This is a genomic window from Kangiella shandongensis (genome assembly GCF_020005365.1).
GTDB classification, from domain to species: Bacteria; Pseudomonadota; Gammaproteobacteria; order Enterobacterales; family Kangiellaceae; genus Kangiella; species Kangiella shandongensis.
In genome coordinates this window covers 228,430-278,760 of the sequence record NZ_JACNML010000005.1, presented here as the reverse complement: position 1 = coordinate 278,760, position 50,331 = coordinate 228,430, and the positions used below count along the sequence as shown (strand labels likewise).

Sequence of the window (50,331 nt, the reverse complement as noted above, 5' to 3'; positions counted from 1 at the left end):
TTCACGCGGTAGCCGCTAATCATGCAGTCCTTTAAGTTGTACTCCATGTAGTTCTCCAGCGTGTCGCCGGTCTTCGTTAAGTGCAACTGAACCTGCTTGCCCTTACCCACACACGCTTCCTTGAACAAGTAAGGCGTGGTGTTATCCATGTACTTGGTGATACGCAGCTCGCTCACGTCCGCCGACGTCGCTTCACGATCTTTGCTCGTACCAACACGAGCCGTGATCCCACGCTGTACACCCCAATCCAATGACAATACATCAATCCAGTCTTCGTGACCTTTTGCCGTCGCTTCACCCTTGATGCCGTCGTAATTCATAAATATAGACATAGTTTTCTCCTGTTATTTAGTTTCCTTGGCTAGAGCCACTCATCTGACCAGCTCCATACAACCAACATATATTCTAATCAAAAAATCATCATATCTATAAAACATTTGAGATAATTTTTAGGTTTGTGAAATGCGTCACATAAAGTGAACCTAAACTCATCTTTAGTTAACAGGCTGAGCCACAATGAATAAAATATTGTGGTAATTAATAACAAAAACAAAGGAACGTTTTGACACAAGAACATACATGGATAAGCCGTTGCCACGTTAAGCAACAGGATGCTTCAGGACTAATAAAATACTACTCTGTTCAGGTTGCTTGCACCGCACGCGACACTGTCGAGCTGCACCAGCAATTAGCGAAACACCTGCTTGGTGAATCTCTGGAGTTACAATCCATCGAGTATTCACGCTTAATCCAGCAGCACCTTGATAAACTGGACTACTATGATCAACAGAGCGTATCTCTGGCAGCACAGGCCGCACAGCAGGGTTACGCTATTGGTGAGCTGCAACCTATTGAATCTCATAGTGAATCGCTAAATAGCGAGGGAACCTCATACCTGGAGATAGACTCGCTTTCGCTTCAATATCAACATGATCCTAAAAAACCATCATGGCAGCAACCATGGATCGACCCAGAGCTTAAGAACCTACTGTTTAAAAGTGACATTCGCACCTATTTATTAGTTGATGCAACCAGCCGCAACCGGATCACAACAACGTTTGATTTAGACGATTATGATGAAGTTAAGAAACAGTCACTCTACTCCGGGCAGCTGGCTCAAGAACTCAAGCAACAGGCTCCCTACGTTATAGATATTACCCTAACCGAAGAGCAGCTGGGCGACGATAATCTAGTACCAAAATTTCATCGTGACTTCTTCAGCAACCATTGGGGAAAAGGTACAGCCATCCTGCTGCATAGCCAGAATGACATCAATGATATTGTTTTTCATCTCAAAAAGTTCATTAAAATCCGAGATACTGATGGCAAGTGGTTCTATTTCCGCTTTTTCGACCCAAATATCATGAACCATTATTTACAATCTATCCAACGCTGGCCACAGCGAGTGAGCAAATGGTATGGCGCTAATGGCGACAAGCAGTTGATTCGAGCATATTTTTGTGAAGATGACGATGGTGGCGTTGCCAATAGCTATCACTTATCACAAGAACATCAGTTGAAGACCACAGGCAAAATTGAACTGACTACGGAAGAGTTTCGCCTGTTTGAGGACTACCGCTGGCAACAGAATAAAAAGTTGATAGAAAAAGAAATTAGACAAGACTTTCCATCGGAAGTCGAAAGCCTAAATAGAAACCAAATTAATAACTGGTGTGAACAAGGCAATGAAAAAGGCTACACCACACCACGCGCTTTATACGACTATTGCTACGCAGAGCTTATGGCACAGATCCATACTTTTGATCTGTCTCAAATTGAACAGTACCTATCAGAACAAAAGAACAGCCACTTAGAAAAATCAAAATTGCTCTACGAAAGCACCAAAGATGCTGTCGAACGTTATACCAAAGGAACAAAAGGATAAGGAATAAAACAATGCCACGCGAAAATTTATCATCCACGCAAGCAGCAAACGACCCAGTCGCACCTTGCGATCAAAGTATTATTCCAATTTTTCCAGTAAGGTTTGCTTTCAAACCTGATGTGTTAATGGAAATCGCCAACGAATACCGAAATACGAGCGCTGAAGACAATATGCATAATGAACACGATTACTGTCTTCGTCGAATTAGACAGGGCTTTGTTTATATTTTCGTTCCAAACTGTGTAGAAGACAAAGACTCCTGTAGCGATAGTAGAAAAGGCTACTGGCTGGTTTTTCGCTATCATACCAGCGCAGAAGATCAGAACTCCTGTGAAATTCGTACAGACACTGAGACACAAGGTAGCGGCCAATATACTTTTCAGATGTATAAATGGGTTGATGGAAATGCAGCTGGAAAATGGGAGCTGGACAGCTCCAGAATATATCCTTATGCCTTTGTTCCAGAAGCCACTACCCAGATTGAAATTGGATACAGTGAATTTCGTTGGCCAGCATACTTCTTTGAAGAAGCCGAAAGAAATCCTGCTTTTCGTGAAAACATATTAACGTCTGTTGACCTCAGTGCTGAACAAACTAATTTCTCGGCTCCAATGCGAGATCTCGACCAACATGTTGAAGAGTTTAAACCAACACTTGTCGACAAAATATCAGATTATTTGATATCACAAACAGGAATTGCACCTGAAGATAAAAAAACAGTCGCCTTTTGTGAACACAGTAAAACTAAAGGAAGAATCGTCGCTCTACATGACCCCATGGGAAGGCTACTAGATATTAATGCAACCACATTAGTGGTCAATAATACTCAAAGCAATTTCAATATGGAGTATCAATACCCATTAACCACAGCGAGAGCCGTCGATAAAATCAAGTCTCATCTAGATGAAAATTGGAACTGGTTTAAAGACATTTGGGGAGACAGGCCTGTTTCAGAAGAAACCAACCGATTAAGAGAAGATTTTGTAGATTTAAGTGATAATTTCTTCACAATGCAAGAGAATCTAGTCAAGCTGCACTCTAATACAATCGGCCATCAGCTAGCCTACTCCATAAAGAATCAAATTAGATACGCCCATAATAATGGTGTCAAAGGCAATGGTTCAGACTCAGACCTAGAAATTATCAATTATACAACCGCATTATTAAGTCAAGCTGTTACCGATCTTAATACATCCAAAGTTGGTTCAGACTATATAACAAAAATATTAAGCTCACCAAGTGCTAAAGCTATTTCTCAAGATTATGATGAAAACTTTAATCTATGGCACAAATTATCTGGTGTAGTGAAAACAGGTCTCGATAAAGGTCTTGCTATAGCAGAAAAAGCTTTTCAGCGCTTCGATATTATGTGTACCACCATGGGGCTTGAAATGGCCCAAGCCATGATAGTAGAAGGAAATGTGGCCATTCGTGAATCCTTTTCTTCGATGTATCGAATTGAAGAATGGAGCACAAGACCTTTAACTGCACAACAAATAGAAGATGTTATTGTGAATGGTCAAATGCCAAATGAAACCGTTATAACAGATTCGAGTCAATCTAGCAGGTACTCCAGAACAACGGTTTATGCTGGCAATAGAAGACTCGCACCGAGTAACACTGCTGTAGCTGAGCTAGATTTTATGTACATTAAGTTTAAAGATTACGAAATCCGCCCAGCGGCGGGTATTCGTGATCAAATGCCACAGTTTGGCTATTTAGAAACAGCCGCTAATGGACTAGGAGCTTTTTTAAACGCTGCGTCTATTATTGATTTATTAGACAAAAAAGACAAAGCACCAGCTGATGATGACATCTTTAGTAAAATTGGTGATAACTTCTGGGTCAATATTACCGTTGCTAGTATTAGTACTATTGATGACAGCTATAAAACAGGCCAAGCTTTCCTCCGCACCTCAGCAGGTCAGGCGGCTCGCTCAATGGTTTCAAGCAAATTATTCAGCCGCATAAATAACAATGCACTATTTCGCGCACAGAGTATCGCGCTACGTGCTTCACAATCCAGATCAATTGCTGTTGCCTCAAGTGTTGCAAAAGGGCTAGGTCGATTTGCAGGCATAGCCGGTGTATTGCTCAGCGCTTTACAGTCAGCATCCGGCTTTGCTCAAGATAAATATGCAAAAGGTTGGGGCAATGCGCTGGTAGCTATCGGTAGTGGCATATTGCTTGTGTTTGGCGCAACCATTGTCGGCGCCATCATTGGTGCGATTCTTATTGTACTCGGTATTTTAATTGAATATTTTGGAGCTCTGGATCCAATACAGGAATGGGCTAAAGAATCATTCTGGGGAAGTTCTACTTATTATTGGGGAGAAAATACAGAGAGAGAATCAATTGAAAACCAGATAGAAATTGCTAAAGCTCTTTCAGATCCTCATGATCCAAGTCATTCAAAAATAAAGAGCGAGTTAAAAAAGGAAATGGAAGCTTTTGATAAGTTATTCAATTTCCTTGCCGTTCTTCCTACAAAAAATAGAAAAGTAGCTAACTTTCAAGTATACCTTCCATACTTGGCAGAAAATGACTCTCTTAACGATGAGCTTAAGATCAATATCAGTATCGAGCACAACACCGATAGCTCCTGGTTTAATGATGACCTTGAAGATATTGCTTTTGCTTATGATATTAATTATCAAAAGAAGATCATCACTGTTGACTACAGTTCGTCACTACCTACATCTCCTGGTTATCTTAAAGAAGTGGAGGTTGAGATAGAGTACACACCAACTGGAAAAGAAACTATGGAAATAGAAAAGACCATATATCAACATGAATTACCCGATAGATTCTTATATCGCGGATTTTCACCAACCATAGATGACCATAAAACATACGGGTGGGCTATTTAGATGATAGATCTAAAAAAAATTTCACGCTGCTTTAGGTCAGCAAATAATTCAAAAGTTAAGATTAAGCGCTTTAACTTTATGTATCAACGGCTCAATATTTATTTAATTGGCGGAGCATTACTAGCTGCTTATGTTATCGCTAATATTACTGATGATAGTTACATCAAAGAAAGATACAGAGCATTAAATTTTAAAACTGATATTAGAGCCCAGTATGAATCAAAGAGGGAAACTTATGATTATCGTGGTTTGAAGATGCCAAATTTCGAGAAGTATTATTCTGAACAACTTCCCAGATATACCAAGGCTTTTCTTTTAATTGGTATATTTACCCTTACCACATTACTACCTTGGCTTATCTTTATAGTTTGGAGACAGGCAGCGCCTATCTGTTTCGATCGTAAACGTCAGTTAGTTTATACCTGGCATAAAGGAAAACTTTATGCCGCAAAACTCGACCAACTGCAAATCGAGCTTAAAGATAAAAGTACCCACCTTGAATTTAGTGGTGGCTGGGGGCCTATGGTTATCAGCCTCTATCCAGCAGGGGAAGTTTATGACTCATCTCAAAAGCTCAAGAAAGGCAAACGCATTGCCATCGGTACTTTTATTCCTCAATACAACTATCAAAATCACGCCTTAAAACCCTTTATTGAAAATTATATGGCAGGGTATCTGAATATCCCTAGTGATATTGAGCCAACGAAGAGCTGGCTTGAGTATGTCCCTAGAAAGCCAAAAGAATTACCTAGTGACGATATTTTGAATAAAGCGATTGATGAATGGCTAACCAAAGAATCAAATTAAGAGTTTAATGGTAAATATCAAAAAATTACGTCGCTGTTTTAGAGCTGCAAATAATTCTACAGTTAAGGCTAAGCGTTTTAACTTTATGTACCAACGCTTAAATATCTATTTAATTGGTGGAACATTATTAGCAGCATACGTTTACACAAATATATCTGATAGCTCCTACATAAAAAAAAGAAATTTAGTAACGTAGGATGGGTTAGCGACAGCGTAACCCATCAATCGAATGACACCGCCTCACAAGGAAAATCACAGCACTAAGTCACATGGTCAACTTACAGAGAATAATGACAACACAATGGTCATTGCGAGGACTGAAAAACACCGTCATTACGACAACCGAAAAAACCGTCATTGCGAACCTGCGAAGCAGGTGGTGACCGAAGGAAATGCCTGTGGTGCAATCTCTTTACAGCAAGACCTATAGAGATTGCTTCGCTAAAGCTCGCAATGACAAAACCAATGAAAAACACCAGCACGTCATTCCCGCACAGGCGACCAACGGAAGCGCCCGTGGTGCGGGAATCTCTAAAATAAATAGGAAAGAGTAAAACTATGATGTTCCTAGATCGCCTTAACGGCTCATTACGAAGAATCACCAGCGACAAAGTCAATATCAAACGTTATATGGTGCTCTTTCAGCGACTCAATATGTACCTTATCGGTGGCGCCCTCGCTATTCCCTTTATTGTCTATAATGTCTTTGATGACGAATATATTAAGAAAAGGAATGCAGCCATTTTTTTTAGTAATAGTATAAAAGCACAGTATGAATCAAAAAGGGAACTTTATGACTATAGAGGGGATCCTATGCCTGACTACGATAAGTATTACAAAGCACAAGCCCCTAGATATTATGACGACATAGCCTTTATCGGTATAACAACCCTTGGTACTCTACTCCCTTGGCTCTTTATTATCTTCGCTCGCCCCGGTGCGCCCGTGCAAGTCAACCGAGACAAACAACTGATTTACACATGGCATCGCGGTAAGCTCTACGCCGCCCGCCTCGACCAGCTCCAACCCAAATTCCCCGCCTCCATGGGCGGACTGGAGTTCGCCGGTGGCTGGGGACCGCTGGTGCTACACCTTTATCGCGCAGGCAAAGTCTACAATGACAAAAATGAGCTGGGCAAAGGCAAAAAGTTTAAAATCGGCCTCTATGTCCCCACCATCGACTGGGAAAACAAATTCGTCTACGAGTTTATCGAAAAATTCCTCAACAACGACGTCTCGCTATCCGATGACTACCAATCGCGCAAAGGCTGGCTCGAATACGCACCACGCAACCCCAAAGAATTGCCAAGTGACGAGATTCTGGATAAAGCGATTGATGAATGGATTGCTCAGGAAAAATAAGAGGAAAGCAACAGTAACGTAGGATGGGTTAGCGACAGCGTAACCCATCAATCGAATTACACCGCCTCACAAGGAAGGTCACAACACAAAGTCACATGGTCAACCTACAGAGAATAATGCAACGCAATCAAAGAAAATACCCGACCCGTCATTGCGAACCTGCGAAGCAGGTGGTGACCGAAGGAAATGCCTGTGGTGCAATCTCTTTACAGCAAGACCTATAGAGATTGCTTCGCTAAAGCTCGCAATGACAAAACCAATGAAAAACACCAGCACGTCATTCCCGCACAGGCGACCAACGGAAGCGCCCGTGGTGCGGGAATCTCTAAAATAAATAGGAAAGAGTAAAACTATGATGTTCCTAGACCGCCTTAACGGCTCATTAAGAAGAATCACCCACAATAAAGTCAATATCAAACGCTACATGGTGCTTTTTCAGCGTCTTAATATGTACCTTATCGGTGGCGCTCTGGCCGTACCCTTTATTGTCTACAACGTCTTTGATGATGAATATATAAAAAAGCGCAACTCAGCAATCTTCTTCAAAGAAGATATAAGGCAACAGTTTGCTGGTTTGAAAACCAGGTTTGAAAGTATGGGGGAAGATCCTGGAACATTTGAGCAATTTTACAAGGAGCAGAAACACCTTTACTATGACGACTTAGCCTTTATCGGTATAACAACCCTCGGTACCCTGCTCCCGTGGCTCTTTATCATCTTTGCTCGCCCCGGCGCACCGGTGCAAGTCAATCGCAAACGCCAACTGATTTACACATGGCATCGCGGTAAGCTCTACGCCGCCCGCCTCGACCAACTCCAGCCTAAATGCCCCGCTACCGCTGGCGGCTGGGAACTCTCTGGTGGCTGGGGGCCGTTAGTTCTGCACCTTTATCCTGCTGGCAAGGTCTACGATGAACAAGGCAAACTTAACAAAGGCAAGAAATTTAAAGTCGGACTTTACATACCCACCCTCGACTGGGAAAACAAACAATTGTTACGCTTTATTGAAGAATTCTTAAACGGCGAAACCTCATTACCCGAGAACTACCAAACTCGCAAAGGCTGGCTCGAATATGCGCCACGCAGCCCCAAAGAATTGCCAAGTGACGAGATTCTGGATAAAGCGATTGATGAATGGGCCAAACACAGCTTTTGGGGATCTTCACATGATTATTGGGGAATAGAAAGAGAGAGCCTGAACGTTTTAATTGAAAAAAGCCAAGCCTTATCAAAGCCAACCTCTAGCCTTCACGATGAGGTTAAGGCTAATTTTCATTTGGAGTTAGATAATTTTTCTAAACTTTTCGATAAATTTTCTGTACTTAAACCACAAAGTTCTCAACCAACGACTTTCCAACTCAACTTACCTAACCTTGATCCGACAAAAGGAACCGCTGTATTAGAAGTCGATATCGAGATTGAGTATTGGCTCGAGTCTTCTTATATTTTTGATGATAATATCACGCTTAGCAGGTTTAAATATGAACTTAACTACCAGGATGAAAAAGCAAATATAGACTTTAGTGACTTCTTACCACAGGGTCCTGGCTATATCAAAGAAATAATTATTAATGCTGAATACCAACAACAAGGGCAACCATCCATGGAAATAGATGATCATATACTTTATGAATATGAAGCACCAACCTCTATCCCAAGAGATAAGTTCGATATACAGAGGGGCGTACCGAGTACAATTGTTCATATGCCTCAATGGAGAATATAATGAGAAATAAAATCAATGACTTAAATCGTTGCCTTATTCCGAATGAGAACTCGGTCGATATAAAATCATTTAAGATTTTATTCTTCAGATCAAATCATATTTTACTCGGAATAGTTATATTAGTAGCTTTTTTGTATAGCTATTTTTCTGACAATGAATTTAAAAACTATATTAATAATTCAATCTTTTATGAAGAAACTATAAATAAAGCATATAACCTATATAAGGAAGTACTTATCAAAAATGGAGAATCTTATGAGGACTATTATCAACAAGAGCTCCCTGGATTTTATGATGACTTCTTAATTCTATTATTAATAGCGGGATTCATATTACTTCCTTGGCTTCTCTACCTTTTCTGGCCTCAGCGATGTCCTATTCGGGTCGACAAAAAGCGCGAGCTTATTTATACGTGGAGCTGGGGCAAGCTCTACGCTGCTCGCTTTGATAACCTCAACCCCAAGAAAAAAGATACCGCCCACTTTCTCGAAATGAAAGGCGGCTGGGGACCTTTAATCATTTCACTCTACCCTGCAGGCTCTAAGAAAGCCAAACGAGTATCTATCGGCTCCTATATTCCTAAATTTAACTACCAAAACCACCAACTGTTAAACTTTATTCGAAACTATCTGAATGGCTTCACCACAATACCAAATAATTTTAAACCTGAAAGTGGCTTCCTTGAAAAAACATTGATTAAAGACAGAAGCTTTCCAGAAGAAGAAAAACTGAAGAAAGCTCTTGATGAATGGTTAGCCAAAGAGTCGAGTTAGGCGCTAGATGGCGAATATAAACAAGATAACTCGCTGTTTTAGAGCAGTAAATAACTCAACAGTTAAAATTAAACGTTTTAACTTTATGTATCAACGGCTCAATATTTATTTAATTGGTGGAGCATTATTAGCAGCATATGTTATAGCGAATATATACGATCAAAACTATATAGAAGAACGAAATAAAGCTTTAAATTACAACGAAAGAATCGAGAAACACTATGACAAATTAAAAACTCGTTATGAATATTTAGGAGAAGAAATTGGTAACTACCAAGATTTCTATAAACAACAAATAAAACGATACTATGATAACTTCTGGCTCATAGGTATTTTTTCACTAGTTACAATCATGCCTTGGCTCATATTTATAACATGGAGACAGGCAGCACCTATCTGTTTCGATCGTAAGCGTCAATTGGTTTATACCTGGCACAAAGGAAAGCTTTATGCAGCAAAACTCGACCAACTGCAAATCGAGCTCAAAGATAAAAGTACCCACCTTGAATTTAGTGGCGGCTGGGGGCCTATGGTTATCAGTCTCTATCCAGCAGGCGAAGTTTATGACGCCTCTAAAAATCTCAAAAAAGGCAAACGCATTGCCATCGGTACTTTTATTCCTCAATACAACTATCAAAATCACGACTTAAAACCCTTTATTGAAAATTATATGGCAGGGTATCTCAATATCCCTAATTCCATCGAACCATCTAAGAGCTGGCTAGAATATGCACCTAGAAAACCAAAAGGATTTCCTAGTGACAATATTCTGAATAAAGCGATTGATGAGTGGCTAAAACAAGAAAAGGCCATCAATTGATGGCCTTTTCTATTAATCATAAATTGATTATTTATTTTCTGGAATTTTCGCAACTAAGCGAAGTGAGGTAGAAAGCTCTTCCAGTTGTAGCCATGGTTTTAGCCATGCTTTGGCGTGATAAGCACCTGGGTTTCCTGGTACTTCTTCTACTTCCACTTTTGCTTCCGCTAATGGGTAGCGTGCGCGAGAATCTTGACCCGCATCTTCATCGGCATTGACGTAGTTCAAGATCCAGCGGTTTAACCACGCTTCGCAATCTTCTGGCTCCATAAATGAACCAATCTTATCGCGCGCCATGACTTTTAAGTAGTGAGCGAAACGCGACGTTGCCATAATGTATGGTAGACGCGATGAAATTTCAGCGTTAGCGTTAGCTTCTGGTCGGTCGTACTTCTTAGGACGCTGCGTGGTATTCGAACCAAAGAACACAGCATAGTCCGTATTCTTATAATGACACAGTGGTAAGAAGCCAAGCTTGCTCAGCTCTGCTTCACGGCGGTCGGTAATACCCACTTCCGTAGGACACTGCATGTCCAGATCGCCATCGTCGCTTAAGAAGTTATGCATCGGTAATGAATCAACCTTACCTCCACCTTCTGCGCCTCGAATCGCTGTACACCAGCCATACTCAGTAAATGCTTGAGTCAGCTTACTACCAAGAACATACGAAGCATTCATCCAGCAGTAGTCAGAGTTTTGTGCGTTCTGTGCGATCTTGGTTTCAGGATCGACGTTCAATTCTTCATAATCGAACTCGTCGATAGGACGCGTCGCTTCACCGTAAGGTAAGCGCGCCAAAACACGTGGCGCCGTTAAGGTTACAAAGCGTGAATCTTCCGAGTCACGGAATCCGCGCCAGCGAGCATACTCTAGCGAGTCGAACACTTTTTCCAGATCACGAGGCTTTGATAACTCGGTCCAGTCATTGAAACCAAATAGTTCAGGTGAAGATGCTGAAATAAATGGCGCAAACGCTGCTGCCGAAGCATTAGATACCAGCTCTAAAGTTTCGATATCTTCAGGGTGATTCGTAAACTCATAGTCACCGATTAAGGCACCGTAAGGCTCACCACCGGCCGTACCGAACTCATTCTCATAAATTTTCTTAAACAGCTGACTCTGGTCAAACTCAACCGCTTTACTCAAGTCCTTAAACAACTCACGTTTCGAGATGTTTAACACTTTCAGTTTCATAGAAACCGAAGTATCTGTGTTCTGGACTAGATACTGTAATCCGCGCCAGGAGCCTTCCAGCTTCTGGAATTTGTCGTGACGCATAATTTGTGAAAGCTGTGTCGATAGCGCTTCATCAATCGATTTAATTGCTTCGCGGAATGTTACGGTCAGGTTTTTATTCCAGGTTACGGTGCCTTTCATTGCTTCCTGCGTGACAGTACGCAGTAACTCTTCCGCACGAGATGATTCCGTTTGTTTCGTTGCTGCAATCGCCTGTCCTAAGAGTCCTTCTGTCTCTTCAACAGCAACTTCTTGATTCTCTGCTAATTTAGTATCGGACATAATTACTCTCCTTTATCGTCGCCGGCCACTTCTAATGCTTTAGCCAGTTCATCCAGGTCATCAGTATTCTGCAATACTTTTTCCATGATTCCTTCAAGCTCCTCTGAGCGATCAATTTTAGTCATGAGATCACGTAATTGATTACGTGTATGCATCAACTTTTTCAAAGGCTCAACCTGATCGACAATCGACGCTGGCTCAAAGTCATCCATGGAATTGAATTCAAGATCAACCGCCATTTCTGAACCATCATTCTCTAAAGTGTTTTCAACTTTAAGTTTCAGGCCAGGAGACATATTACGCATCACTTCATTGATATTATCCTTATCAATTTGAACGAAACGTCTATCCTTTAATGGCTTTAAGGGCTTGGTTGAATCCCCGGTAAAATCACCCATGACACCAACGACAAAAGGTAATTCTTTCTCAAGGACTGCGCCATCCGTTTCCACATCATATGTAATGTGGACTCTTGGTTTACGTACTCTCTTCAGTCTATCGTGTATACTAGCCATTTCTTAATCCTCCATAGCCTATTTTCATCATTTAATTCTAGTCTTCGCTCTCTACAGGAATCCCTGAGAGCTTAAAATAGTTTTCCCGTGCATCATGATCCGGGATAAGTTGTTGCAGTAACTCTGGCAGTGATAACTGACTCCATTTCACCGTCTGATTGAGCATGTATGAGATGGGTGAGTGAGGTTCAGTTCTTCTGAAAAACATGGCAATCTCTTCCAGTTTATTCAGTGCCTGCTGCCTATCCTGTACAGCTTGATTTGCAGCCGGCGCTTTTGCTGTCTCGCCCTCTGCTTCTTCGCTCTCGTCGTCACTGACTTCTACCATTTCTGCCAACTTATCTTTCGCCAGATAGGTGATTGCTTCCTGACATTCCTCGAGTGCATTTTTGATGTTGGACGTCGGTTGCGGTAATTCTTCTGTCACCGCATCCAATGCCTCAACAAATTCCCGGTACACTTCCTGTGATTGCTTAACTTCTGCATCAAGTTGTTGATAAAACTGTCCGTTTGTAGCACTAACCGACTTGGTAATATCATTTAGGGTAACCGCCCCGGAGTCTAATCGCTTTTGCCTTTTTTCCGGATCATCGATTCTCTCGATCTGAAGGGCCTGCTCGTACTGCCAGATAACATAGTTATCTTCATGAGTGGTATTGGTTACTGCTACCGATTTGATCGGCATGATTAACGAACCATTACCGTCATACCCGTTTAAACCACTGATCGGAGAAACCCGGGTCGTTAATCCGTCTTCATCTTCAACGGGATATAGTCCCTCTTCCCAGTAACGCTTAATTAACTCCGCTGCCAGTTGATAACCTTTAATTAAACCTTCGAAGCCTTGTATTCGTGTTAATGCTTCAATTAACCAGGCAGCAACCTCAAGATCTTTTGTCTTTGTCTTCAGTGCTTCAACAGCCAACTCTGATAATTCAACCCAACCTTCGGCTATATCATCAAAATTATCCGGATCAACTAGCGCCTGGCGTTCTTCTTTACGCGCCGAATTACGGCAGTCACGTAATTTGTAATATACCGATTCAACACTGGCATCCAGGCGTAAATCTTCGCCACATGGCGACTCTTCTGAGATAGGCTGTAATAATTCTTCTACTTCAAACACGATAAACCTTTATATTGCATCCGTTGCTCTTAACGACTGGGCTGGGACGGTATAATCATCAGCTTCATCTTCATCATCGATCTTGACTGAGATCGCCGTAATATTGTCTTTCGCACCCCGTATTAACGCCGAGTGGATCAATGCTTTATTTATATCCACCACATTTTCAGTTTTAAAAAACTGTTCGATTTCACCGTCGGTCAGCTCTTTATTCAGCCCGTCACTGCACAACAGGAAAATGTCTCCTGGCGTTAACTCACCATCTAAGCGCTCTACATTTAAGTCTTGCGCAGCACCAATCGCTCGCGTAATCACATTAGCCAGCGGGTGTGACTCGGCTTCTTCCGGAGGCAAGGCTCCGGAATCAATCAACTCATTAACATGGCTGTGATCTCTGGTGACCTGACCTAAGCTGCCATTTTGATATAAATAGGCGCGGCTATCCCCAGCCCATAAAATCGTATATTGACCTTCGTAACACACCAAAATCACGACAGTGGAACCAACCATGGACTTTTTACCAAACCGCGAGAATGCCATCTGTCTTAATTTCTGGTTGGTGATACTCAGCTCATCAATAATCTTTTGAATAAACTCTTCGTTTGTACCTTTGCGCTCGATGACAGATAACGCATCAACAACCATAGTGCTCGCGATATCGCCGGCACTATGACCGCCCATACCATCGGCAACAACCCACAAGCCTAGTTCTGGTCGTTCAATGAAATTATCTTCATTCACTTCACGCACAGTACCGACATGAGTTGTGCCACTCGATATCCATGAAAAATCATTCTGCTGCAAAAGCTTGTTCCTCTTCTTTATTTATTTTTTCTTGCCAGCCCCACCGTTGCCAGTCGCCATCAAGCATGGCACTAAACCCAGCAACTGGAGGTAACCCTTCACAATACACTAATGCTTTGTCCATTGAACTTGACCCTTCGGTCCACCAAATCCCTCTCAACTGCTCTGTTGAAAATTGCTCAAACTCAAACACCTCAAAGTCCGAAGACTCATGCCATAAGTACTTCATTGTTTCATCATCAACCACAGCGTCTTCTACTGACAATCGCTGCAATAATTCTGACACGGGTGGACGCTCCTCAAACAAAGGAAAGCCCGACTGATTTAGGGATTCAAAAAATGTCAGACTATCCTCACCGTCATCCAAGGTGCTCATTGCCAGTTCTTCCAGTTCAGCAAAACTTTTACAATGGAGCTCGTCACCACACAGCTGACCATCTGCAAAAACTTCCAGCATAAAAAGTGGATAATATCGACCCACTTTGTCGATGCTTGGCATCATAAATCCAACAATATCTTTACCCAATTTCGGATCACTGATAACAAATCGCCAGATCGGACTGGTCAGGTAAAACTTGAGCCAGTCTTCACCAATCTGTTCCTGACTGGTGTTAAATGCTGACTGCAACCATCCGTCCAGATACTCCTGAACGTCATAATCCAGATTGCGCGAAATGAAATCTCCTTTCGCGCGAATTTTACCGAAACAGGCAATCTTTCCTGTCGCTTGATCTTCTATAAGTTGCTCGGACAACGGAAGCCCTCCATTACCGATTTATAGAATGGATTCTTCACACTGCTCGCCTGCAGCTCTAATATGGCGCTGTAATCACCACGCTTGAATTCAACGAAAAACTTATCGTAAGAGAGACTTTCACGGATCTCACCTTTATCCAACAAGCGGAACAGGCTCCAGAAGCCTTTACCCTGGATAACTTCGTTTTTGAAACCACTGGCTGGCGTGAAAGTTACCGTTGCCAAACCGCTACTGTCCGGACCAGGCCAACGCATCGGGTACTGTCTCGCCGGACCATGGCGGTACGGTAGGACCTGACCTTCCATCTCTAATAGAAACTGTTTGACGTTCACGCTCAAGCTGGTTGGCTTGAGTGAGAACTTGATGCTCGGCTGGTTACTGTTTTTTGCAAAGAAGGTCTCACGAATTTTCTTTGCTTTTTCGAATTGGCGTAGCGTATTACGACTGATGCCGATATCACGATGCAGCTTCCAGGGACTGGAAGAAGTGTCCACAAACACCTTTAAGTGTTCATTAAAGAAGTTATTCATTTTACCCTGGTAACCAAAAAAGCCACTGAAGTCATCCAGCGTAATCTCTTTGGCACTGCTCTTATCAACAGGGTAACGGCCATGAATTGCCTGACGACATTCTTGCAGTACGTCACTACGCCAAGTGTCATTCAAATAGCTGTAGGTTCCGCTAGTGGTTAAGGTTTTACCACTCGACTCAATCTGCGTTAACCACTTGTTCATTGGCTTCGGCGTCGAACGTGACTCCATACCAATATTGTTAATCACCGTTGCCGCTTCTGGGCTACTGGTTGCCTGATAGGTTTTTTCAGCTTTGTTGTTGGCGTTACTGATCGACTCGAGGAACGACTTCAGATCTTTCATCGAGTCCAACGTCGTATCCAGCTGAGCTGGCTCACCATTGTCCTGGCCTACAAACTGAATAATGTCGGTGAAAGCTCTATCGACAACTTTTTCCGGATGCTCTTCTTTAGAATAGGCATCCATATTCTTTGGCATCATCCGATTGATACGAGCTACGCGATTACCCACTCGAGTCTGACGTAAACCTTCCGGTGTATTCTCAGCCATTTGGGCAGCATCTTTTAAGCCGCCTTCTTCTGACTTGGACAGTTGAACATTGTCTCGTACCGCCTCGAAGATACGCTTGATCGGAGAGTTTACCCCCGTTAAGTCTTCCAGCATCAGGGCGCCCTGTGCCGGCGTTGAAAATTCTCGAATCTCGATATCATTGATCAGGTTACGCCACATATAAATGTAGTCCTGGAAATATTTATTTTGCACTTCCAGTCGCAACTTGGTGATTTGTTTATCATCCATTAACTCCACTTGCTGATCCGGTAATACCCACGACTCTTCGGCCAGCAGCTTGGTGATTTTCTCACTCTCGGATTTAAAAACACCGTGATAGCCCGTGTAAGTAAATAAGCCCGGAATGCCTTCCTCCAATGAGCGTCCACTTTTGCGGTAAAAATACTGCTGCATGTTGAGCGGAATATTGTTGCTTAACTGAAAACTCGGCATGGCATCACGGTATTCTTCCTTCAGTCGCGAATAAGCCCTGTCCACCAACGACACATTATTGAGTTTGTCCTGAGCAAAATCCACCAGCTTCACATCGCGCTTTGGAAACGGAATGTTCAGATCCAGATAAGACGTTAAGTGCTGCTGCATGTTGTTACGGAACTGACTGTTCAGCTCACCAGCATGCTCACGACGTAAGTACAGACCAAAGAAGTTTTTTATGTCGTCTTTATTCATATGCTCCGGTTCATAGAACATTAAATATAGACGCAGCATTTCATACAAATAATCCGTATTGTCCTCGGCATTAGCCAGCTCGCCTTCGATGCTATTTTGCAGGAAAGGTCCAAAGAAACCGGTTAATGCTTTTTGATAAGCTTCTCGAGCCTGACCACCAAACTTATGCCCCTGATACAAACCAAAACGCATACTCATCGGTGCCTCCTGCTCTGGCGCATAACCTTCCGGGAATTTGCGCAAGACGTTCAAACCATCATTCAGTTCAAGAATGTTGGAATCGGTTTCTAACCCACCTTCTGTCACCGTATCGTATTGTTCTACCAACTGTTCGGTATGCGTGATCAAGGCCTGATTTTTGTAGTAACTATTTACCCACAAATAACTCGCTACCAGTGATAACAACAAGCAAGCAGCATAGCCGACATAACGGAACAGCCGTTGCCTTTTTTCATACTTCAGGTTGGTTCCAACCAGCTCCGATTCTTTAAAGATAAGTTTGGTAAAAACATTTTTTATAAAGTAGCCTTTACCTGAATTATCACCACTCTTATGGCCTTTCAACTTAAAACCAAAGTTCTTTGACAGGTTGCTGGAAATTCTATCGATCGGCGATCCTTCCTGCGTAGCACTGACCAGGTAAATACCGCGTAGCACAAACGGCTCTTCATATCGGTTCTGCAAAAAGACTTCTTTTAGAAAATCGTCGATGCCTTTTTGCGCCATACGTAGCTGTCTCGGGAAGTTAAAGATAGCCGCTTTACGCTCTGGATCGCGCTCTCGCTGTAAACGCTTCATCACTCGCGCTTCGACTTCTCTTATCAGTTCAACAAAGTAGCGATTAAAATCTGTAATTGCGCCTTTTTCGTTTTGATTATTATTGACATCAAAAGTGAAGCCTAATACCTGCTCACGCTCTTCTTTGCTTAAGTCATCAAACGTTTCTTCAAAGCCAGCCAACAGATCGGCTTTGGTCAGCATGACATAGACCGGGACATTCACTCCGAGGTGAACTTTTAATTCCTGGATCCGCTGGCGGATGGCCTGCGCATGATCGTTGCGCTCAGTCTGCGTTTGTCCGGCAATTTCAGCTAAACTGATAGCCAAAATAGCGCCATTCACTGGGCGCATAGGCCGTGTTTCTTTCAGTAGATTCAAGAAACCATGCCAGGCGCGACTGTCCACTTCCTCGTAACTGTCCTGTGTGGTGTAGCGACCTGCCGTATCCAGCAGTACACCTTCATTGGTGAACCACCAATCACAGTTTCTGGTACCCCCAACGCCTTTTACTGGCTCACCACCCATGGCATCTTTCAGCGGAAGACGAACGCCTGAGTTCATTATCGTAGTTGTTTTACCCGCACCCGGTGGGCCAATCATGACAAACCACGGCAGCTGGTAAATATTCTTGCCGTTGAGTTTATTTTTCTCCAAGATCGATAACGCTTGCTTCATTCTATCCTGCAAGACTCCAACTTCCTCTTTGGAGAGTTTCTCGTGCTCGTCTTCTTCTACTGGTTGCTCGACCATGCTTTCAACCAGCTTTTTATTATTTTTATTGGCTTTCGACTTCTGGAACAAATTATACATGGCCCAGATCATTGCCAAGACGAATAAAGTCGCTAAGCGCGCCACTTCACTTTCCAATGGCTTCACATCAGCGATCGATATTAATGGCCCACCAAACCAGATCAACGCGATCACTGCTGCAATAACAATAATGGTAATGACCCATTTATTGGTAAAGAATGCTTTCAGTGCTTTAAAAAACTTTCTCATGACGTCCTTTCCCTATGATTCGTCTACTGTTTTGGCAGTATTCGTTTTTAGTCTCTGTTTATCGTTATCGTCTCTTAGTGACAACATAATTTCTACACGTCTATTTTTAGCACGATTCTCTTCACTGTCGTTCGGGAACATCGGCTCCGCATCGCCGCGACCTTCTGCCGTTATGCGTGTCGCCAAACGCTCGTTTCCACTTAAATAGCGCACTACTGAATTAGCACGAGCCAGCGACAGCTCCCAGTTTGAGTGATAGCGTGCAGTGAAAATCTTTTGATCATCGCTGTGACCGACCACCTCAATATCGCCCGGCACCGTCGTTAATACCTGACCCACTTTTTCCAGTAGTGGCATATATGCCTCATTCAAGCTGGCACTGCCCGAATCGAACATCTGTCCATTCAGGATGATAATGCTGACCTTATCGACCTTTTCCACCACCATCAGCTTGTTCATTTCAATTTCCGTCGACAGTAACTGCCTTAGCTGATTGGCATAATCGACGTACATTTGACTGTTTTCGGATTCAATCTGAGTCTCTGGGATCAATGTTGCAAAACGCTTATAGACCGGATCAGCCTGGGCACTTAGCTGGTAGCTCAATGTCATGTAGAGTCCCAGCATGGCGGCTGCCAACACCAGACCAACCATCCACACGGGTATTTTCTTGGTACTGCTGATGATCTCTGGCACATTGGAACGCCAGCGAGGCGAAATTTCGCGGCTCAACTCACCTTTCAGGCGCGATAATTCCCGATACAGGCGATCCTTATATTCTTCCAGCTGTTTATAACCATTCGGATCGACCCGAAATTTACCTTCAAAACCGAGCTCCAGACAGACGTACATAAACTCCAGTATGTCTTTATTCTTCGCCGGGTTACCTATCCGCGCATCGAGGATTGCAAAGAACTGTTCACCGCCCCAGGTTTGCTTGTAGAAAATACTGAGCAAACTCTTGGTGCTCCACATGCTGTTGGTGCCCCAGGGAGTATTCAGCACCGTTTCATCAATCACGGTACATAAACAGTAACGGGCATCTGAAATGTCATCCATTTCAATATCGGCTTTACGCAGCTGATTTTCAAAATCCCGCATCTGGTTCAGACACTGCTTATGCAACAAATCCACATTATTCACCACTGGCGTATTACGTAACTCCACCGCCAGTGCTATTAAGGTGGTCGCCGCATCCAGTATCGGATTGGTTCCGATCCCGGACACTGAAAAAGACGTGCCCAGAGATGCTTTATTTAACTCAGGGACAACGGTTCCGTCTTCCGCTGGCGGCTTGGTTGCGCGCTGCACGCCGCCCGGTCTTGGGATAACTATCGTTTTATCTGAATCGTCGAATGCTTGTGTCATGTGATGTCCTTATTATTATTTCCTTACGGCCCAGAACTCGAGTTCCAGCTCAGGGAATTCTCCCGACAGGTGGAAAGCGATCCCCCCCGAGGCCCCTAAGCTCTTCCAGTGGGGACTGTTCGGATCCAGCTGGAAGTATTGGAAGTCACGTTTAATGGGTATTTCGCGCGGAGCCACCGGCAGACTGGTAATGCTGATTCCGGGCAACTGGTTATTAACCAGATTACGAATATTCTCCACCGTTCCAATCTTGGTCTGTTTGGGGAATTGGGCACGCAAATCTTCCACCGGTATATCGGCTTTAACGGCAAGAACAAAGATCGCCTGATCAAATAACTTCTTATCGTGAACGGTAGCCACTTTAATACCGTAACGTCGTTCTTCAATGGTAATTGGGCTGGCCGCTTCTTCGATCACGGCACTTAAATAATCTTTCAGAACTGCATCAATAATCTTGAAGGTCTGGCTTAAATCATCGTGTCGATAAATCAAACTGCTATCACAACGACGGCTGGCGGAATAATAGGTTGCCAGCTCACCCTCGAACTGCACTAACAATCGATAGATTAATTCCGGATGAATAAATGGCAACGAAATAAAGTGTTTGAACAAACCTTCATAACGATTGAATAGCTGCAACAATAAAAAGTTCTGAATGGTATTCGAACCACCCTGGCTGACATTCACTACCCGCTCCGACAATGTCGTCGCACGAACAGAGACGGTCGAGATCAGTTGTTTTACTGCCGACAATAGATGGTTGTTCGCTTTAATATCAATCAACGGCGGAATAAACGTTTCATCAAGGATTAATGAGCCGTTGCTGGTGCTTTCTTTGATTTTCGCTATTGGCAGACGCACATGCCCGTCATCGGCACCATTTTCCCCTTCCACCAGCAACTTCATGTTCAGACTCGCCAGCTCCACCGACTCGGCCGAGCGATCGCCTTCATTATAATCCATCAGCTCCAGATCAAATCGGTTATAGCGGAAGCTGTCCTGACTATCGAGACGCTTATTGACCAGCGCCTTATTATTCTGCACGCTCGGTACCGCCAGAAAGATACGCTTTCCAGCCAACTGTTTCTGCTCGCTCAGATCGAGTACTGCCGGAACCGGATCGTTCTGCGGCAAGTTAAACACGGTACCATCGGCTAAAATTCCTCTCGCCTCTGATACCGACACCTGTCCCATCAGCAGCGCATCGGGATCGATAACCAAACGACGAAATCCCCATTGAAAGGGACTCGTAACTGAGACGCGCTGGTTAAGCGTATTCTCAAAATATCGTTCTTGCTGCTGAAAATGGTGTGGGGATAAAAATATCCCCTCGGACCATACTACCCTGTTATCCATTAACCACCTTTATAATTCTTGTGCATCAACTTCGATGGTCACACCTTTCAGTGTGAACGTTACATTATGTTCTTCTCCCGGAACGACTTTTGCGATTGAGCGCCATTTTGCCACTTCGATATCCCTGAACGCCGCTACGATAGCAACATAATTCGTTTTCGGATTAGCGACTAAAGCCTGATGAATTTCATGTCCAGGATTCACCTGATATTCTTTCTGCTTGATAATAGCTTTCGCCAGCTCTTTATCGCTGCCGTCATAAACTGAAAAGAAATCTTTAGTTTCAAACGCCAACTTATCGTTAAGCTCGTATATTTTTATGACCAGCGGCGACGCACGACCTGATGGGTCGGGATTCACCTGTTTGTCTACCATCACGTTCAGCCGTACTTCGGCGCCCTCATCGTCACCAAAAAACGAACACCCCGTTACGACTAACGCAAGCCCTAAAGTCAAAACACTTCTTAGTAGTTGCTTCATGCTTTCTTGCCTCAATATTGATATCTAAAATTGTCAACTAGCGCCTAATTTTCTTAACTGCGCTTCATAAGCCGCAGCAAAGTCTTCTGAAAATGTTTTCTCAGAGCCCTGACCTACTTCACTCTGAGCTTCTTGATGTAGCGTTACAAAAATATCCCACAACTTTGCTTTTTTCGCTGCGGGTAACACTTTATGTAATGCCGATTCATTCTGATTCGCTCGCGCGATCTCTTCCGGATCCAGAGTATCTAACACACCCTGTAATGCCCCCTGCGTTCCAGCCATAAGAGCCAATTCATGAGAGCTCATATCTTTAAAGCAACTTTCAATCGCCTGGAACCACGGCAAGAATCCCGGAACCTGACGTAAAAACAGGTTACGCATCGCTTCATCCACATTGATCGAGAATTTAAGCGGGTTATTTTCCTGAGTGCGTATGGTGGTCTGCATGACACGAAACTCGCTTTTCATGTCTGAGCGCGCACGTAAAATATCCAACATGCCCTGTAGCGAGAAACGCAGTGCTCCACCCATGGCTTCAAACAATGCTGGCGATACATCGCGTGGTAAATCTTCTTCACGCAAACCTGCTGCATTGAGAAATGCCGTGAGATAGGTCTTGGCCTGTTCCTGGCTAATACTGTCAAAGCTCGAGTTCTGCGCAACACCTGGAGCTGCAGCTGGTGGCGGCGTTTTAGGTGCAGTCGGTTGTGGTGGCGGAGCCGGGACCGGTTGTGGCGACGGCGTTGTTGGCTGTGCTGGCGGCTGTTGGACAGGCTGTGCCTCCACTGGCGGTTGCTGAGGTTGCTGTAATGGCTGTGGTGGCACCGACTGTTGCGGCGGTACCGACCGATCAGCCGGTGTCGGCTGCGGTTTGACTTCCTCAGCTCGAGGCTGTGGTGGTACGGATGGCTCCGCTGCTGGCCTTGCCTGCCCAGCTGGCGCTTCACCACCATTCTCATCCCAGTCTTCAGGGATCTGAGCCATGGGTGGCGTAAAGTTTTCCGCATACGGATCCTGACTTAACGCTTCGGTATGAGTTTCCATCGATGGTGCTGAGTCTACGGTGTTTTGAGCCACGGGTTGCTGCGCCACCGGCTGCTGGACACTGTTATGATTCGTCGTTGCCGCCTGTTGCGCTTCCACCGCCACTTCGATCTCGTAATCGCCTAACTGTAGATAATCACCATCTGACAACGCCTGGCTATTACCTTTGCCTAACGGCTGAACGGAACGATTAACAAACAAGCCGTTGGTTGAGTTATCAGTGATATAGAAGCTACCCGCTTGATAACTGATATAAGCGTGAACACTCGATATGACCTTGTCAGGATCGGGTAACACCCAGTCTGATTTTGCCGAGCGGCCGATACTGCCTCCATGCTCATTAAAGCTTTGTTCAACGACTTGTCCTGGTGTCAAACGGTGGTAGCTGGTGACTTTTAATTTAAGAGTATTCATCCAGAAAATCCCTAATATCTATAAATTATCTTGTATATTTTTTATTCATCTGAACAAATATATTTGTCCAAATAGTGCACATTTTTTAATTTTATTTCAAAAAATCTTGGTAAGCATGGATATAATAACACTGAAACCATGACTTAAATATTAAATTTCTTAGGCGCTTAACTAATTTCCACCAATCAGAGACCATAAATAATAATATTTAACAAGCAATAATCAAGCTACTATTTCAAATAATGTGAACATTTATTCAAGATAAAATATAAATTGATGATTTTTCCGACATGATGTAGATTATTAGGTCGATTTGGATGCCGCTGATCAATAGTTTGAGGATAAAATGACTGATCAAGATAATAATGAAAAAGAGAATCTAACTTCAGAGAAAGCACAGGAAGGTGAAATCCAACACGATCAGCCCGTAGCCGCTGAACCATCAGCTTCCGAAGCTTCGCCACAATCGTCGAACGATTCGGCGCTCTCCCATCCTCCATCACCGATTGACGAGGACGAGGATGACGATAAGACGGTTGTGCAGAACATTAGTAATCGCTCACAAACGCATGCTTCTCAGCAGGTCAACCTGAACATTGGTGACACCCTGTCTGAACGTTACAAATTGGTAGAGAGTCTTGGTGCCGGCGGCATGAGCGAGGTTTACAAAGCCAAAGACCTGTTTGCCGAGGACGCAGGAGACAAAAGTCCTTATGTTGCGGTTAAAGTTCTCAGCAACGAATTCGCCGATCACCCGGATGCCGTTACCATCATGCAGCGTGAAGCCAAGAAAACTCGCGAACTGTCTCATCCGAATATAGTGCAGGTCTTTGATTTTATTTTCGAAAAGGACCTGTGTTACATCGTCATGGAACTGCTGGAAGGCGAGTCGCTCGATAAGCTGATCAAGCGCAGCCGTCCAAACGGCTTACCCAAAGCCGGCGTGCTCAAAGTTGTTCAACAAATGACTTCTGCTTTGAGTTTCGCTCACAAGAAAGGCGTACTCCACAGCGATCTGAAACCAAGCAATATTTTCATTACCAATAATCAGGACGTTAAGATCTTTGACTTCGGTGTCGCCCGCGCCTTAAAGCAGCAAATTGACGAGTATGCCGTACAGACGCACAGCGATGAGCCTGAATTTGATGTTGGTGGCTTTACCCCGGCCTATGCCAGCCCCAATATGCTGAGCAACCAACCGATTGACGTTCGCGATGATGTTTATGGTTTGGCCTGCATTACTTACGAAATGCTAACTAGCAAGCATCCCTATGATCGGAAACCGGCCGATAAAGCCTTAGCCAAGAACTTGCAGCCAAAAAAATGCAAGAAGCTATCAGTTTTTGCCTGGAACGGACTGAAGAAAGGTCTTGCCTTAAAGCATAACGAGCGCGCCTCAACGGTTGATAACTTCTATCTTGGCTTGACTAAGAAACACAGTAAACCAATACTCATTGCTGCCAGTATTCTCGCCCTAAGCTTTGTAGGCTATAAAGTTTGGAGCACCGATCAAACGCAAATTAAGGCGTTAAAATCTGAATTGGCAGCGCTACAAAATGAGCAGTCTAAACTCGATGCAGTCCTGGCGACTGATACCAAGCAGATGGATACCGCGCTGAATAATCTCAGCAACTTAACGGAAGATCATAAAGCCAGCGCACTGAATCAGTTACGCCAGCCCATTTATGAATACTTTTCTAACAAGGCGGCGTCAGCTCTGAAAACAAAGAATGGTAAGTACCCCAACTACCCGGCAGCCTTAGCTGTTTTTACCGATGCTGAAGAATACCTGACGGATTCCGAACAACTGGCGAGCTATAAGAGTCAGGTTCTATCCAACCGGAATCAGCTTCTTAACAGTCTAGAATTGAAGTATAACAGCCTACTCGAGTTGCAGGATTATGCCGAAAAAGAGAACGGCAGTGATATTTACAGTTTGCAGGCCGATATGAAACAAATTGCCCCGCAATACCAGCCAAATATCAGCCAGCAGGCGCAAAATCTATTCCTAACCTCGCTCACCGAGGCTATGAACAGTAATAACTTTGCCCAGTTGCAGATGTACCAGAAGGTCGGTGATCAGATCTTTTCTCATAACCAGCAATTTCAGAAGCTGAAATCTGAAAGCATGCAATACCTTTCTGCCGCCGATAAGCTGGGAACCTATCAAAAGGAAGTTGCCGACAACCAAGAGGTCGCCTTCCCCTACGATGCTGCGAAAATCTTCTACAATAAGACGTTCGAAGATTTCAACAATCAAATCGAAACCGCCGAAACGGTCAAGGCTCTGGACAGCATTGCTGAAGAAATGCAGCCTTTAGCGGACTCACTGCCATCGGACTTTGAGTTGCTGAGAGATACCAAAACCAATCTCGGTAATGCTTATATTAAGCAGGCGGACAGTTTGAATAGCCGCAGACGTTACCGTCAGGGTGCCCGAACGCTAAAGAAAGGACGGGAAATCCTCGATCAGGTGGCTAAAGAGCAAAGCTAGCCCCCTTTTTCTTCCTATATACTGCGTTAACATTGGGAGCTGCAAACAGCTCCCCTTTTTTTACTTTCTTGCCAAGTAATAGCTCAATTCTGACACCCGGTGCCAAGCTTTTGCCTGCTGTTTAAAGGCAACAAACGACTGCAGGATCCTGTCATCTAACTCGGTTTCGGCCTGCTCGTTGAGCATTTCTTCCGATATGGACTCAAGTTCAGATAGTACATCTTGTGGCAAGGCACGAAGCTCAACACCGTGTCGCTCGATCAAGGTCTGCAGGGCTTGATTATTCTTCGCGGTAAAGTCGGCTAATAAATCGGCATTTGCAGTACGGCAGGCGGTGGTCACGATCTGTTGCAAGTCCTGTGGCAATACCTCGTAAGCTTTTTTGTTAATCAAAGCCTCAAGCGTCGTGCCCGGCTCATGCCAGCCCGGATAATAGTAATATTTTGCTGCTTTAAACAAACCAAACGCTAAGTCATTATAAGGTCCCACCCATTCCGCGGCATCGATGGCGCCGGTCTCCAGCGAAGTAAAGACTTCGCTGCCCGGCATCAGTACCGGAATGCCGCCAGCGCGACGCCAGACTTCCCCACCGAGTCCCGGAATACGCATTTTCAAACCTTTAATATCATCCAGTGAGTTGATTTCTTTATTAAACCAGCCGGCCATCTGCACCCCGGTATTACCGCAAGGTTCCGGGATCAAACCTAGAGGTTCATACAGCTCTCGCCATAGTTCCAGGCCACCACCATGCAGCAGCCAACCGTTCATTTCCTGCGCATTCAGTCCAAACGGCACCGCCGCAAAAAATGGTGTCATTGGCAACTTACCTTTCCAGTAATAGGATGCACCATGCCCAATCTGTGCCGCACCGCTGGCCACCGACTCGAACACCTGTAACGCCGGCACTAATTCACCAGAGCCATACACTTTGACTTCCATACGGCCGCCGCTCAACGTGTTAATCAGCTCGGCCAAATATTCGGCACCTTCACCCAATCCCGCAAAGTTTTTCGGCCAAGTCGTGATCATGGTCCACTTAATAACTTCGCCATCCCACTTTTCCACTGGCGCAGCCTGAGTCTGCTTTTCTTCCCCAGAGCAAGCACTTAAACCAGCTACTGCCGCTCCAGCACCCAGCGCTCCAATAAATTTTCTTCTTTTCATACGGACTTTTTTAGATGATTTCTGGCAACAATGTACCGAGTATAATAAGCTAAGGCAACTTTGATTATAAAAAGTAATGGGGGTTTTCCATGTCGAGCTTTATTAATATTTACGAACAAGCACTCGACCCAGAATTTTGTCAGAAATGCATTGATAAATTTGAACAGAGTCCACACAAACATCAGGGTGAGACTGGGCACGGTGTTGATAAAATCAAAAAGAACAGTACCGATATTACCATCAACCGCTACCCTGATGAGTGGCAGGAAGAAATGCAGCACCTGCAGAATGTGGTCCTGCGCGGTATGATCCACTATGTGCGTCAGTATCCTTTTCTACTGGCTGGAGCCGTCTCCTTGATGTTTCAGAATAAGGACGGCGAAATGGAGCAGTTGAGTTATGTCGACGTCGAAAAAATGGACGACCAGAGCTTGGCCCGTTTCATTCAGGCGGTTTATCGCTTAGGTCCGGTTAACATTCAGAAGTACAACAAAGGCGAAGGCGGCTATTTCCACTGGCACTCGGAGCACTACCCGCATCCAAACGACCCGAATCAGGATTCACTGCACCGTACGTTACTGTGGATGTTTTATTTAAACGATGTTGAAGAAGGTGGTGAGACCGAATTCTTCTACCAGCAAGTTAAGAGTAAGCCCAAGCAAGGCTCACTGGTAATTGCACCAGCCAGTTTTACCCACACTCATCGTGGCTTAAAACCTATCTCTAATGACAAGTACATTTTCACCAGCTGGGTGCAGTATCAACGAGCAGCCGATATGTATGGTCAGAATCAACAGCCGCAACAAAACAACAATCAACCGGGGTAACCACGCCCTGATCAAAAAAGCGGATCAAACGATCCGCTTTTTTGCCACCGCAAAGATTAGAAAGTCACAGTCACTTCACCGGAACAAGTGCTATTGCCTTCCTCACAGACCTGGTAACTATAGCTTCCCTGACCACGGTTGTTGGTCGAATCGGTATAACCACCACTGTTCGCTACTGTCGCGATTAACTGACCATCACGATAAATATCCACATTGGTTGATGTGGCTCCACTCCATGCCAGATCAATCGTATGGCGTCCTTTCACCTTATAGCCATTGGCACTCAGATTAATGTCACCACCACTGGAATCGGTTACCGTGACATCCTGAGTCGCCGTTCCCGTAGCACCGTCATCGTCTGTCACCGTTAAGGTTACTGAATAAGTTCCTGCACTGGCGAAGGTATGGCTGACATTGACTCCTGATGCACCAAACGACCAGTTGTAACTGACAATACTGCCATCACTGTCCGCGCTTGCAGAACCATCAAAATCACAGCTTAAGTCAGTACAGCTATACGTAAATGCTGCTGTCGGCGCCTCATTTTGCGGCGGCTCACTGCCACCCACCGCTGCGACCGCAGCGGCCGCATCCAGCATACCGGCACCACAGTTACTGGTGCTACAGCTGGAACCACCGGGGAAGGCTTTTGCCGAGTCTTTAATCGCCTGTTCAACCTCATCTGGCGTCAACCCCCCATTTGCGGCGAACATTAACGCCGCAACGCCTGCCACATGCGGCGAAGCCATCGAGGTTCCCGCATAGTAGGCATAAATATCATTACCCGGCGTCGTCGCACCATCATTCAAGGTCGAGGCTACGCCATCAGAGCCACTTTCACCACCCGGCGCAGCAATATCGATCAAACTGCCATAGTTAGAGTAACTGGCGCGATCGGCCTGCTTATTGGTTGCCGCCACCGAAATGACGCCATTACAGTTGGCTGGCGTAAAGCCCGACACGTCAGAATTTGAATTGCCGGCCGCTACTACGACCACAGCACCATTTGCCCGCGCGGTATTAACCGCATCCTGTGTCACAGAGCCGCACTCGCCAGAACCGCCGAGACTTAAGTTTAATACCTGTGCAGGGTTGGCATTAGCTGGCGTGCCGGATACGGATCCACCCGAAGCCCAGACAATGCCATCGGCTATATCCGAGGTATAGCCGCCACACTTGCCTAACACACGAACCGGAACCACCTGTGCATCATGGGCAATACCGGCCACACCAATACTATTGTTGGTTAGCGCCGCTACCGTTCCCGCAACGTGGGTACCGTGCCAGCTGGAGTCACGTCCCGTAAAGTTAAATCCGCACTCGAACGCTTCGTACCAGTCACCCGGATCGCTGGCGTCGCTATCCCGCCCATCGCCATCGTTAGCAACAAAAGTATCTTCTATCATGTCATAGCCACCGGTGATATTGGCCGCCAAGTCCACATGAGGTCGATACCCAGTATCTAATACGGCTACTGTCGTTCCTGCTCCTGTCGAACTATCCCAGGCCGCTTCCAGATTTATGCCGGCCACTGCATCATGATAATGCCATTGCAGAGGATAATGCTCGTCGTTTGCAGTTGCCGATGGTTTCACCATGACATCAATCTCGGCAAATTCGATATCCGGATCCGAATTCAACCTTTTGATTAATTGATTTAATTGCTGGTGGCTTTGTTTCTTACTTAGCCTGATCACCTGCCCCTTGTTAAAGGTAAATTTCCGGTGCTGCAATTGCTCGGCTGCTCGCGCACTCATGTTAAGCATAGCCCGAGATGACGCCTTCGCCTCTATATCGACACCCTCTTTATACTTAATGATAATTTGATCACTGGTGGGTTGCGCTTTGACTCCAGCGGCAATACTCATACCCACGGCTAACGCAATGATTGATTTTTTCATATGACTTTCCCCTTTGATCCTTTTTCCTTCAGTTTGTTGTGTTCTATGGAAGAAGCTCTCCTCATAGAACGACCAGTTATAGCAACTGGTTAATATTTGCTCAATTTATCAGTTCACGCTTTTCCATTGAGGTGTAAAAAAAGCGCTCCGAAGAGCGCTTTCTATGCTTTTAAGCCTTACCTCAATTAATGTTCATCGTGATCGTCAACAATATCATCGTAGCCTTCGGCTAAGGTAATATGATGTACCCATAAAGTGCCATCTGTACCCTGCGATACTCGGATTTGAACACGCCCTTTTTGCCAGACTTTAATGCCTAAACCACCATTTGAATTGCTACCACATTTTTTAGGGCCGCCACGACAAGGTTTATCACTGCCACTGGCATCTGCTGTTTCATAACCATCGTTATGGCTGTAGATGTCTGACAGTAACTGTCTGTCATGCGAATTTGGCCATTGACTGTTTACATCATTAGAATAGTCCATACAGGTTTGCTGACTGGAACCATCTTCCGAGGTATGTCCTAAGCCATAGACATGACCGATTTCCTGACACATCACGTGGTTACGATAAGCCGTCGATGAAGTCGCCAGATAACTATCGTTCATCTTAGCAGTACCCTGGACAATATGACCATTCGAATCGAGGTTAATCGATGCCAAGCCAGCCCAGCCATTGTAGCCGTAGCTATCATTACAAACTCTCATCTTTCCGCTTGACGCTTTACATCTTTTTCGAGCTTTCTTACTATCGTCTGCGCTGATTTCAGTATGAACAATTGGAGTGCCTTGCTCCCACTGAGATAATGACTCGGTATAAGAATCCTGCCAATCTGGAGTGACACTATCAATGACTGGTAAATTCAGTCCATTACCTAATGTAGCCCAATGATAGTCAGCCCATTGGTGATCGGCTGAAGCAGGCGTAGTAACTGATAACAATGCCGCTCCCATAGCAGTTAGAAGTATTTTCTTCATGATTTCCCCCTGGATATGTTGTTATGGTGCTAATTTATGCCTATCTATGTTTACCCTATCGCTGTATAAAAAATAATCAACCCGTTCACATTATCAGATGTTTTTACGATGTAGCGCTATCCTGACGCATAAAAAAAGCGCTCCGAAGAGCGCTTTCCTAACCATCATTTAAGCTGATAATTATAGGTGTACGATTGGATCCGGGTTTCCATCTGGGTCGTTTCCAGCCGTACCGTCTGTGCCTGGATTACCGTTTTTCAACATAATCACAGCACAGGCTGCTGGTGATGCCATTGAGGTTCCTGACATGGTAGTCGTGCCACCACCTTTCTTCAGAGACAGGATGCTAACACCTGGTGCAGCGTAATCTACTGGTGGGTTACCGTAGTTAGACCAGTATGGCATGTTGTCGCTTGAGTCAGTCGCAGAAATGGTATACACGTTATTGCCATTTGCGCGTGCAGGCGAGTAGTTGTTCGCGTCATCACCATCATTACCTGCCGCTAGTACAAAGTAAGCACCAGAGCTTTGCGCTGCCGCTTCAACCGCATCATCAAGCTCCTGGCTCACTGGGCCACCCAGACTCATGTTGGCACAGTCGCCGGCCGAGGCGTTAGCCGCAACGTGATCCACACCCGCGATAACACCAGAATATGAACCAGAACCACGCGAATCTAGAACTTTTACTGGAACAACCGTTGCGCCTGCAGCGATACCCACAACGTCCTGTGAGTTGTCGAGCGCCGCAATCGTACCCGCTACGTGAGTACCGTGGCCATTACCATCATCGGTATCTGCATCTTTACCTTTAGTAAATGCAGTGAAGCCACGGCTCGCATCAACATTCAAATCACCGTGATCGGTATCAATACCAGTATCCAGTACCCAAGCAGTATAACCGCTACCGTCCTGAGCACCACCAACACGTGTTACGCTCCATGGTGTTGTTTGCCCAGTGTTACCACCGCCGCCTGGCTTACCTTTAAAGCTGACGCTTACAACACCGTCTGGAGACATGCGTTTAATGTTCATGTCGCCGCCAAATGCTTTTGCTGCAGCGTGGCAAGGTGCGTTTACCGTAAATCCTTTAATCGAGTTTGTATAAACGTGACGTACCGAAGATTCTGCACGCTTAGCCATACCTTTAGCTAACCCTTTCACCTCAGAAGCATTTAAGTGATCTTGTAAAGTCACAATACAACGATTCTGTACGTTGAGTTCGTCATTGGATGAATAGGTTGGTTCCACAGCCATCGATTGTGCAGAGACAAAAGCCATTCCTACGGCACTGGCGATTAAAGTTCTTTTCATTAGAGATTACCCCTCTAGTATTTGTTTATTAAAATCATAGACTGAACTTTCAAATCAAATTATATAATCCGAAAGCAAGCCTTTTATAACAACAAATAATAGATCAAACAAGCCATTCAGCACTATTTGTGAATTGGTCTTACCAATTAGATAATCTAATGCAAAAACGCATAGAAATTAAACCTCTGGACAATAAAAAAGGCAGGTAAGAACCTGCCTTTTTAACATCGCTAATCAGTGATTAGCCACATTTTTTAGGGCCACCTTTACAGGAACCACCGTCGTCACCGCTGCCATCATCGACAGAGCCAGTACAACCGTTAGCCGTCAGGTAGTCGCTCGCAGCTTTTGCTTTTACGATACCGTAACCGAAGTAGTCATCACGACCCACAGCACCTTGGTCTTCAGCCGTCGCTTTTAAAGCGTTACGGATTTCAGTACCAGAACAACTTGGGTGATTTGACCAAACAAGAGCAGAGATACCAGCTACCGCAGGTGTTGCCATTGAAGTACCGCTCATGTAGCCATAATCGCTAGGACCAACAGACACAGAGGCCGTTGTCGCTGCTAAGATAGCGTCACGATCTTCAAGTGCAGTTCCCACCACAGGAATCGTAGTTGTATTGGTATCGCCTAGCGTGCCGTACAACATACCTGATTCATTGTTAATAATGATTGCGCCAATACCACCAGAGTTCTCACAGTTAGCAGTTTTATCATGGAAACTGATGCTACCACGGTCAATCACACAGATTTTACCATTAGCGCCAGCGTCTGTGGCATCACCCAGCCCCATGTAGTAAGTGTCGCCACTGGCGTCACCGTTGTTTTCCATACCTGATGAAGCAATACCAGCACCGTCAATTGTCGCCGATGAAAGCGTTGCGCCGCCCGCTGGATAAGTTGATAGCGTATCAACACCACCTGCTGTTACTTCAACGCAAAGACCGTCATCTGTTTGGCCTTTATCTTTACAGCCTGGGTATTGTGAGAAATCAGCGATGTTGTTATCAGCGTCGTTAGCGCCAACCATCATTACTGACTTATAACCCGCAGGGTATGAACGTACGTTATTACCGTCGTTACCAGCTGCAGCCAACACTAAACCACCGTTTGCAGTGAAAGTGTCGAATGCACTCTCTTCTATACTGTTAGCACGACCACCACCGAGACTCATGGTGATAATGTTTGCACCAGCTTGAGTACATTTATCAGCCGCGTATGCCAAGTCTGAAGAGTAACCCCAGCCAGACGCATTGAATACTTTGATGATATGCATCGGAACGCCCGGTGCCATACCTACAACACCAATACCATTATCTGCCGCACCTACGGTTCCCGCCACGTGAGTACCGTGTGGACCGCCGTCTCGGAACCAGTCGCCTGTACCCGAATCGTTATCACCGGTGATTACAGTCCAATCGAAATCATTGTTCTTGCCACCAGTTTCACCGTCAGCACCAGCGATACCAGAATCGATAACACAAACTTTTTGACCAGAACCAAGCACTAGTTGATCCGCTTGTGACTGGTATACTGCGTAAGGTGTTAACTGCTCAGCAGTTGGATCACCCTGATCATCATTCCAAATTGCCATTGGGAAACGCTTCACGTCTTTTTCCATCTTCTTGAAGCCTTTCATACCACGAACGGCACTTTTCCCCTTCTCATTTAAATCTGCTGCAAACCAGCCATTACCTTCAACTAATACGTCATGCCCTTTCTTCAGGCCTTGGCCGTTATTGTCATACGATACGATTACACGCTCAGCGTGGGCAGCTGCGCCTAAAGCTAGTACAGTAGCAGCACATGCCATTTTCATTTTAAATTTCATATTACCCCTCATTTGGTATTTACTTTTTTATAAGCAATAAAAAAGCCCCATCTGCTTATGGTAATTTCTCAAGAACTATCCATAGCATCTGAGGCTGAGATGCATTAAACCAATTTATGTAAAGATATGTCAACTGGCAAATTTACTAATCCGACTTGTTTGTCACAAATTTTACATTCTATTGATTCGTCAATTCGTCATCATCGCCATAAGCCATACACTATTCCTTTCACTACTGTATTCATAATCTTCCGTGTGACAACGACCATCGATCAAACAGGTTCGTATACTAAGATTTGCTAATACACTCCTTTGGATGGGTCGCCCTTCAGTCAGCTTTAATGACTGGCTGGTATTTAGCCAGGATAATCTCCCGGGGCATATTGTTTTATGACTGCTTAATTGCTTCTACTACATTGGTCATGTCTTCAAAACCGATAAAATCGTCCAGCTTTGATTAGCAGCATGCCTGCTCCCCCCGAAATCACGCCATCACAGACTTCCATCACAAAAAAAAGCGAGCCACAAAGGGCTCGCTTTCGTTCTTTCAAAGCAGAATATCATTAGAAGACGACATTCACTTCTGCAGAGCAAGTTGACGTACCCGCTTCACATACCTTGTATGTGTAAGCTGCACCACCACGACTATTCATCGCGTCGGTATAAGCACCGTCATTCGCTGTTGTTGCGATCAAGCTACCGTTACGATAGACGTCAACGTTAGTCGAAGTCGCGCCGCTCCAGCTTAGGTCCACATGGTGACGACCTTTCACCTTGTAACCATTCGCGCTCAGGCTCAGATCAGCACCCGTAGAGCCATCAGACACGGTCACATCTTGAGTCGTTGTATCTGTTGCGCCAGCATCGTCCGTTACAGTCAAGCTCACAGTATAGGTACCTGCCGCTGCAAAGGTGTGCGATGGGTTAGAGCCCGTTGCCGTATTACCATCACCAAAGTCCCAGCTATAAGACGCAATGCTGCCGTCACTGTCAGAACTGCTTGAACCGTCGAAGCTACAGCCTAGGTCAGTACAGCTATAACTATAGTCAGCGACAGGAGGTTGATTAGTCGTAGAACCACCGCCACAGCTTTGTGTCGCCAGATAGTCGACTGCTGCTTGAGCTTTAACTAGACCATAACCGGTTTTATTGTCACGACCCGCTGCATCAAGATCTTCAGCCGTTGCTTGTAGCGCTGAACGTACTTCAGATGCGCTACAACCTGAGTGGTGACTCCATACTAGTGCTGCTACACCACTAACGTGAGGCGTCGCCATTGAGGTACCGTTATAGTATTCCCAGTCCTGACCACCATCTTTAGACATGCTTGCTGTTTGACCAGCCAAGCCAGCTAACTCAAGACCCGTTGCACGATCGACCGATACGGTTGGAGTACCCTGGATCTTGCCATTGAAGTCAACCATAAATGGTGCTTGTAGACCTGGACGGTCCGCGTTACTGTATACGACGATACCCGCAGCGCCAGCGTCAGCACAGGCATCTGCACCACGATATTCTGGATAATTATTTTCTGTACTGCTTGTATCATCACCTTGGTTCTCACCACGCTCAACGAGACAGATTTTACCCGTCATATCAGGACAGCTATAAGAAGTACCCGAAGTCGTACAAACCCCAAGCTCGCCAGAAGCCGATCCTGCGTTACCCGCATTGTCATAGCTCAAGCTGCTGTTATAGAAGGTATGAGGTACCACGCCATTAGCAAAGTAGTCTGTACCACCGACTGTCAACTGACCAAGGTAGCCATCACCAAGTCCAACGCTTGATAGGATCGCTTCACCCGGTCCCGACAGCTCAACCTGATTGGTTTGCTGTGAGAAATTGGCATGCATGTTGCCTGAGTCAACCGCAGCGATCGATACGACCGCGTCATACGATGCAGGATATGAATGAGCCGTATTACCATCGTTACCCGCTGCAGCGATACTCAATACACCGTTGCTGTAATGGTTGCTGAACGCATTGTCTTCTGTGCGGCTACTGCGTGAACCACCAAGGCTCATACTGATCACGTTAGCACCAGCGTTAACACATTCGTCAGCCGCTGCAACCAGATCAGATGAGTAACCCCAGCCTGATTCATTGAACACTTTGATGATGTGCAAATTAACGTTACCGTTCGGCATCACACCAACCACGCCAGAACCATTTGCAACACCCGCAACCGTACCTGCTACGTGCGTACCGTGCGAACCGCCTGGCTCATACCAGTTACCGGTACCCGAATCGTTGGTACCAGAGACGTTATTGGTGTCCAGGTCTGAATGACGAATATCGTAACCTGAGTCGATGATACACACCGTACGGTTACCTGCATTCGCATCTGAAGCCACATCGGCCTCAACGCGAGAAATACCCCAAGGCTCAACCTCAGTGGTATTTAAATCTGTTGATAGTAGCTCACGCTGTACGTCGCTTTCGACGTATACAACGTTAGGATTATTACGCAGACCTTTCAATGCTTGAGCTGGAACTTCCATCGCAAACGCATCGTGCTTTGCCAGGTCAACTTTGAGCTCACCACCAGCTTTCTTTGCCATGGCTTTAACCGCCTGGCCATTGCCTGGTGTGAATTTAACGATTACTCGCTCTTTCTCAGCAGCTTGAGCCGAAACGCCCAACGCGACTAGAGTGGCTGCGCAAGCCATCTTTAATTTAAAAGACATTATACCTACCCCTCTCTTTTCAGAGTCTTCATTTGAATATGCTAACGACTCTCACACCTTCTATTATCCTTATAGTCCCAAGACCTATGTGAAAGCCGCGAGAGAAGATTAAAGCAGCTAATGCGTATACGCATCAAGCATAAACTTAATTATTTTACAAAGTTGCTACTAACCGTTACAGAATAGATTTATTTTAGATTCAACAAAATGAACTGATATAAAAAAAGGCCGCTAAAAGCGACCTTTTTTATCAGCAATCTAACAGAATAATTAGTTAGAGCTGCCTTGAAGACTGACACCTGAGTAGCTCGAGTAACCACGAATCATGATATGATACGTGCCTTCCTGTGCGTTCAAGGTACAAGTTTCTTCATTGCCATACTTATAAGGACGGCAATCATAGCTTGATGTCGTTGGCTGTGAACCGAACTTAACGTAAAGGTCAGCATCACCAGAACCACCTGACATGACAATATCAACTGTTGAACGGCCTGCGGGCACGTCTAGCGTAAAGAACTGCTCGCTACTCTTAGCACCCGACAAGTTAGATTCGCTCAACGTATCGTTCACAGGATCTGAACCACCGTCTGTATAGTCAGCAACCAAGCTTACGCCTGAGTAGCTTGAGTAGCCACGGATCATCACGTGATAAGTGCCTTCCTGTGGCGAAGCAAAGTTACAGTTTTCTGTGTTACCACTTTTCCAAGGACGACAGTCATAGTCAGAAGTAGTTGGCTGTGAACCGAACTTAACGTAAAGGTCAGCATCACCAGAACCGCCAGACATATCGAAGTTTAGATCTGTTGCACCCGCTGGTACTTCAAAGGTATAGAAAACTTCTGAACCTTGAGCACCGCTTAGGTTAGTTTCCGCAACGCCTTTGCTCAGCTCATTACCACTTGATGGTGGTTCTGTGCCACCCGCACAGCCGTTAGCGTCTAAATAGTCAACTGCCGCTTGTGCTTTTACCAGACCATAACCCGTACGGTTATCACGACCCGCAACGTCTATGTCTAGCGCTGTATCTTTCAGTACCTGGCGAATCTCAGCCGCAGTACATGATGGATGATGGCTCCATACAAGCGCCGCTACACCACTAACGTGAGGCGTTGCCATCGAAGTACCATTGTAATAAGCCCAGTCTTGACCGGTTGCAACAGAAAGCGTTGCATTTTGACCAGCCTTACTGACCAAATCTAGACCTGTAGCACGATTAACCGTGACCACTGGCATACCTTCAATTTTGCTATTGAAGTCGATCAAGAATGGAACTTCTAGCGATGGACGCTCTGAGCGACTATAAACGACAACACCCTCAGCACCTGCATCAGCACACGCTTCTACAGAGTTGAACTCAGGATATTTCGCTTCTGTTGAGCTACCCGAGCCATCTTCAAGATCGCGACGTTCAATCACACAAATATTACCCGTCATGTCAGGGCAGCTTGTAGAAGAACATGCTTCTATCGTACCTGACGCTGAGCCAGCAATACCTGCAGGATCAGGACTAAGGCTACTGTTATAGAAGTTTGGTACAACAACGCCGTCTGCAAAATAATCCACGCCACCAACATCTAATTGACCAAGCGAACCGTCACCATCTACTGATGATAAAATGGCTACACCTGGACCAGATAATTCAACCTGATCCGTGTACTGTGAAAAATAACCGTGCTGGTTATTTTCATCTGTAGCTGCTACAGAGACAACGTTGTCATAAGATGCAGGATAAGAGTGAGTCGAATCACCATCGTTACCAGCTGCTGCAATGCTCAACACACCATTGTTATAGTGGTTAGTAAATGCATTTGCTTCAGTAGTTGACGAGGCTCCGCCACCCAAACTCATGCTCACAACGTTAGCACCGTTTGCCACACAATCATCAACTGCGTTGACTAAGTCTGAAGAGTAACCCCAACCGGACTCATTGAATACTTTAATGATGTGCAGGTTGATATTACCGTTAGGGTTAACACCAACGACACCTGAACCATTAGTTACGGCAGCAATCGTACCGGCTACGTGACTACCGTGCGAACCGCCCGCTTCATACCAGTTACCCGTACCTGAGTCATTGGTACCATCAACACTATTGGTTGATAGGTCTGAGTGATTAAGATCATAACCCGAGTCAATAATACAAACCGTACGGTTACCCGCGTTACTATCTGAAACGATATCCGCTTCAACACTCGAAATACCCCAAGGCTCAACTTCAGTAGTATTTAAGTTAGTCGAAAGAAGTTTACGTTTTACGTCTGGCTCGACATATAGAACGTTAGGGTTGTTGCGCAAACCCTGTAGCGCTTTTGGTGATACTTCGATCGCGAAAGCGTTATGTTGCTTCAGGTCTACTTTTAATGAAGCACCAGCTTTCATCGCCATGGATTTAGCTGATTTACCGTGACCCGGTTTGAATTTAACGATAACGCGCTGTTTACCGTCTTCAGCTGCTGGAGCCGTGATTGTTGTTTTTCCAAGCTCGCCCGCTGCATGAGCTGAAACGCCCATGGCTAATAATGTAGCGGTACAAGCCATCTTCAATTTAAATGACATTAACCTACCCCCTAGGTTTAATTTAGCTAACAAAAAACCCCAATGCCTGAAGACAAAACTAAAGATCCATCTTCAGAAATTAGGGCAGGCACTGATTAAACCAGTTAATAGATTAGTGGATCAAGGATTAATTTTGTTATTTTACAAATTCACCACACATTGTTACGAAACGATACAAGATAAATAAATTTGAGATTATTTTGGCTTGTAAATCAAGAAGTTATGTAGCAGGTTCTAATTTAGCATATGCTAACATTAGTTTTTTCAGGCCTTCTTTTTCAAAATTAACCTGCACCGAAGCCTGTGGGCCGTCGCCTTCATAATTAATAATAATGCCCTTACCAAACTTGGGGTGACTGACCAGCTGTCCGAGATGAAACCCTTCCGGGCCTTTGGCTCGGAGCGGCGATTCTTTTTTAAAGACCGGGCGCTGCACCTGGGTGTTCAGACGTACTTCGGTCAACAGCTCGGCTGGAATTTCATTGATAAAACGCGATACGGTCGGATAAGTTTCGCGCCCCCACATGCGACGTTTTTCGGCATAGGTCAGATACAACTGCTGCATGGCACGGGTAATCCCCACATAGGCCAGGCGCCTTTCTTCTTCCAGCCCCCCCGGCTCATCGAGCGACATCTGATGCGGGAACAATTTTTCTTCCATCCCGGCGATAAACACCAACGGGAATTCCAGTCCCTTCGCCGAGTGCAAGGTCATCATCTGCACCGCATCCTGATATTCTTCAGCCTGCGTATCGCCCGCTTCCAACGAAGCATGGGCAATAAATGCTGTCAGCGGTGTCATGTCCGGTGTTTCTTCCGGAATGACTTCGTCCGGATCAAACTCACGGGTCGCATTGACCAATTCCTGTAAGTTTTCCTTTCGCGCCTGCGCTTTTTCGCCTTTTTCTTTGCTGACTTTATCCATCAAACCAGAATGCTCGATCACCACCTCTGTCTGCTCCCACAGATCCAGTTCCGTAGTGCTGGAATCGAGTTCATTGATCAGGTGCAAGAAGGTTGCCATCGCCGTCCGCGCCCTTGGTGGCAGCAGTTGCTCTACCACCATCTTATTAGCCGCCTGCCATAATGAAGTTTCATCGTTACGCGCCTGCGCCCTGACCAGATCGACCGACTTTTCTCCGAGTCCACGCGCCGGTGTATTCACTACTCGCTCAAAGGAAGCATCGTCATCACGGTTGGTCATCAAGCGTAAGTAAGCCAGAGTATCTTTAATTTCCGCGCGCTCGAAGAATCTTAGCCCACCATAAATCCGATAAGGGATATTTCGATTCAGCATGGCATCTTCCAGGATCCGTGACTGCGCATTGCTGCGATAAAGCACGGCTATGTCACTGTGCTCATTGCCCTGCTGCACCCAGTCTTCGATCCGCGCCGCAATAAAACGCGCCTCTTCCTGCTCATTAAAGGCAGCGTAAGTAATGATCGGTTCGCCTTCATTACCATCCGTCCACAGACTCTTGCCCATACGCTCACTGTTATAGGCAATCACCGCATTGGCTGCTTTAAGGATAGTCGCCGTCGAGCGGTAATTCTGTTCAAGGCGCGAGATTTTGCAATCAGGGAAATCATTCTCAAACTGCTGGATATTTTCGATCTTGGCACCACGCCAGCCGTAAATCGACTGATCGTCATCGCCTACGATGGTAATGCGGTTGTTGTCATTACACAGCAATCGAATCCAGGCGTACTGAATAGCATTGGTATCCTGAAACTCGTCCACCAGAATATGCTGGAAACGCTCCTGATAGTGCTGCAATATTCGTGGATTCTTAGCCCACAGCTCATAGGCGCGTAGCAGTAATTCGTTGAAATCGACCAGGCCAGCCGTTTTACAGGCTTCTTCGTAGGCGTAGTACACCTTGAGCATGGTGCTGATAAAGAAGTCACCGTGATGGTGAATATCCCCCGGGCGCAAACCATCGTCTTTCTTGGCGTTAATAAACCATTGCGCCTGCTTTGGCGGCCACTCGTTATCATCCAGGTTAAGCTCTTTCATCACCCGCTTGACCACACGTAGCTGATCCTGCGAATCCAGAATCTGGAAACCTTCCGGTAAACCCGCATCTTTATAGTGCGCGCGCAGCAAGCGGTGCGCAATGCTGTGGAAGGTGCCGACCCACATGCCCCGCGCCGGCATCGCCAGCATATCCTCGACTCGCCCCAGCATTTCCTTCGCCGCTTTATTGGTAAAGGTTACCGCTAAAATGGAGTGTGCTGACACTTGCTCCACCTTGACCAGCCAGGCAATACGGTGCACCAGCACCCGAGTCTTACCCGAGCCCGCGCCGGCTAATACCAGTAACGCCTTGTTCGGCGCCGTGACGGCTTCTTTTTGTGCATCGTTTAATGATTCGATTATGCTTGTGGCATCCATATAGGCTATGCTTAGTCGTAAATATAATTGATGGGCTATTGTATGAAAAATACGAAGCTTTTATTACCCTTTTTATCGTTATTAATCACATTATCTGGTTGCGGCCTTTACTCGGGCGAGCCAACGAGCGAAGAGAAAAACTTTTCTCAGGCTTATTCCCTGCAAAAAATCAGTGTGTTACAGCACTCCATGAAGGATCCTATCGTCGGATTTAAAGCAGGCCTAACCAGCGAAAAGGGTCAGGAAGCCTTTAACACCGATCAACCGCTGGTCGGCGCCCTGTTTTACAGCGGTCTCAGTCGCGATCGCGCGGCTTACGCTCTGAACAACTATCATGATCTGCGACTGGAAGTAGAACTTGGTTTCGTCCTCAGCAAACCCATTACCCGTCCCATCACTGAAGATCAATTACCACACTACATTAAAGCAATGATTCCCGTGGTCGAACTACCGAACCTGCGCTTTGCTCGTAAAGAAGAAATGACCGCCTTAACACTGGTCACCAGTAACGTCGGTTCTAACCAGTTTATTATTGGACGAGCTTTTCCCTTCGATCCCAGTCGTATCAATCAAGCAGAAGCGACCCTGGTAAAGAACGGCAAAGAACTCACCCGCGGCCAGGCCACCGACGCCATGGGCGATCAAAAAGAAGCCCTGGTGTGGATGATAAACCGCCTTATAGCCGTCGGCTATCGCCTTGAAGCAAACCACTTGCTGATCACCGGGGCACTTGGCACAATGCTGCCTGCACAGCGAGGACAGTATGAAGCACGCTTTAACTTAAATGCTGAATCCGATAAGGCTGCTGACGCTGTTATTGCTTTTTCTATTCGCTAATGATCGATTCTTTAAGGAGCTATCGTGCGCGCCGTATTCTTAGATGCTGATACACTCGGTAACTGGCAGGGTAAATCAAGCCAGCCTGCTGTCGACCTGTCACCACTGGCAAACTGCTTTACCGAGTTTGACGCCTACCGTTTAACCAAACCTGACGAAGTCATCGCTCGCAGCAAAGATGCTGATGTCATCATTACCAACAAAGTGGTTCTTGATCGTGCGACTTTACGGCAGCTGCCAAATTTGAAAGCCATTCAGCTGGCGGCAACCGGCATGAACAACATTGATTTAGAGGCCGCCAAGGAATTAAACGTTCGGTGCTTTAATGTTGCTGACTACTCAACCTTCGCCGTCGCTCAGCTGACTGTGCAGTTTATGCTCAACTTTGCTACTCGTGCCTGTGAGCATTACCAATTAACCGCACAGGGCGCCTGGCAAAAAAGCCGTATGTTTACCCTGACCGATTTTCCAATTATGGAGCTGAAAGGCAAAACGCTGGTACTGATCGGCTACGGCAATATAGGGCAGAAAGTCGAGGAACTGGCTAAAGCCTTTGGCATGACGGTACTGATCGCCAACATCCCGGGACGTCCCATGCGAGATAACCAGATCACTCTCGACCAGGCACTACCCAAAGCAGATTTTGTATCGCTACACTGCCCGCTAACGGAAGTGACGCAGGGACTGGTTGATGAAAGTTTTTTACAACAGATGAAATCCTCGGCCTATATTATTAACACGGCTCGCGGACCGATCATTGATGAAAGTGATTTGGCCAACGGACTTAAAAACAAAGTTATTGCAGGTGCCGGTTTAGATGTTTTATCGGTGGAACCTCCGAGCCCAGATAACCCCTTATTGGCAGACGATGTACCTAATCTAGCCATTACGCCACATATCGCCTGGGCCAGCCATGAAGCCAAGCAACGTCTGATCCAGGGTATGGCGGATAATATACAGAGCCTTTTGAATCAGGCAAACCCGTAGTTTTGCTGGCTGATTTTAATCGGTACTGGTCAGTGAATGAGCCACACCAAGCACTATTTACGGCTATGACCTATTGCCAGCAGTCAGAAAGTTAGCCTTAAAAGTGTTATGCTAGGGTTGGTTAGTTTGCAATCAAACTTGACGAGGTTTCGACAAGAATTCAACCATGGAGCCGTTGCACAAAAACATTTTTGTTTTTGGGGCGGATGCATTTAACTTACAGCAAATGCAGGCTCTGGATACCGAGCATCTATACCGATTTCATGAGCTGTTCAGTCATCAAGAGGTCAAAGCCGCTCCTGAGTTCCCCGTTCAGCAACTGCTGAACGGCGCAACAGAGCGGCTCAAACATTTTCCCCACTCGATCAATGCTATCGTCGGCTACTGGGATTTTCCCGTCAGTACCATGCTCCCCCTCCTGCGGAAACCATTTCATCTGCCGTCAGCCAGCTTTGAAGCGGTTCTTAAATGCGAACACAAATACTGGAGTCGTCTAGAGCAAAGTAAAGTTATCCCCGATTACCTACCCAATTATTGTGGCGTTAACCCTTTCGATGATAACTATAGCCAACAGATCACTGTCGACTTTCCTTTTTGGATCAAACCCGTTAAATCCGTATCTTCCTACCTCGGATTCAAAGTTAGCAACCATAAACAGTTGAAACATGCTATCCAACAAATCCGCGAAGGTATTTTTCGTTTTGCCAAGCCATTTAATTACCTCCTCCAGTTCGCCGAGCTGCCCAATGATATTGCCGCTATAGACGGTAACCACTGTATTGTTGAAGAGCTTATTTCAATTGGTCGGCAATGTACCTTAGAAGGTTATGTCTACAACGGCCAAGTCACGGTTTATGGTGTGGTAGACTCTATTCGCGATGCCCAACATCGCTCAACGTTTTTACGCTACCAGTACCCTTCCTCAATCCCGCAAAGCGTGCAGCAAAGAATGATTGCAGTCGCAACGCGTTTTCTCAAACACATTCAATATGACAATGCTCCTTTTAATATTGAGTTTTATTGGCAGCGCAGCAACAACTCCATTTCGCTATTAGAGATCAATAGCCGCATATCCAAGTCACACTGCCCTTTATTCCAGGCTGTCGATGGGGCCTCCAATCACAAAGTCATGTTGGAAGTGGCCCTCGGTCAACAACCGGACTTTCCTCAACGTCGAGGAAAATACAGGATTGCAGCAAAATTTATGTGGCGTATCTATGAAGACGCCATCGTTACACGAGTACCAACCGCAGACGAACTAGATGATATTTGCAGACAGTTTCCCGATGTCACAATACAACTAGCGGCTGAGGCTGGCATACAGCTTTCTTCACTACCCGATCAAGATAGCTATAGCTATGAGATTGCAGTTATATTTGTTGGAGGTAATAGCCAGGCAGAACTACTGCAAAAGTATCACGACTTACAGAATGCCATAGCCATAGAATTTGAACCGGTTGGTTAATGAGTTAAGGTAAAGACAGGGGTATACCATGAGGATTGTTGAAAACTATCCGAATCAGATTCTACACATCGAGCATTACTGGATACCGATGCCCGACGGGACTCGCTTGGCTGCACGTATCTGGATGCCTGTTGATGCCGAAGACAACCCCGTACCGGCCATATTAGAATTTATCCCGTACCGTAAGCGTGATGGTGTTCGCTTGCGTGATGAGAGTATGCATCCTTATTTTGCTGGCCACGGTTATGCCTGTCTACGCGTCGATTTACGGGGTAGCGGCGACTCAGAAGGGTTATTAACGGACGAGTATCTACAGCAGGAACTGGATGATGGTTATGCCATCCTTGAGTGGCTAACTCAACAGTCCTGGTGTGATGGCAAGGTGGGAATGATTGGTATCTCATGGGGAGGCTTTAACGGCCTGCAGATCGCAGCGATGCAACCGCCCCCGCTCAAAGCCGTTATTACCGTCTGCTCCACCGATGACCGATACGCCGATGATGTTCATTACATGGGGGGCTGCCTGCTCGGTGATAACCTGTCCTGGGCCTCAACCATGTTCTCTTATAATTCACTTCCCCCCGATCCAGAGATCGTGGGGAAGAAGTGGCGAGAAATGTGGCTTCAGCGACTGGAAGCCAATAATTTATGGCTTGAAAACTGGCTTAAGCACCAGCACCGCGACAGTTATTGGCAACACGGCTCAATATGCGAAGATTTTTCACGCGTACAGGTTCCTGTTATGGCCGTCAGCGGCTGGGCCGATGGCTATTCCAACACGGTCTTTCGCCTGCTGGAAAATTTGTCCGGGCCTCGTCTGGGCCTCATTGGACCATGGAGCCATAAGTATCCTCACCTCGGTGTGCCCGGACCAGCTATTGGCTTCCTACAGGAGTGCCTGCGATGGTGGGATAAATGGTTAAAGGGTATTGAAACCGACATTATGCATGAGCCCATGCTACGAGCCTGGATGCTGGAAAGTGTACCACCCTCTACTTTTTATCATCAGCGCTTTGGTCGCTGGATTGGCGAGCACTCCTGGCCGTCCCCAAATATCAAACCCAAAACCTTTAAGCTGGCCGAATACCGTTTAGTCGATGATGACACCGAAATTCCAGCGAAAGCCCTGGTGCTTCAATCACCACTCAGTAACGGACTGTTTGCTGGTAAGTGGTGTTCTTACAGTGCCACACCGGATCTGCCCCATGATCAACGCGAAGAGGATGGCGGCGCTTTGGTCTTTACGAGTGATCCGCTACCTGAAACTCTGGAAATACTCGGTGCTCCCATTATTGAAATACAGGTCTCTGCGAGTCAGCCAGTGGCGATGATTGCAGTGCGCCTGTCTGATATGCAGCCGGATAACAAGACCACCCGAGTCAGCTATGGCTTGCTAAATTTGACCCATCGCGACAGTCACTCAGACCCCACGCCCTTACAGGTCGATAAAGTTTACCGATTTCGTGTGCAACTTAATCAGATAGCACAAAGCTTCCCGAAGGGCCATCGTATTCGTCTTGCCATATCGTCCTCTTACTTCCCTTTAGCCTGGCCACCCCCAAAGTCCACTCAACTCACCGTCCATACCGGTAACAGTAAGTTAATCTTACCAACGCGAACCCCACGAGATGAAGCGCTTCGCTTTGAAGAACCGGAAATGTCTGCCAGTAGTGAATACCGCCAGCTCACAGAAGGTCATCACGACTGGCGCGTCATCCGTTCGCTGGATAAGGATATTTCGACCTTGGAGGTTATAAATGACAACGGTATTATTCATCTGGAAGATATCAATATGATGGTAGAGCGCAAGGTCGAAGAATGGTATTCGTATCAAGATGATGACTTTAACTCTCCTAAAGGCGTAACGGTTTGGACCAGAAGCCTGCAACGCGGTGACTGGCATATCAAAACGATCACTCGTACCGTTCTACAATGTGATGAAAGTTACTTTTATCTTGATGCCGAGCTGGATGCCTACGAAGGCAACAAACGAATTTTTTCTAATAACTGGAATAGAAAAATAAAACGCCACCTGTTGTAAATTATGGTACTGAAAGTATCACCACAAGTGACTGGAATAATCAGGATATTTACGGTTTAATTCCGCTAGTCCACAGAATGAGAATTTATTGTAAGAAAGCAGGGATTTTATGAAAAAGTCATACATTGCCATTTTATTTATAAGCCTGCTTAGCACTAGCGCTGTTGCAGCAGAAGAGTCGAGCCCGGAACAAACGGTCTCTTCACTTTGGCAATCATTATCTCGAGAGCCTGAATCAAAGCCTGACGTCAAAACTCTAAAACAGATACTTCATCCCGAAGCTAAAATTTTTGGCAGCTTCTATAATGAAGAGGAACCACAACTGCACATTATCACCACCGATGCCTTTATTCAGAGTTTGAATAAAACGTTCGAAACTGGCTTTTACGAATGTGAAGTCAGGCGCCAGGTTCAAAAGCATGACCGTTTTGCACAGGTGTATAGTATGGTTGAGTCACGTGGCGAAAAGGATTCTAACAAACCCGACTTTATCGGGATTAACAGTATCCAACTATATAAAAACGACGACCAATGGCAGATCGTGTCGCTGTATTACCATATTGATGAAGACAGCATCGAGACACTTTACGATTCGAAACTATCGGGGCAATGTTTACAAAACAAGCAGACGACCGAACATTAAACACTATATCGACAGCATGAGCTCGATTTCTGTAACATCAATATGCAGGTGCTGACAGTCGGCAGCGAGGCTGCTTTTAATATCGGTCTCGTGGCTATCGCCAACGTGCAACAACTGCTGCGGCTCGATCTTTTTCAACGCGCAAACTTTATGCAGCATATCAGCCGATGGTTTAGCACGACCATGAACCCCGGCGATAAAGTGTTTTTCAAAATACTTCATCAATCCCAGCCAGTGCAAATTCGAATTACCATTACTGACGGCAAACAAAGAATAGTGCTGTTGCAAATATTCCAACACCTGATAAGACACTTCGGGAATGGAAACCTGATTGCGCCAATAGTAGAACACGCCGAAGGCCTGATTAATGAGTTTTAAGTCACCTGCCGTCTCCAGAAGCATATGTTCAATAATGGCCTTACGCAGTGTGGTCATATTCTCAAAATGTGGCTCCTCCTGTGCACGAAATTGCTCAGCCACTCGGAGCATATCGTCTCTGGAATAACGCTCAGCAAACGGAGGGTGTTTGCGGCACAAAAAGTCGTAAACCTCCTGTTCACACTTTTCTATTACACCAGCATTATCCCACAAAGTATCATCCAGATCGAAGCTGATCACCTTGACCGAGTCCCAGTTGACCGCCTTCATTTTCTCTTCAATCGATAACGTCATATCAGTCTTCTTTCTTTTTCGATTTACTTTTTCTGGCACGGGGATGGGCCGCATCATACGTTTTGGCTAAATGCTGGAAATCGAGATGCGTATAAATTTGGGTGGTGGCAATACTGGCATGTCCCAGCAATTCCTGTACCGCACGTAAATCGCTGGAGGACTCCAGAACATGGGTTGCGCAGGAATGACGCAATTTATGTGGGTGCAGCACATCGGTCAACCCCTGCTTCCGGCCCCAGTAATTTAAGCGCTGCTGTATCGCCCGGTTGCCCAGGCGCTGACCACGGCTGCTTAAAAACAATGCCTGCTCTGATAGGTCTTTAACAAAGACCGTTCGGTTTTTAAGCCATTTCTTTAGCAGTTTATGCGCCGCTTCTCCAAACGGCACTTCCCGAACTTTATTGCCTTTACCGAGCACGCGTAAAGTTTGATTGCTAAAACTGATCGAGTCCAAGTCCATCGAGGATAACTCTGACAAGCGAATACCCGCCGAGTACAACAGTTCAATCATAGCCTTGTCACGAACTTCGATCGGCTCATCTTCGGGCAGGTTGTCGATAAAATGATTGAGGGTATCGACGTCAATATTCTTGGGTAAACGCTTCGGTTTTTTGGGGCCACGCAATCCAGTGGCGGGGTTGGTTTTAATCACTTTTTTAGCGACTAGATAGTCCAGAAAGCCGCGCAAGGAGGAGAGCTTTAACCCTATGGTTGCGGCTGAAGCACCCTGACGGTGATGACGCGCCATCCATAATCGAATATCCTGGCCGGTGATCTCACTCCACTGGCTGTAGTGACCATCGTTAAACGTTAAAAAGTCTTCGATTTGTCGACGATAATTATTAACGGTGTGCTCAGAGTACTGCTTTTCATGCAGCAAACGATCACAATATTGTTTAACGACTTTTTTCATGACGTTGCCGATAACTAGGATGTCACCAAGCAAGCTTCGCAAACATCGCCGATGAAACGTAAAAATAAGGTTCCCATATCGGCCGTAAACAACTCCACGTTAGTGCTACCTAAAGCAATCACACCGTCTGCAGCACCACCGCCTAATGGAATAATGGCATAAGAATGCAATTCCTTGTCGGATTTAAATAGCTGAGCGATACTTTCGGTCATACGACCACATACCGGATCCTTATGCATAAACTGCAGATCGGTTAGTTTATATAAGGTATCGCTATCCGAGTAATTCACACTATCTAACTCTTCATTATTGTCACAAAGCCAAAGCTGGCAGTCGTCAATATCGAAGTGATGATCAAGTTGCTGCAATAAGCGATCAACCACCTGCTGATGTGTTTTTGCCCGGATCAAAGTGACTGCCAATTCAGAGCACTTTGATAGCAGGTCGCTATTAACCTGTGCGTTGTCCAGCATCTCGGTCAACCGCTCCTGCAAATCGTGAGAACGATTGCGTAAACTCAAGATCTGCCGCTCGACGAGCGATACGGAACCATAAATCTTATGATCAATTTTCAAATTTTCGAGCAACTCCGGATGACGCTCGAAAAACTCTGGATTCTTAGCCAGATAAGCCGCTATTTTACCTTCAACTCGTTCTAAATCTTCCGCTGTTTTACTCATTACTCAGTCTCATGATGTTGCATTACCAACAGTATACTTTAAATATCAATTTGTCCCTCGAACACAACCTTGGCTGGACCTGTCATATAGACATGATGGCCTTTGCCTGCCCAGCGAATCCATAAACTGCCGCCCGGCAATGTCACCTTCACCTTTTCATCCAGTAAACCCTGCAGCCGCCCGGCCACTACCGCTGCACAGGCACCAGTACCGCAGGCCAGAGTTTCGCCCACGCCACGTTCAAACACTCGCAGTTTGACTTCCTTCGGATCCACTATCTGCATAAACCCCACATTGGCCTGTGCCGGAAAATAACTGTGTTGACTCAACTTTGGACCCAAGGTATTCACTGGAGCAGTGTCAATATCGTCAATGGTTAATACGCAATGCGGATTACCCATGGAGACAGCCCCCACCTTATAACTGATGCCATCCACATCAATCGAGTACGTCTCGGCAGTATCTGCAAAACGCAACGGGATCTTCTCAGGTTCCAGTCGCGGTTTGCCCATATTAATGGTAATCAAACCGTTATCTTCCAACACCGTATTCATCGTCGCGGTATTGGTCGAAAGCCTCAGCTCACGCTTCCAGGTTAAGCCCCTTTGTCGGACATATTTAGCAACTGCCCGTGCGCCATTACCACAATGACCGGCTTCACTGCCATCGGCATTAAAAATCCTGAAGTGAAAATCGGCTTCAGGATGTTGAGGAGCCTCAATTATCAACAACTGATCGAAGCCTATACCAAAATTACGGTGTGCC

The 50,331-nt window shown here is 45.6% G+C and carries 39 protein-coding genes (1 of these 39 only partly in view); 16 read left to right on the top strand and 23 right to left on the bottom strand.

Annotated elements, in window-relative coordinates; translation table 11 throughout:
- Nucleotides 1–332, bottom strand: a 332-nt coding sequence (locus H7708_RS07965; RefSeq protein ID WP_223669974.1) for an Hcp family type VI secretion system effector, incomplete at its 3' end; no start/stop codon positions are given.
- A gap of 230 nt (nucleotides 333–562) precedes the next feature.
- Here H7708_RS07965 and H7708_RS07960 point away from each other — a divergent pair.
- From H7708_RS07960 to H7708_RS07920, 9 genes are all read left to right on the top strand, one after another.
- Nucleotides 563–1,885 (top strand): DUF4123 domain-containing protein, encoded by a 1,323-nt coding sequence (locus H7708_RS07960; protein ID WP_223669973.1) that lies wholly within the window; start codon nucleotides 563–565, stop codon nucleotides 1,883–1,885.
- Between the two features lie 11 nt (nucleotides 1,886–1,896).
- The gene (locus tag H7708_RS07955; RefSeq protein WP_223669972.1) at nucleotides 1,897–4,755 is read left to right on the top strand and encodes a toxin VasX; all 2,859 of its coding nucleotides are present in this window, start codon (nucleotides 1,897–1,899) and stop codon (nucleotides 4,753–4,755) included.
- Complete coding sequence (locus H7708_RS07950; RefSeq protein ID WP_223669971.1) at nucleotides 4,756–5,562, top strand: hypothetical protein; 807 nt, start codon at nucleotides 4,756–4,758, stop codon at nucleotides 5,560–5,562.
- 7 nt (nucleotides 5,563–5,569) lie between these two features.
- Nucleotides 5,570–5,758: a hypothetical protein gene (locus tag H7708_RS07945; RefSeq protein ID WP_223669970.1), complete on the top strand. Its 189-nt coding sequence runs from the start codon at nucleotides 5,570–5,572 to the stop codon at nucleotides 5,756–5,758.
- A gap of 33 nt (nucleotides 5,759–5,791) precedes the next feature.
- On the top strand, nucleotides 5,792–5,992 hold the full coding sequence (locus H7708_RS07940) for a hypothetical protein (RefSeq protein WP_223669969.1): 201 nt from the start codon (nucleotides 5,792–5,794) through the stop codon (nucleotides 5,990–5,992).
- A gap of 128 nt (nucleotides 5,993–6,120) precedes the next feature.
- Complete coding sequence (locus tag H7708_RS07935; protein WP_223669968.1) at nucleotides 6,121–6,924, top strand: hypothetical protein; 804 nt, start codon at nucleotides 6,121–6,123, stop codon at nucleotides 6,922–6,924.
- A gap of 352 nt (nucleotides 6,925–7,276) precedes the next feature.
- The gene (locus H7708_RS07930; RefSeq protein ID WP_223669967.1) at nucleotides 7,277–8,650 is read left to right on the top strand and encodes a hypothetical protein; all 1,374 of its coding nucleotides are present in this window, start codon (nucleotides 7,277–7,279) and stop codon (nucleotides 8,648–8,650) included.
- A complete protein-coding gene (locus H7708_RS07925) occupies nucleotides 8,650–9,423 on the top strand; it encodes a hypothetical protein (protein ID WP_223669966.1) in 774 nt (257 codons plus the stop codon). The genes H7708_RS07930 and H7708_RS07925 overlap by 1 nt, the downstream gene beginning before the upstream one ends.
- 7 nt (nucleotides 9,424–9,430) lie before the next feature.
- The gene (locus tag H7708_RS07920) at nucleotides 9,431–10,243 is read left to right on the top strand and encodes a hypothetical protein (RefSeq protein WP_223669965.1); all 813 of its coding nucleotides are present in this window, start codon (nucleotides 9,431–9,433) and stop codon (nucleotides 10,241–10,243) included.
- Nucleotides 10,244–10,270: 27 nt separating this feature from the next.
- Here the strand turns inward: H7708_RS07920 and tssC are convergent, their stop codons facing one another.
- Genes tssC through tagH form a run of 10 tightly spaced genes read right to left on the bottom strand, consistent with a single transcriptional unit; the run spans nucleotide 10,271 to nucleotide 23,179 of the window.
- A complete protein-coding gene (gene tssC / locus H7708_RS07915; RefSeq protein WP_223669964.1) occupies nucleotides 10,271–11,761 on the bottom strand; it encodes a type VI secretion system contractile sheath large subunit in 1,491 nt (496 codons plus the stop codon).
- A 2-nt stretch (nucleotides 11,762–11,763) separates the two neighbouring features.
- Complete coding sequence (gene tssB, locus H7708_RS07910) at nucleotides 11,764–12,276, bottom strand: type VI secretion system contractile sheath small subunit (RefSeq protein WP_223669963.1); 513 nt, start codon at nucleotides 12,274–12,276, stop codon at nucleotides 11,764–11,766.
- A gap of 37 nt (nucleotides 12,277–12,313) precedes the next feature.
- Nucleotides 12,314–13,402 carry a type VI secretion system protein TssA gene (tssA, locus tag H7708_RS07905; RefSeq protein ID WP_223669962.1) on the bottom strand — a complete coding sequence of 363 codons (1,089 nt, stop codon included), beginning with the start codon at nucleotides 13,400–13,402 and terminating at the stop codon, nucleotides 12,314–12,316.
- Between the two features lie 9 nt (nucleotides 13,403–13,411).
- Complete coding sequence (locus H7708_RS07900; protein WP_223669961.1) at nucleotides 13,412–14,206, bottom strand: PP2C family protein-serine/threonine phosphatase; 795 nt, start codon at nucleotides 14,204–14,206, stop codon at nucleotides 13,412–13,414.
- Nucleotides 14,193–14,960: a type VI secretion system-associated protein TagF gene (gene tagF, locus H7708_RS07895; protein ID WP_223669960.1), complete on the bottom strand. Its 768-nt coding sequence runs from the start codon at nucleotides 14,958–14,960 to the stop codon at nucleotides 14,193–14,195. Before tagF ends, H7708_RS07900 begins: the two co-directional genes overlap by 14 nt.
- The gene (gene tssM / locus H7708_RS07890) at nucleotides 14,942–18,514 is read right to left on the bottom strand and encodes a type VI secretion system membrane subunit TssM (protein WP_223669959.1); all 3,573 of its coding nucleotides are present in this window, start codon (nucleotides 18,512–18,514) and stop codon (nucleotides 14,942–14,944) included. Before tssM ends, tagF begins: the two co-directional genes overlap by 19 nt.
- Before the next feature lie 12 nt (nucleotides 18,515–18,526).
- Nucleotides 18,527–19,882, bottom strand: coding sequence for a type IVB secretion system protein IcmH/DotU (gene icmH / locus H7708_RS07885; protein ID WP_223669958.1), 1,356 nt, complete (start codon nucleotides 19,880–19,882; stop codon nucleotides 18,527–18,529).
- 15 nt (nucleotides 19,883–19,897) lie between these two features.
- Complete coding sequence (gene tssK, locus H7708_RS07880) at nucleotides 19,898–21,238, bottom strand: type VI secretion system baseplate subunit TssK (protein ID WP_223669957.1); 1,341 nt, start codon at nucleotides 21,236–21,238, stop codon at nucleotides 19,898–19,900.
- A 9-nt stretch (nucleotides 21,239–21,247) separates the two neighbouring features.
- Nucleotides 21,248–21,718, bottom strand: a complete 471-nt coding sequence (gene tssJ / locus H7708_RS07875; protein ID WP_223669956.1) for a type VI secretion system lipoprotein TssJ — start codon at nucleotides 21,716–21,718, stop codon at nucleotides 21,248–21,250.
- A 33-nt stretch (nucleotides 21,719–21,751) separates the two neighbouring features.
- On the bottom strand, nucleotides 21,752–23,179 hold the full coding sequence (tagH, locus tag H7708_RS07870) for a type VI secretion system-associated FHA domain protein TagH (protein ID WP_223669955.1): 1,428 nt from the start codon (nucleotides 23,177–23,179) through the stop codon (nucleotides 21,752–21,754).
- Between the two features lie 346 nt (nucleotides 23,180–23,525).
- Between tagH and H7708_RS07865 the strand changes: the two genes are divergently transcribed.
- Nucleotides 23,526–25,673, top strand: coding sequence for a serine/threonine-protein kinase (locus H7708_RS07865; protein ID WP_223669954.1), 2,148 nt, complete (start codon nucleotides 23,526–23,528; stop codon nucleotides 25,671–25,673).
- A 60-nt stretch (nucleotides 25,674–25,733) separates the two neighbouring features.
- Here H7708_RS07865 and H7708_RS07860 read toward each other — a convergent pair whose 3' ends face one another.
- Nucleotides 25,734–26,837, bottom strand: coding sequence for a TRAP transporter substrate-binding protein (locus H7708_RS07860; RefSeq protein WP_223669953.1), 1,104 nt, complete (start codon nucleotides 26,835–26,837; stop codon nucleotides 25,734–25,736).
- 89 nt (nucleotides 26,838–26,926) lie between these two features.
- Between H7708_RS07860 and H7708_RS07855 the strand changes: the two genes are divergently transcribed.
- Nucleotides 26,927–27,664 carry a 2OG-Fe(II) oxygenase gene (locus H7708_RS07855; RefSeq protein WP_223669952.1) on the top strand — a complete coding sequence of 246 codons (738 nt, stop codon included), beginning with the start codon at nucleotides 26,927–26,929 and terminating at the stop codon, nucleotides 27,662–27,664.
- 56 nt (nucleotides 27,665–27,720) lie between these two features.
- Here H7708_RS07855 and H7708_RS07850 read toward each other — a convergent pair whose 3' ends face one another.
- The 7 genes from H7708_RS07850 to uvrD form a co-directional block, all read right to left on the bottom strand.
- Nucleotides 27,721–29,565 (bottom strand): S8 family serine peptidase, encoded by a 1,845-nt coding sequence (locus tag H7708_RS07850; protein WP_223669951.1) that lies wholly within the window; start codon nucleotides 29,563–29,565, stop codon nucleotides 27,721–27,723.
- Between the two features lie 185 nt (nucleotides 29,566–29,750).
- Nucleotides 29,751–30,545 carry a hypothetical protein gene (locus H7708_RS07845; protein ID WP_223669950.1) on the bottom strand — a complete coding sequence of 265 codons (795 nt, stop codon included), beginning with the start codon at nucleotides 30,543–30,545 and terminating at the stop codon, nucleotides 29,751–29,753.
- A gap of 180 nt (nucleotides 30,546–30,725) precedes the next feature.
- A complete protein-coding gene (locus tag H7708_RS07840) occupies nucleotides 30,726–31,856 on the bottom strand; it encodes a S8 family serine peptidase (RefSeq protein WP_223669949.1) in 1,131 nt (376 codons plus the stop codon).
- Nucleotides 31,857–32,097: 241 nt separating this feature from the next.
- A complete protein-coding gene (locus tag H7708_RS07835; protein ID WP_223669948.1) occupies nucleotides 32,098–33,690 on the bottom strand; it encodes a S8 family serine peptidase in 1,593 nt (530 codons plus the stop codon).
- Nucleotides 33,691–34,253: 563 nt separating this feature from the next.
- Complete coding sequence (locus tag H7708_RS07830) at nucleotides 34,254–36,377, bottom strand: S8 family serine peptidase (RefSeq protein WP_223669947.1); 2,124 nt, start codon at nucleotides 36,375–36,377, stop codon at nucleotides 34,254–34,256.
- A gap of 270 nt (nucleotides 36,378–36,647) precedes the next feature.
- Complete coding sequence (locus H7708_RS07825) at nucleotides 36,648–38,933, bottom strand: S8 family serine peptidase (RefSeq protein ID WP_223669946.1); 2,286 nt, start codon at nucleotides 38,931–38,933, stop codon at nucleotides 36,648–36,650.
- A gap of 220 nt (nucleotides 38,934–39,153) precedes the next feature.
- Nucleotides 39,154–41,328, bottom strand: a complete 2,175-nt coding sequence (gene uvrD, locus H7708_RS07820) for a DNA helicase II (protein WP_223669945.1) — start codon at nucleotides 41,326–41,328, stop codon at nucleotides 39,154–39,156.
- Nucleotides 41,329–41,370: 42 nt separating this feature from the next.
- Between uvrD and H7708_RS07815 the strand changes: the two genes are divergently transcribed.
- The 5 genes from H7708_RS07815 to H7708_RS07795 all read left to right on the top strand — a co-directional run bounded on the left by H7708_RS07815 (nucleotide 41,371) and on the right by H7708_RS07795 (nucleotide 47,301).
- On the top strand, nucleotides 41,371–42,165 hold the full coding sequence (locus H7708_RS07815; protein ID WP_223669944.1) for a 2-keto-4-pentenoate hydratase: 795 nt from the start codon (nucleotides 41,371–41,373) through the stop codon (nucleotides 42,163–42,165).
- A gap of 24 nt (nucleotides 42,166–42,189) precedes the next feature.
- Entirely contained in the window at nucleotides 42,190–43,152 is a 963-nt protein-coding gene (locus H7708_RS07810) for a D-2-hydroxyacid dehydrogenase (RefSeq protein WP_223669943.1), read from the top strand.
- Nucleotides 43,153–43,318: 166 nt separating this feature from the next.
- The gene (locus tag H7708_RS07805; protein WP_223669942.1) at nucleotides 43,319–44,617 is read left to right on the top strand and encodes an ATP-grasp domain-containing protein; all 1,299 of its coding nucleotides are present in this window, start codon (nucleotides 43,319–43,321) and stop codon (nucleotides 44,615–44,617) included.
- A 28-nt stretch (nucleotides 44,618–44,645) separates the two neighbouring features.
- Nucleotides 44,646–46,658: a CocE/NonD family hydrolase gene (locus tag H7708_RS07800; protein WP_223669941.1), complete on the top strand. Its 2,013-nt coding sequence runs from the start codon at nucleotides 44,646–44,648 to the stop codon at nucleotides 46,656–46,658.
- Nucleotides 46,659–46,767: 109 nt separating this feature from the next.
- Complete coding sequence (locus tag H7708_RS07795) at nucleotides 46,768–47,301, top strand: hypothetical protein (protein WP_223669940.1); 534 nt, start codon at nucleotides 46,768–46,770, stop codon at nucleotides 47,299–47,301.
- Nucleotides 47,302–47,304: 3 nt separating this feature from the next.
- Here the strand turns inward: H7708_RS07795 and H7708_RS07790 are convergent, their stop codons facing one another.
- The 4 genes in view from H7708_RS07790 to dapF are tightly spaced (at most 38 nt apart) and all read right to left on the bottom strand, a layout consistent with a single transcriptional unit that may run on beyond the window.
- Entirely contained in the window at nucleotides 47,305–47,973 is a 669-nt protein-coding gene (locus H7708_RS07790; RefSeq protein WP_223669939.1) for an HAD-IA family hydrolase, read from the bottom strand.
- A 1-nt stretch (nucleotide 47,974) separates the two neighbouring features.
- Complete coding sequence (gene xerC / locus H7708_RS07785; RefSeq protein ID WP_223669938.1) at nucleotides 47,975–48,886, bottom strand: tyrosine recombinase XerC; 912 nt, start codon at nucleotides 48,884–48,886, stop codon at nucleotides 47,975–47,977.
- Between the two features lie 14 nt (nucleotides 48,887–48,900).
- Nucleotides 48,901–49,566 carry a DUF484 family protein gene (locus tag H7708_RS07780; RefSeq protein WP_223669937.1) on the bottom strand — a complete coding sequence of 222 codons (666 nt, stop codon included), beginning with the start codon at nucleotides 49,564–49,566 and terminating at the stop codon, nucleotides 48,901–48,903.
- 38 nt (nucleotides 49,567–49,604) lie between these two features.
- On the bottom strand, nucleotides 49,605–50,331 hold the 3' portion of the coding sequence (gene dapF / locus H7708_RS07775) for a diaminopimelate epimerase (protein WP_235727550.1). 104 nt of this gene lie beyond the right edge of the window; 727 of the gene's 831 nt are visible here — the last part of the coding sequence; its start codon lies beyond the right edge, outside the window; the stop codon is at nucleotides 49,605–49,607.

Coding starts and splice junctions, on each gene's coding strand:
- tssM (WP_223669959.1), bottom strand. CDS start 18,514: ATGAGAAAGTTTTTTAAAGCACTGAAAGCATTCTTTACCAATAAATGG.
- H7708_RS07780 (WP_223669937.1), bottom strand. CDS start 49,566: ATGAGTAAAACAGCGGAAGATTTAGAACGAGTTGAAGGTAAAATAGCG.
- tssB (WP_223669963.1), bottom strand. CDS start 12,276: ATGGCTAGTATACACGATAGACTGAAGAGAGTACGTAAACCAAGAGTC.
- H7708_RS07805 (WP_223669942.1), top strand. CDS start 43,319: ATGGAGCCGTTGCACAAAAACATTTTTGTTTTTGGGGCGGATGCATTT.
- H7708_RS07830 (WP_223669947.1), bottom strand. CDS start 36,377: ATGTCTTTTAAATTAAAGATGGCTTGCGCAGCCACTCTAGTCGCGTTG.
- H7708_RS07930 (WP_223669967.1), top strand. CDS start 7,277: ATGATGTTCCTAGACCGCCTTAACGGCTCATTAAGAAGAATCACCCAC.
- xerC (WP_223669938.1), bottom strand. CDS start 48,886: ATGAAAAAAGTCGTTAAACAATATTGTGATCGTTTGCTGCATGAAAAG.
- tssK (WP_223669957.1), bottom strand. CDS start 21,238: ATGGATAACAGGGTAGTATGGTCCGAGGGGATATTTTTATCCCCACAC.
- H7708_RS07945 (WP_223669970.1), top strand. CDS start 5,570: ATGGTAAATATCAAAAAATTACGTCGCTGTTTTAGAGCTGCAAATAAT.
- H7708_RS07950 (WP_223669971.1), top strand. CDS start 4,756: ATGATAGATCTAAAAAAAATTTCACGCTGCTTTAGGTCAGCAAATAAT.
- H7708_RS07815 (WP_223669944.1), top strand. CDS start 41,371: ATGAAAAATACGAAGCTTTTATTACCCTTTTTATCGTTATTAATCACA.
- tssC (WP_223669964.1), bottom strand. CDS start 11,761: ATGTCCGATACTAAATTAGCAGAGAATCAAGAAGTTGCTGTTGAAGAG.
- H7708_RS07840 (WP_223669949.1), bottom strand. CDS start 31,856: ATGAAAAGAACTTTAATCGCCAGTGCCGTAGGAATGGCTTTTGTCTCT.
- icmH (WP_223669958.1), bottom strand. CDS start 19,882: ATGACACAAGCATTCGACGATTCAGATAAAACGATAGTTATCCCAAGA.
- H7708_RS07835 (WP_223669948.1), bottom strand. CDS start 33,690: ATGAAATTTAAAATGAAAATGGCATGTGCTGCTACTGTACTAGCTTTA.
- tagH (WP_223669955.1), bottom strand. CDS start 23,179: ATGAATACTCTTAAATTAAAAGTCACCAGCTACCACCGTTTGACACCA.
- H7708_RS07860 (WP_223669953.1), bottom strand. CDS start 26,837: ATGAAAAGAAGAAAATTTATTGGAGCGCTGGGTGCTGGAGCGGCAGTA.
- H7708_RS07855 (WP_223669952.1), top strand. CDS start 26,927: ATGTCGAGCTTTATTAATATTTACGAACAAGCACTCGACCCAGAATTT.
- H7708_RS07790 (WP_223669939.1), bottom strand. CDS start 47,973: ATGACGTTATCGATTGAAGAGAAAATGAAGGCGGTCAACTGGGACTCG.
- H7708_RS07955 (WP_223669972.1), top strand. CDS start 1,897: ATGCCACGCGAAAATTTATCATCCACGCAAGCAGCAAACGACCCAGTC.
- H7708_RS07940 (WP_223669969.1), top strand. CDS start 5,792: ATGACACCGCCTCACAAGGAAAATCACAGCACTAAGTCACATGGTCAA.
- H7708_RS07795 (WP_223669940.1), top strand. CDS start 46,768: ATGAAAAAGTCATACATTGCCATTTTATTTATAAGCCTGCTTAGCACT.
- uvrD (WP_223669945.1), bottom strand. CDS start 41,328: ATGGATGCCACAAGCATAATCGAATCATTAAACGATGCACAAAAAGAA.
- H7708_RS07935 (WP_223669968.1), top strand. CDS start 6,121: ATGATGTTCCTAGATCGCCTTAACGGCTCATTACGAAGAATCACCAGC.
- H7708_RS07845 (WP_223669950.1), bottom strand. CDS start 30,545: ATGAAGAAAATACTTCTAACTGCTATGGGAGCGGCATTGTTATCAGTT.
- H7708_RS07865 (WP_223669954.1), top strand. CDS start 23,526: ATGACTGATCAAGATAATAATGAAAAAGAGAATCTAACTTCAGAGAAA.
- H7708_RS07920 (WP_223669965.1), top strand. CDS start 9,431: ATGGCGAATATAAACAAGATAACTCGCTGTTTTAGAGCAGTAAATAAC.
- H7708_RS07800 (WP_223669941.1), top strand. CDS start 44,646: ATGAGGATTGTTGAAAACTATCCGAATCAGATTCTACACATCGAGCAT.
- H7708_RS07925 (WP_223669966.1), top strand. CDS start 8,650: ATGAGAAATAAAATCAATGACTTAAATCGTTGCCTTATTCCGAATGAG.
- tssJ (WP_223669956.1), bottom strand. CDS start 21,718: ATGAAGCAACTACTAAGAAGTGTTTTGACTTTAGGGCTTGCGTTAGTC.
- H7708_RS07850 (WP_223669951.1), bottom strand. CDS start 29,565: ATGAAAAAATCAATCATTGCGTTAGCCGTGGGTATGAGTATTGCCGCT.
- H7708_RS07825 (WP_223669946.1), bottom strand. CDS start 38,933: ATGTCATTTAAATTGAAGATGGCTTGTACCGCTACATTATTAGCCATG.